Origin of the sequence: Amycolatopsis sp. NPDC021455 (assembly GCF_040640995.1) — a bacterium.
Taxonomy (GTDB): Bacteria; Actinomycetota; Actinomycetes; order Mycobacteriales; family Pseudonocardiaceae; genus Amycolatopsis.
This window is the reverse complement of sequence record NZ_JBFACT010000028.1, coordinates 1-55913: the sequence shown is the minus strand read 5'-3', so window position 1 is coordinate 55913 and position 55913 is coordinate 1. Positions and strand designations below refer to the sequence as shown.

Here is a 55913-nt window from a genome sequence, read left to right as displayed (position 1 = left end):
CGGGCGGGTGCTGGTCGCCCGGCTGGTCGACGAGGCGCGTGAGCTGGGTCTCAAACGGCTGTTCGTGCTGACCTTCGAGACGAGCTTCTTCGCCGGGCACGGGTTCGTGGAGATCGACGGCACCCCGGTGTCGCACGAGGTCTACGAGGAGATGCGGCGCTCGCACGACACCGGCGTCGCGGAGTTCCTCGACCTGCCCTACGTCAAGCCGAACACCCTGGGAAATTCCCGCATGCTGCTCGAACTCTGAGTGAAAACCTCCTTTCGGGCGGTGACGCGCGCCACTTCCGGGCCGGATGCTGGTCGGGCACCCGTCCACCGGACCGGCAGGGGGAACACCGAATGCGCACGACACTGCGGAACCTGGGGGCCGGCGTGACGGTGGCCGTGTCCGTCGGCGCGGGAGCCCTGCTGGGCACCGGCACCGCGGCGGCCGCCGACATCCCGGCGCTGACCGACCAGTACCTCTTCTCGACGTCCCTCTCCGGGTTCGAGACGATCCGGAACTCCGCGCCGTACCCCGGGCAGCTCGACTGGTCGTCGGACGGCTGCTCGTGGTCGCCGGACAAGCCGTTCGGGTTCCAGTTCCTGCCCGGCTGCCACCGGCACGACTTCGGCTACCGCAACTACAAGAAGCAGGGGCGGTTCACCGAGGCCGCCCGCAAGAAGATCGACGACAACCTCTACGCCGACCTGAAGAGCGTCTGCGGGTCGAACCTCGCCTGCAAGGGCACGGCCTGGACGTACTACGAGGCGGTCCGCAAGTTCGGCGGCTGAGCGACCCGCGGGCCAGGATGGGGACCATGGAGATCGATCACCTGCTCAGCACGACCCGTGCGGTCCGCCGGAAGCTCGATCTGGAGCGGCCGGTGGAACCCGAAGTCCTGGACGAGTGCCTGAACCTGGCGCTGCAGGCCCCGACCCCGGGCAACGTCCAGGCCTGGCGCTGGCTCGTGGTGCGCGACCAAGACGTGAAGAACCGGCTCGGCGCGATCTTCCGTGAGGTCGGCGAGGCCTACCTCGCGGAGCGGGCGAGCGCGGCGCCGTCGCGGATGCTGGCGTCCGGGCGGCACCTTCTCGAAGTGATCGACCGGGTCCCGGTGTTCGTGATCCCGGTGCTGGCCGGCCGCCCGGCCGGGGACAACGCGGTCGACGCAGCCTTCTACGGCGGCATCTTCCCGGCGGTGTGGAACCTCCAGCTGGCCCTGCGTTCACGCGGGCTGGGTTCGACGCTCACGACTTACCACCTGGCGCGGGAAGCGGAGGCGGCGGAAATCCTGGGCATCCCGGAGGGCCACACGCAGGCGGGGCTGCTGCCGGTGGCGTACACGACGGTGCCGGACTTCAAGCCGGCGCCGCGCACGCCGCTGTCCGAAGTGGCTTTCCTCGACTACTGGGGCACGCCGCTCACCTGATCCGGACCGTCGCCTCCCCGCCGTCTTCGCTGACGGACACCAGCTCGACGCGGCTGGCGGCGAACGACGTCGCCTGCGGGCCGGTGCGCGGACCGCTGTGCAGCTCGGCCGTGGTGCTCTCGCCGCGGCCGGGCTCCTTCAGCAGGAAGGCCAGCGTGGCCTCGCCCTGCCAGACGCACGTCATGCCGGGCCGGCACCGCGAGTCTTCGACGACCCGCAGGTAGCGCACGGTCAGGTCCTTCCCCTGCACGGCGGCTTCCTGCCCGAGGCGCAGGGTGACGTCGTGCCCGGCGGGAGCACTCACGGTGTCCTCGGCCGGCGCGGGCGGCGCGGCGGGCCCGGGCTGCCCGGAGGCGACCGCGCTCCCGGCGCCCACCGTGACGACGGCGAAGGCGAACAGTCCGGCTACGAATCGCTGTAGGTCCACGCCGTCAAGACGGAACAGCCCCGGCCCGGGGTTGCATGTGGTCAGAGGACCTTCTTGACCAAGGCCCAGACTCCCGTAGCGGGGTTGTGCTCATGTTCCGTGGCGAGAGCGTGGCCCAGCTCCTGCGCCCGCTCGACAGCCCCTTCCACGCCCTGCTCGTAGTCCGCGAATCGCAGCGCCGACTTGTCGTACTCGGGAACGTGCCGCCGAAGGCGCCTCGCCACATCGGCATAGCAGGGCAACGGCGCGGCGCACGCCTCGAAGTGGAGCAGGAGCCAGTACTCGAAGCACGGGTTGGAGATCGCCAGGCTGATCCCTGCCCTGCGGGCGGTGGTGACGGCTTTCGCCACGTCGAAGTCGTCCACGTCGACGACGCACCAGACCTCGTCGTAACTGTCCCCGGCCTGGTTCCGCAACCCGGCCGCGTAACGAACGACCGTGTGAGGATCAGCCCCCTTCGTCTTCACCTTGATCGTCACGGCGGGATTCCGCCTCGTCAGTTTGAGGCCTTGGAGATAAGCCGGCTCGGTTGCTTCCGCGCCGCACACGACGAGAAGGCACGATCTCGGTTCCCGGAAGGCACTACGCCTTCGACCGCTGTTCTCCCGTCGCGTCATCCCCGGCCGACCGCCGCCAGGAAGTCGCCCAGTACGGGCACGGCGCCGTAACTGCCGTTCAGGTAGCGGCGTTCCGTGTTCTGGTCCTTTCGCGGTTTGAAGTCGGTGAGCGGGTAGAGCTGGCTCGCCCCTTCCGCATCCTTCTCCACGAACCAGATCTCGTCTCGCTCCAGGACCTGGTCACCCAGCATCGTGCCGAGCAGGCTCGTGTCATGGGTGGTGAAGATCAGCTGGGCGCCTCCCGGGTTGGTCTGCCGGTCCCGGAAGATCTTCACCAGCTGGGCCGTCAACAGCGGATGCAGACTCGCATCGATCTCGTCGACGATCATCACTTTTCCGCCGTCGACAGCGTCCAGCACCTGCGGAAGCAGCTCCAGCCAGTTCAGCGTGCCCGACGATTCGCACCGGAGGTCGAACGGCTCCCGGCCGGGTCCGTGCAGAAGCTTGAGCTCCCGTTCCGGTGAACGCGGGTCGGAGCGGAGGGCCGGTGACTCCCGGCCACCCTCGACGACCAGGTCGACGACTCCGACGTCAGCGGCTCCGAGCAGGGAGACCACCCGGGGCAGGTTTTCCGGTTTCCGTGACAGATAGCGTCCGACGAAGTCCCCCAAGGCGTGCTGAGGGAGCTGGGTGCCCAGCTTCCGGACCGTCATCCCGCTCGCGAACCACTCGAACACGGGCATCAACGGCCCGATCATGAGGCTGGCGCAGACACTGAGCAAGAGCCGGTCGGGCCGGATGAGCTCCTCGAGCACGTCGAACTTCGCCTTGGAATCCACCACCGTGCCGCCCACTTTGAGCTCTGCGCCGGAGCGTTCGAAGAGGAGACGCTTGCGCTTCGCCGGGTAGGCGTACAGCCATTCTTCGGCCACAGCGTTCTCGGTCAGCCGGAAGCCGTACGTGTACGGAACGCCGTCCACCACGACTTCCACCACGAACACCGAATACCCGAGCCTCGGTCCGGCCCCGAGCTTGTACGGCTCGAAGGCGGCAGCGGACATCGACCTTCCGCAAACGAGCAGCTGCATGAAGGCGAGCCCGTGAAGCAGGTTCGACTTGCCGGACGCGTTGGCGCCGTAGATCGCCGCGACCGGGACCACGGGCCGAGCATCACCGGGCAGGGCGGGCATGAGCAGCAGCTCGTGCTCGTCACGGAACGAGCGATGATTGCCCAGCCGGAAGCTGCGGAGCACGTGACCACCTCCCTGGCGATGCTTCAAGCCGATCCATACCAGTAAACCGCACAGAACAGCTCGAAGCATCAGCCAGGGGTGGCTACTCGTCGTCGCCCGCGTCCACGTCGACCGGGCCGCCGCCGCGGATCATGAACAGGACCGACTCCAGCTCCTCCGGCTTGATCAGCACGTCCCGGGCCTTCGAACCCTCCGACGGGCCCACCACGCCACGGCTCTCCAGCAGGTCCATCAGGCGGCCGGCCTTGGCGAAGCCGACCCGCAGCTTGCGCTGCAGCATCGATGTCGAACCGAACTGGGAGGTCACGATCAGCTCCGCCGCCTGCAGCAGGACGTCGAGGTCGTCGCCGATGTCCGGGTCGATCTCCTTCTTCTCGCCCGCCTTCTGGGCCGTGACGCCGTCCTGGTACTCCGGCTGCGCCTGCTCCTTCGCGTAGTTGACGACCGCCGCGATCTCTTCGTCGCCGACGAACGCGCCCTGGATGCGGACCGGCTTGCCGGCGCCCATCGGCAGGTAGAGCGCGTCGCCCATGCCGATCAGCTTCTCCGCGCCCGGCTGGTCCAGGATGACCCGCGAGTCGGTCAGCGACGACGTCGCGAACGCGAGCCGCGAAGGCACGTTGGTCTTGATCAGACCGGTGACCACGTCGACCGATGGCCGCTGTGTCGCCAGGACCAGGTGGATCCCCGCCGCACGGGCCTTCTGGGTGATGCGGACGATCGCGTCCTCGACGTCGCGGGGGGCGGTCATCATCAGGTCGGCGAGCTCGTCGACGATCGCCATGATGTACGGGTACGGCCGGTACTCGCGCTCGGACCCCGGCGGCGCGGTGATCTCGCCCGAACGCACCTTCTTGTTGTAGTCGTCGATGTGCCGGACCTTGTTGACCTGCATGTCCTGGTAGCGCTGCTCCATCTCCTCCACCAGCCAGGCCAGCGCGGCGGCGGCCTTCTTCGGCTGGGTGATGATGGGCGTGATCAGGTGCGGGATGCCCTCGTACGGCGTCAGCTCGACCATCTTCGGGTCGATCAGGATCATCCGGCACTCGTCCGGCGTCGAGCGCGCGAGCAGCGACACCAGCATCGAGTTGACGAAGCTCGACTTACCGGAACCGGTGGAACCGGCGACCAGCAGGTGCGGCATCTTCGTCAGGTTCGCGGTGACGAAGTGGCCCTCGATGTCCTTGCCGAGGCCGATCACCATCGGGTGGTTGTCCTTGACCGTGGACGGCGCGCGCAGGACGTCACCCAGGCGGACCATCTCGCGGTCGGAGTTCGGCACCTCGATGCCGACCGCGGACTTGCCCGGGATCGGCGCCAGCAGGCGGACGTTGTCGGTGGCCACCGCGTAGGCGATGTTCTTGGTCAGCGCGGTGATCTTCTCGACCTTCACGCCCGGGCCGAGCTCGACCTCGTAGCGCGTGACCGTCGGGCCGCGGGTGAAGCCGGTGACCTGCGCGTCGACGTTGAACTGCTCCAGCACGCCGGTGATCGCCTCGATCATGGCGTCGTTGGCCTTGCTGCGGGACTTCGGCGCGTCGCCGAGCTTCAGCAGGTCCGGCGGCGGGAGCTGGTAGTCGCCCTCGACCGTGCGGGTGACCGCCAGCGGCGGTTCCGGGGCCTTCTTCGGCTTCTTCTCCGGCACCTCGACCGGCTTGGGCGCGGCCTTGGGCGGCTTGATCGGCGTCGGCGCCTCGGCCAGCATCGCGTCGAGGTCCAGCTGCTCGGCGGTGGCTTCGCTGGCCTGGCGGCGCCGCGACGGCTTGCGCAGGCGCGCGGACTTCGGGTCGGCGTCGGTGACCTTCTCTTCGTCGGTGGCGAACCCCGAACGCTGGCTCTCGGCCTCGGCGATCTCCTCCTCGTCGAGGCCCCAGTTCCGCAGCCGGTTCGGGATTTCGCGGACCGGCGTGCCGGTGAACACCAGCACGCCGAAGAAGAGCGCGAGGATCAGCAGCGGCACGGCGACCCAGGTGGTGACGCCCATGGTGAGCAGGCCGCCGGAGAAGGCGCCGACGATGCCGCCGGCGTACATCCGGCCGTCGTTGGTCTCCGGCAGCGCGGTGAAGATGTGCAGCATCCCGAGCACCGACAGGACGACCATGATCGTGCCGACCACCATCCGCGGCCGCGTCTCCGGGTGCGGCTCGGACCGCATCAGCGCGACGGCGACGACGACCAGCACCAGCGGCAGCGTGACGGCCCCGGCGCCGAGGACGGTCCGGGTCGCGATCTCCACCCCGGCGCCGATCGGGCCGGCCGCCCGCCACCAGACGCCGACTGCCGCGACGATGGCCAGGGCGATCAGCCCGAGCGCGAGGCCGTCGCGGCGGTGTTCCGGCTCGAGCTCGCGGGTGCGGCCGACCGTGCGGGCCAGCGTGCCCAGGCCCTTGGCCAGCAGGTTCCAGGTCCCGCGCACGCCCTTGCCGAAGATCCCGGGTGTCTTGCGGCGAGCGCGGGGCGGGGGCTTGCGAGCGGACGACGTACGCGGCTTCGCGGGTGTACGCGGCTTACGCGCCGCCGCCCCCTTCGCGCCGCTTCCCGTGCTTCTCTTCCTCGTCGCCGACCCAGCCATGCCGTTTACGGTAACCGGCCGTGGCGGTTCGTCCCACGCGCCACTCTCGGCCCTCGGTGAACTTCTGCCTCACATCCGGGGTTGAGCGGCCATCCGGGTGAACCGATCCGGCCAGTGCGCAAACGGGTGAAATCGGCGTCTGCCATGCTCTGCCCCATGGTCGCGCTGAACTCCGAAAACACCGCCCGCCGGGCGCCCGCCATCTGGCGGACCATGCTGAACATCGACCGCGGGCTGGTGAACCTGGTGGGACGGCTGACCGTCACCGGCCGGGTCCCCGCGCAGCTGCGGGGGCGGCCGCTGCTGATGGCCGCCAACCACATCGGCGTGTTCGACGCGTTCGTGCTGATGGCGGCGTGCAAGCGGATCGGCATCAACCCGCGGTTCATGCTGGCCGGCGGCATCTTGGACGCGCCGGTCATCGGCCCCGCGCTGCGGGTCAGCGGGCACCTGCGGGTCGACCGCAAGCACGCCGGCACCGCCGTCGGGCAGTTCGCCGAGGCCGTCGAGGCGATGAAGACCACGCGCGAGCCGATCATCGTCTACCCCGAGGGCCGGATCAGCCACGACCCGGGCCTGTGGCCGGAGCGCGGCAAGACCGGCGCGGCGCGGCTGGCGCTGGCGTCCGGGGTGCCGGTGATCCCGATCAGCCAGTGGGGCGCGCACGAGGCCGTCTACTGGGGCACCGAGACCGTCAACGGCCCGGCCGACCTGGTCCCGCTGGCCCGCTCCGGGCTCAGCGCGCCGCTGCGCCGGCCGCGGTTCAAGGTGCACTTCGGCGACCCCGTCGACCTGTCCGAAGTCGAGCCGGAGCGGCCGGGCGCCGGGGTGCGCGCGCACGCGAAGATCATGCAGGCGATCACCGACGGGCTCGTCCCGCTGCGCCGCGACGAACTCGACCGCCCGCGCTTCCACGACCCGACGCGGCCCACCGACACCGTCAGCCCCTGGAAGCCCACGTCCGCATCCTGAGACGCCCGGTCCGGCAGCCCTAGAGTCGGCGGACGTGAGCACACGGATACTCGTCGTCTACTACAGCTCGACCGGGAACACGGCCGCCCTCGCCGAGTCGCTCGCCGCCGGCGCCCGCGAGACCGGCGCCGACGTGCGGGTGCGGACCGTGCCGGAAACCGTGCCCGCCGACGCCATCGCGCAGAACCCGCGGTGGCAGGCCTGGATCGACGCCGGCCCGCACCACGAACTCGCCACGCTCGGCGACCTCGAGTGGGCTGACGGGCTCGCGGCGGGCAGCCCGACCCGGTTCGGCGGCCCGGCCGCCCAGCTCAAGTCCTTTTTGGACAGCACCGGTGGCCTGTGGGCGAAGGGAAAGCTCGCGGACAAGGTCGCGACGTCGTTCACGACGGCGTCCACCCTGCACGGCGGGCTCGAGTCGACACTGCTGGCGATCAACAACGTCTTCTACCACTGGGGCGCGATCGTGGTGCCGCTCGGCTACACCGACCCGCACCTGCTGGAGTCCGGCAACCCGTACGGCGGCTCGTTCGTGTCCCGCAAGTCGGCGGCGCCGGACGACGTCGCACTCGGCGCGTTGCGCGTCCAGGGACGGCGGCTGGCCACCATCACGACGCACGTGGCGACCGGCCTCAAGCAGGCCGAGTAACCAGCCGGAGTAACCGGGCCGAGTAACCGGAAAAAACGGTTCGGCGGTGACGTCGGTGCGCCCTAGAGTCGCCAGGGTGACCACCGAGCTGCCCGTCCTCGCCCCGCCGCGGGCCGCCCACCGCGGCCGCGGGACCGTCTTCGTGCTGCTGGCCGCGTTGTTCTTCAGCACGTCCGGCACGCTCGGCAAGTCCGCGATGGCGGCCGGGATCACCCCCGAGCAGGTGGCCGCGATCCGGATCGCGCTGGCCGGGGTCGTGCTGTTCGCCGGGGTGGCGCTGGTGGCACCGCGGAAGCTGCGCGTCCGCCGGGCCCAGCTGCCACTGCTGGCCGGCTACGGCCTGCTCGGCGTCGCCGGCGTCCAGCTGCTCTACTTCGTCGCCGCGGGACGGATCCCGGTCGGCATCGCCATCCTGCTGGAGTTCGTCTCGCCGGTGCTCATCGCGCTGTGGGTGCGGTTCGTGCGGCGGCACCGGCTGCCGCGCCCGGTGTGGGGCGGCATCGGGCTCGCCATGGTGGGGCTCGCGCTGGTCGCCCAGGTCTGGCAAGGCGTCACCTTGGACGGGCTCGGCCTGCTGGCCGCCCTCGGCGCGGCGCTGTGCTCGGCGGCGTACTTCCTGCTCGGCGAACGCGCGGTGGCCGACGTCGACCCCCTCGGGCTGGTCACCTGGGGCATGCTGATCGGCGCGGTCGCGATCGGCCTCGTCGTGCCGCCGTGGACGTGGCCGGTCGGGCTCCTCGGCACGCGGGTCGCGTTCGGCGCCTGGCAGCCGCCGGTCTGGCTGCTGCTGACCCTGCTGGTGCTGGTCGCGACGGTGCTCGCGTACGCCTGCGGCATCTCGTCGCTGCGGCACCTGCCCGCGTCGGTGGCGAGCGTGCTCGGGCTGGTCGAGCCGGTGATCGTCACCGTCACGGCCTGGGTGCTGCTCGGGGAGGAGCTCACCTGGCTCCAGTTGCTCGGCTCGGCGATCCTGCTGACCGGGGCGTACATCGTGCAGCGGAAGTCGGAGATCCTCGCCGGTTGAAATTGCGCAAATTCTGCACCCGACGTCGCCCAGGTGGAGAATTTCCGCGATCCACGCTCACCCGGGGAGGAAGCACCTTGGCGACGAAGTCCGGGCTGCGGCCCGATCTGCGGCAGCGGCACGTCCGGATGATCGCCCTCGGCGGCATCATCGGCGCGAGCCTCTTCATCGGCAGCGGCGCGGTGATCCACACCGTCGGCCCGGCCGCCGTGCTGTCCTACGCGCTCGGCGGGCTGCTCGTCGTGCTCGTCATGCGGATGCTCGGCGAGATGGCGACCGCCGCGCCGGCACTGGGCTCGTTCATGGAGTACGCACGGGACTCGCTCGGCGGCTGGGCGGGCTTCACCATCGGCTGGCTGTACTGGTACTTCTGGGTCGGCGTGGTCGCGTTCGAGGCCGTGGCCGGCGCGAAGATCCTGCAGGGCTGGATTCCCGGTGTGCCGCAATGGGTCTTCTCGCTCGCGCTGATGCTGCTGCTGACGGCGACGAACCTGGCGTCGGCGCGTTCGTTCGGCGAGACGGAGTTCTGGCTGGCGTCGATCAAGGTCGCCACGATCGTCGTGTTCCTGGTGCTGGGCCTGCTGTTCGTGCTCGGGCTCTGGCCGGGCGCGCACTTCTCGATGGGCAACATCGGTCTCGACGGCTTCGTCGCGAAAGGCCCCTTCTCGGTGGTGCACGGCGTGGTCATCGTGATCTTCTCCTACTTCGGCGCGGAGATCGTGACGATCGCGGCGGCCGAGTCCGACCAGCCGGAGACGGCGGTCCGCAAGGCGACGTCGACGATCGTCTGGCGGGTGATCGTGTTCTACGTCGGCTCGGTGGCGCTGCTGGTGATGATCACGCCGTGGCGGGAGATCCCGAGCGAGACGAGCCCGTTCGCGGCGGCGTTCAGCCGGTTCGGCGTCCCGGCGGCGTCGACCATCGTGTCGGCGGTGGTGCTCACGGCGGCGTTGTCGGTGCTCAATTCGGGGCTGTACACGGCATCCCGGATGCTGTTCGCGTTGCGGCGGCACGGGTGGGCGCCGGGCTGGATCTCGGACACGAACGCACGCGGCGTCCCGTGGAAGGCGATCCTGGCGTCGACGTCGGTCGGGTACGTGGCGGTGGTGATGAGCTACGTGTCGCCGGACAAGATCTTCTACTTCATCATCAACTCGGCGGGCGCGGTGGCGCTGTTCGTCTACGCGATCATCTGCGGCTCGCAGATCCGGATGCGCCGCCGTCTCGAGGCGACGGACCCGGACCGGCTGAAGCTCCGGATGTGGGGATACCCGTGGCTGAGCTGGGTCACGTTGGTCCTGACCCTGGTCGTGGTGGCGTCGATGCTGTTCGTCGACGCCGACGCGCGGTCCCAGCTCTACCTCAGCCTGATCAGCCTGGCGGTGATCCTGGCCGTCTACGCCCTCATCCGCCGCCGATCCGACCGTGAAGCAACGGTCGACACGCGTGATCGAAGGGTCGACACGCGTGATTGAAGGGACGACACGGCGCAGCCGGGCCGCGTCGTCGCTCCAGTCACGCGTGTCGACCCGCTGATCACGCGTGTCGGCTCTCGGATCACGGGCTGCCGGCTATTCGGGACAGGGCCCCGAAAAAGACGTCGGTGATCTTGGCCGGGTCGGGGGCGATGAAGGCCTGGCCGCCGGTGGCCGCGGTCATCTGGTCCAGCTCGGCCTTGTCCGCGTCCGGGCCGATGCCGACGCCGATCAGCGGGATCGGGCGGCGGGCGTCGTTCAGCTTCGCCAGCTCGGCCAGCAGGTCCGCGCGCGTGATGCCGTGCGGGTCGTCGTTGTGGCCGTCGGTCATCACGATCACCAGGTTGAGCCGGCCGGGTTCCCATTCGCGGCGGGCCGTGCGATAGGTGTCCAGAACACTGTCGTAGAGCCCGGTTCCGCCGTCCGGGGTCGCCTTCACCTCGGCCAGCTTGTCCAGCGCGCCGCTCGCCAGGTGCTGGGCGACCGGCGCCATCGGCAGCAGCTCGCGGTAGTCCTTGTCGCCGTCGAGGCGGGTCGAGAACGTCAGCATCCGCAGCTGGGTCGCGGGTTTGAACAGGTGCATCGCCTTCGCCGCGGCCTGCATCGTCACCTGCATCCGGTTCAGCCCCGTCCCGGGCACCTGCGCGTTCATCGACCCGGAGACGTCGACGAGCACCTGCACCCGCGCGCTCAGGTTGACCCCGGCCCACTGGGTGAGCAGTTCGTCCACGACGGGCGCGGCCGGCAGGCTCGCGGTGCGGATGCCCGGCGACGTCACCCTCGGGTCGTCGGCGTGCTCGCGCAGCGCCTGCCCGCCCGCCGCGCGCAGCCCGGTCTTGGCGATCGCGTCGGCACCCGCGTCGCCGAGCACCGCCTCCCGCAGCGCGTCGACGATCGGGCGTTGCTGCGGCGTGATGCCGCCCAGTTCGGCGAACGGGAAGTCCAGCAGGGGCACATCCGTGGAGTAGACGGCGACCAGCGGTGACGTCCGGTCCTCGATGTTGTGGCGCAGCAAGGAGTTCTCCGACGCGGGGAACGCCGTCACCGCCGCCGTGCCGGGGCCCGTGCCCGGCCCGGGCAGCCGCGCCATCAGGTCGGTCTCCGCGCCGAGGGTGTTGGCCGAGAACCGCCGCAGCAACGCGACGTACGCGGCCGAGGGCTCGGGTGCCGCCTTGACACTGTCCCGCAGACCCAGCAGCGCCACCGCGCCGACCGCGTCGCGGGCCGGGTCGGGCATCCCCGGGACGGCGCCCGGCGCGGCCAGGACGTCGGCCCAGGTCAGCGTGCGGTCGGGCCAGCCGAGGCCCTTGGCGACGTCGGCGGCGACGGCGAGCACCACCGGCGAGCTGGCCACCGACGAGCCGGTCTCGGGGACGTCGGAGGCGCCGAGCTGGCGGGCGCGGCGCAGCGCGAGCGTGGAGTCCGGCACCCAGACCTGCGGCCGCGGGCTGCCGTCGGACAGCGCGAGCCGCTCGGCCGCCGACGTCGCTTCCCGCGCCTGGACTTCGACGCTGCCGCACTTCAGGTCCAGACCGCGCGCGACGAGCGACAGCGCGGGCGCGATGTCCGCGGACGCGGTGACGAGGACTGTCGCGGGGTGCTCGCACGCCGGCCGGGACCGCACGGCCGACACCGTCACCCACGCCGCGGCGCCGAGGACGACGACGAGCCCGGTCGCCAGGACGGGTACGAGCAGCCGGCGCCGTCCGTCCGGCGAGTGACGTCCCATCGGCGCGGCCTCTCTTGCCGAGGCGGGTGGGGATCAAGGTTAGCGCTCACCAAACCGGACGGTCGTGGCCCAGACGGCGTAACAGGACCGCGCGACCTCATCCCCGGGAGGGATACGGCCCCACCCGCAGCGGGATGTCCCCGATCGCGAGCGGCGAAACACTGGACGGCATGAAACCGACCCGAGGGGAACAGCGCAGGGCACGCCGGGCCCTGCTCCGCCAGACCGTCACCGTGGCCTTCGCGCTGCTGCTGGCCAAGGTGACGCATTGAAAACGCGGAACGCCTTCGCCGGCCAGGGGGCGGCGAAGGCGTTCCGCGTGAACGAACTCAGACCGGGATGACCGTCGGGACGATCATCGGGCGGCGGCGGTAGGTGTCGGCCACCCAGCGGCCGACCACCCGGCGGACCGCCTGCGCGATCCGGTGGGTGTCCGTGATGCCCTCGGCTTCCGTGCGCGCCAGCTCCATCTCCACCAGCGGCACGACGGCGTCGAGCGCCTTCGGGTCGTCGGAGAAGCCGCGGCCGGACACCGTGGGGCTGCTGACCGCGCGGCCGGTGCTGGAGTCCACCGCGACCGTGATCGCGATGAACCCGCCCTCGCCGAGGACCAGCCGGTCCGACAGCGTCGACTCGCCGACGTCGCCGACCGAAAGGCCGTCGACGTACACGTGGCCGACCTCGACGCGGCCGGTGCGGGACGCCTTGCCGTCCACGAGATCCACGACCACGCCGTCCTCGGCGATGACCACGTTCTCCGGGGCGACGCCGGTGCGGATCGCCAGCTCGCCGTTGGCACGCAGGTGCTTCCACTCGCCGTGCACCGGCATGACGTTGCTCGGGCGCACCGCGTTGTACAGGTAGAGCAGCTCCCCCGCCGACGCGTGGCCGGACACGTGCACCTTGGCGTTGCCCTGGTGGACGACGTTCGCGCCGAGCCGGGTCAGGCCGTTGACCACGCCGAACACCGCTGTCTCGTTGCCCGGGATCATCGAGCTGGCCAGCACGACGGTGTCGCCCGCGCGGATCGAGATCTGCCGGTGCTCGCCGCGCGCCATCCGCGACAGCGCCGAGAGCGGCTCGCCCTGCGAACCCGTCGAGACGAACAGGACCTTGCTCTCCGGGAGGTTGCTCGCCTGGTCGAGGTCGACCAGCAGGCCGTCCGGGACGTTCAGCAGGCCCAGCTCGGCCGCGATCCCCATGTTCCGGACCATCGACCGGCCGACGAACGCGATCCGGCGGCCGTGCCGCTCGGCGGCGTCGAGGACCTGCTGGACGCGGTGGACGTGGCTGGCGAAGCAGGCCACGATCACGCGCTGGTCGACCTTGCGCACGACGTCGTCGAGCACCGGGCCGATGTCGCGCTCGGGCATGACGAACCCGGGCACCTCGGCGTTGGTCGAGTCGACGCAGAACAGGTCGACGCCCTCGTCGCCGAGCCGGGAGAAGCCGGCCAGGTCGGTCAGGCGCCCGTCCAGCGGGAGCTGGTCGAGCTTGATGTCGCCGGTGTGCAGCACCACGCCCGCCGGGGTGCGGATCGCCACCGCGAGCGCGTCCGGGATGGAGTGGTTGACCGCGAAGAACTCGAGGTTGAACACGCCGACGTCGCGGCGCTCGCCCTCGCGGACGGTGATCAGGTTCGGCCGCTGCCGGTGCTCCTTGGCCTTGGCCGCGAGCAGGGCGTTGGTGAACTTCGAGCCGTAGATCGGCAGGTCAGGCCGCAGGCGCAGGAGGAACGGGACGGCACCGATGTGGTCCTCGTGCCCGTGGGTGAGCACCAGGCCGTCGATGTCGTCGAGGCGGTCCTCGATCGCGCGGAAGTCGGGCAGGATCAGGTCGACGCCGGGCTGGTCGTCCTCGGGGAAGAGCACCCCGCAGTCGACGATGAGCAGCCGTCCGCCGAACTCGAAGACGGTCATGTTGCGCCCGACCTCGCCGATGCCGCCCAGCGCGACGACGCGCAGGGCCCCCTCGGGCAGTTCGGGCGGGGCGTTCGTGGGACCTGGACCAGGGGGAAGTGAGCTCACCGAGGCAGGGTCCCAACGCTGGTGTGCGAGGTCGGCGCGACGTAGGCCGCTCGCGAATCTGCTTGTGCCACCCGCTCACCATGCCAGTCCTGGGCCGCCGTGTCGCCCAGCGGCACGCCGCCCTGGGCAAGATCGGCGGCGATCAGGGCCGTCTGCTCGGCGGTCGGCGCGACGATCGGCAGCCGCGGGTCGCCGATGTCGAAGCCGCGCAGCCGCAGCGCCGCCTTGCTGAAGGCGACCCCGCCGACCCGCGACATCGCGCGCAGCACGGGCAGCATGCCGCGGTGGTTGGTGCGCGCGGTGGAGGTGTCGCCGTTCTCGTAGGCGTCGATCATCGCGCGGATCCGGCCCGCGACGACGTGACCGATCACACTCACCACGCCGACCCCGCCGACCGAGATCCACGGCAGGTTCAGGCCGTCGTCGCCGGAGTAGTAGGCGAGGTGGGTGTTGGCGATGACCTCTGAGCCGGCGATCAGGTCGCCCTTGGCGTCCTTGACCGCGACGATCCGGGGGTGCTCGGCCAGCCGCAGCAGCGTGTCGACCTCGATCGGGACGACCGAGCGCGGCGGGATGTCGTAGAGCAGCACCGGCAGGCCGGTGCTGTCGGCGACGGTGGTGAAGTGCGCGTACAGCCCGGCCTGGCTGGGCCGCGAGTAGTACGGGGTGACGACCAGCAGGCCGTGCGCGCCGGCTTCTTCGGCCTGTTTCGCCTGCTCGACGCTGTGGGCGGTGTTGTTGGTGCCCGCGCCGGCCACGACGGTCGCGCGGTCGCCGACGGCCTCGACCACGGCGCGGATCAGGTCCTGCTTCTCCGCGTCGCTCGTGGTCGGGCTCTCGCCGGTGGTGCCGTTGACCACGAGGCCGTCGTTGCCCAGCTCCACGAGGTGCCCGGCCAGCTCCTGCGCCCGCTTCAGGTCCAGCGCGCCGTCGGCGTCGAACGGGGTGGCCATCGCGGTGAGCACGCGCCCGAACGGCCGTCCGGGCGCTGCGGTAGGTGGGTTGGACATGGGGAGACGGTACCCCGCCGGTCCGGCGAAAACCGCGCCGACCTGGTCACCAGGAGGATTTCCCGGCCCCGGCCGCTCGTCGCGGAACTTCTACTTGACCTTGGTCGTGATCGGGGCCGAGATGGGCCCGCCGTCGGCCTTGGTCAGCACGCAGAAGAACGCCCGGGTGGGGTGGTGGCTGTCGGGGTCGTCGGGCACGCTCTGCCACTCCTCCTGGGTCGGGACGAGCGCCCGGTACTTGAGGCCTTCGCGCTTGGCCTCGGGGACGATCGAGGAGTGGAACGAGGTCGCGCACCGGGCCTCGGCGACCGCCGTGACGCCGGCCAGGCCCGGGTAGGCGGCGATCTGTGCGTCGCTGTCGGACCAGCTCGCGAGGTCGATGACGTCGCCGCCGTCGTAGACCTCGAGGGTGTGGCTCTCCTTGCAGTCGCCGTCGTTGGCGCCGCTCATGACGCCGCCGTCCTGGACCGACGCGTTGAAGCAGCGGTATCCCCCGCTGACGTCGACCCGCATCTGCCCGCCGATCCCGAACGTGGCGGCCGGGAGCTTCTGCGGGTCGGCGTCCGGGCCGCCGACCGCCTTGCCCGCGAAGAAGCCGCCGACGAGGGCGCCGGCCACGAGCACCGCGGCGGCCGTGACCCAGAGCGCGCGGTGGTTCTTCGCGGGCGCGGGCGCCGGGCCGCCGGACGGGAGGAGCATCGCGGTGCCGCCCGGCGGGGTGGGCCGCATGCCCTGCGCCGTGGTCAGCAGGTTCTGCGCCTGGGCCGCGGACAGCCGCGCGTCCGGGTTGGCCACGAGCAGGCCGAGGATGACCGCGGCGAGCGGGCCCTGGCCGCGCGTGAGGTACGGGATCTCGGTCATGATCGCGTGCAGCGTCGCGGCGGTGGTCGCGCGCTCGAACGGGATGGTGCCTTCGACGGCGAAGAACAGCGTCGCGCCGAGGGACCACAGGTCGGACGCCGGCAGCGCTTCGCGCCCTTCGACGCGCTCGGGCGCCATGAACGCGGGTGAGCCGACGATCATGCCGCTGGTGGTCAGGCGCGGGTCGTCGACGGCGTGGGCGATGCCGAAGTCGGTGAGCTTCACGCGGCCGTCCGGCGCGACGAGGATGTTCGCCGGCTTGACGTCCCGGTGGACGATCCCGGCGGCGTGCGCGGCCTGCAGCGCGGTGAGCACCCGCTCCCCCAGCTGCGCGGCCTGCGGCGCGGGCATCGGGCCGCGCTGCCGGACGAGGTCGGCCAGCGACGGCGCTTCGACCAGCTCCATGACGATGAAGGTGCTGCCGCCGTCGGTGACGACGTCGTAGACGGTGACGATCGCGGGATCGTTGAGCCGCCCGCCGGTGCGCACCTCCCGCAGCGCGCGTTCGGAGAAGACGGCGGCGGACTCGGCGTCGGGCAGCCGCAGTTCCTTGACGGCGACCGGGCGGCCGATGACCTGGTCCTGCGCCCGCCACACCACACCCATGCCGCCGCGGCCGAGCTCGCCGAGCAGGAGGTAACGGCCGGCGACGACGCGCTGACCAGGCGTGCCGGGCGTCCGCGGTGGGTAGGGCCGGGTCTGTTCGTCGGTCACGGTGCTCCTTTTGGCGGCGGTCGCGCAGATGCTAGTCGGACCGCCGCGGAACGCTCCGGGTTCCGCGAAATTCGTGACCCGGCGGGTTTCCGGGTGGGGAGAAGTAACGTCAGCCGGCGAAAGTGAGGTAGATCAGGACCAGGTTCAGCGCGATGATGATCGCCGCGACCACACCCGCCGCCACCGTCGTCGCGCGGTGGTTCGTGTCCTCGCCCATCAGCGTCCGGTCCGCCGTCAACCTGATCAGCGGCACCAGCGCGAACGGGATCCCGAACGACAGCACCACCTGCGAGACGACCAGCGCCGCGCTCGGGTCGGCGCCCAGCGCCAGCACCACGATCGCCGGCGTCAGGGTGACCAGGCGGCGCAGGACCAGCGGGATCCGCTTGAGCAGCAGGCCTTGCATGATCATCGCGCCCGCGTACGCGCCGACCGACGTCGAGGCCAGGCCGGAGGCGAGCAGGCCGATCGCGAACAGCAGCGCGATGCCCGGGCCGAGCGCCGAAGCGACCGCGCCGTGCGCGCCTTCGATGCTGTCCACGCCGTCCTGGCCCTGGAGGTTCGTCGCGGCCAGCAGCAGCATGCCGAGGTTCACCGCGCCGGCGAGCAGCATCGCCAGGCCGACGTCGGCGCGGGTCGCGCGCAGCAGGCGGCGGCGCCGGGCGCCGTCCGCGCGGCCGTGGCGGTCGCGGACCAGGCCGGAGTGCAGGTAGACCGCGTGCGGCATGACGGTCGCGCCGAGCATCGCCGCCGCGATGAGCACGCTGCCCGCGCCGTCGAACCTCGGCACCAGGCCGCCGAGGGTCTGCGACGCCGACGGCGGTTCGACGAACAGACTCGCCAGGAAGCCGATCGCGATCACCGCCAGCAGCCCGGTGACGACCCGCTCGAATGTCCGCTGGCCGCCGCGGTCCTGGATCGCCAGCAACGTCAGCGAAACCGCGCCGGTGATCAGGCCACCGACGATGAGCGGCAGGTCGAACAGCAGGTTGAGCGCGATCGCGCCGCCGACGACCTCGGCCAGGTCGGTGGCGATGGCGACGATCTCGGCCTGCGCCCAGTAGGCCAGCCGCGCGGGCCGGGACAGGCGGGCGCGCAGCGCCTCCGGCAGCGACATGCCGCTGACCAGGCCCAGCTTCGCCGACAGGTACTGCACGAGCACGGCCATCAGGTTCGCCGCGACGATCACCCAGACCAGCAGGTAGCCGTAGCGGGCGCCGGCGCTGATGTTGGAGGCGACGTTCCCGGGGTCGACGTAGGCGATCGCGGCCACAAAGGCCGGGCCGAGCAGGGCCGACCCGGCGCGCAGGCGCGTCGCGAGTCTCGGCCGGACAGCCTCGGTCACAGCCATGCCGCCTGCCTCTCGCCGGTGTCGGGGACCCTAAACCGAAGTTTAGGCGTGCCGAACTTTGCTTTTCAAGGGTGACGGCTCCCACCCTCGCCCCCGGGTACCCCGAAAAGCCGTGAAGGCCTCCTTCCCGGCCATAAGAGCCGGGAAGGAGGCCTTCACGGACCTCGGCTCAGGGGTGGGCGACCTCGTGGCCGGATTCGCGCAGGGCCTTGACCGCGTGGTCGAGATCGGCGGCGCGGACCAGGATGTGGTCGGTGTCGAACGTCGACATCGAGAACAGCGCGACCCCGGCCGCGGCCAGCTCGGAGGCCAGCGCGGCGATGATGCCGGTGAGCGTGAACTCCAGCGGCCCGCGGACCGACAGCAGCCGCCAGCCGTCCTCGGCGGCCGTGCTGCCGGCGGGTTCGCGGCCCGCCGGGCAGATGACGGACAGCTCCTCGGGCGTCCGGGTCACCGAAACGAAGGCTTCGCCGGGCTCGAAGAGCTCGGCGGGCACCGCGGCGTCCGCGGGCAGCCGCACGACGACGTAGTCGCCGGGCCGGACGTCGATCGCGAGTCGCTTCATCAGCCTTCCAGCACCTTCGGGCTCGTGGCGATCTCGGTGCCGTCGGGCAGCGTCGAGATCGTGAAGTCGGCGAACACGTTCGCCGCGGCCTTCTGCAGCTGCCGCAGGCATTCCACGGCCAGCCCGCGGATCTCGACGTCGGCGTGCTCGGTGGCGCGCATCGCGACGAAGTGCCGCCAGGCCCGGTAGTTCCCGGTGACGACGATGCGCGTCTCGGTCGCGTTCGGAAGTACCGAGCGGGCGGCCTGGCGGGCCTGCTTGCGGCGCAGCGTCGCGGTCGGGACGTCGGCGAACTTCTCCTCCAGCCCGGCCAGCAGCTCGGTGTAGGCGGCCACGCTGGCCCGGTTCGCGGCGAGGAACTTCTCGTGCAGCACCGGGTCGTTCGCGATCACCTCCGGCTCGACGAACTCGGCGTCGCGCTCGGGGACGTAACGCTGCGAGAGCTGCGAGTAGGAGAAGTGGCGGTGCCGGATCAGCTCGTGGGTCAGCGAGCGGGAGATGCCGGTGATGTAGAAGGTCACCGATCCGTGCTCCAGCACCGAAAGGTGGCCGACGTCGATGATGTGCTCGAGGTAGCCGGCGTTGGTCGCGGTGGCGGGGTTCGGCTTCTTCCACGACTGGTAGCAGGCGCGGCCGGCGAACTCGGCGAGCGCCTCGCCACCGTCGGCGTCGGTCGACCACGGCACGTCCTCGGGCGGGAAGAACTCCGTTTTCGCGATCAGCTGCACCCTGGGTGACACGGTTTCGGCCACGTCAGTACTCCTTCTCCGGCTCCCCGCAGCCTAACCGCGTGCGGGCGCGCACTCCCGGGCGACACAGGTGACATCACCGGCTCCTTGACTGACGTCACTGATGACGTCATAGTGGTGTCATGGATCTGACCCCGTACATCGCCAACCTTCGCGAGGACCTCGCGAACACGGCCGCGGCCGGGGACGAGCACACCCGGCGGGCGGCCGCACTGCTGTCCTCCGCGCTCGAGCCCGCCGTCCGCCTGACCCTGATGAACGCCCTCGCCGACCTCGCCGCCGAGGTCACGGCCGCGTTACCCGGCCAGGTGGTCGACGTGCGGCTCGACGGCCGTGACGTCCGCGTCGTCGTCACGGGCACCGCGGAGGAGCCGACGTCACGCGAGACACCACGTGACACCACCCCGCCGCCACCGCCGGTCGACGGCGGGGACATCTCCCGCATCACGCTGCGCCTGGTCGAGCAGATCAAGGGCCAGGCCGAACGCGCGGCCGCGGCCCAGGGCGTCTCGCTGAACACGTTCGTCTCGCAGGCGGTACAGGGCGCTCTGGGGCACGGCGCGCTCGGCGGCGGGAGTCAGAAGCACCACCGGGGCAAGGACGACCGGGGCGGGTCGCACCTGCACGGCTGGGTCGAAGGCTGAGGGACGAGACGATGAGCGAAGAACAGACGACACCGGCCGGAGAGCCGGACGGCGAAAACGACGAACTGGTCCGGATCGACGAGTTCGAGACCGACGTCCCCCTGGAACTCGACGTCAGCGTGACGATCGGCCGCGTCGAGATCGTCCTCGAAGACGACTCCGGCGCGCGCGTCGAGCTGCGCCACGACCGGGGCGAGCAGCAGCCGTGGGTGGCGGGCGTCAACAGCCTGCTGTCCTGGGTCGGCGAGCGCTTCGGCGACCAGCTGGGCGTCGACCCGTCGGCCTCCCCCGCCGAGGCGGTGCGGCAGAGCCGGATCGAGAAGCTCGGCAACCGCCTGGTCGTGAGCGCCCCGAAGGCGTGGCAGCTGCGCAACGTCGCGCTCGCGGTGAAGGTGCACGCGCCGGCGGGGTCGCACGTCGAGGTGCGGGCCGGCGCGGCGGACGTGACGGTGACCGGCTCGGCCGGCCGCGTCGACCTGCTCACCGGCTCCGGCGAGGTGAAGCTCGACCGCGCCGACGGCTCGGCCACGATCCGCACCGGCAGCGGCGGCGTCAAGCTCGGCCCGACACTGGGCGGGCTGCAGCTGCGCAGCGGCAGCGGCCACGTCGAGGCGTCGTCGATCGCCGGGTCCGCGACGCTGGCCACCGGCACGGGCGACGTCTGGCTGGGCGCGGTGTCCGGCGAGGTGATGGCCCGCACCGGCAGCGGCGACCTTTCGGTGGCCGACGCCGCGTCGGGCTCGCTGGACCTGATCACCGGTTCCGGCGAGGTCCGGATCGGCATCCGCGGCGGGACGGCCGCCGAGGTCGACCTGACCTCCAGCGCCGGCCGCGTCTCCAGCGAACTGGACGTCGCCGACACCGCACCGGAAGGCGGCGTGAAGCTGAAGGTCCGAGCCCGCACGGGCACCGGCAACGCCGTGGTGACGCGCGCGGCGGGCTGAGACAACCGGGCCTCCGGCCCGGGCCGGGGGCTCCGCCACCCGGAGCCCCCGAAAGGCATGGCTGGGTAAGGGGGAGAGAGGGGCCGTTCCCGGTGGGGGTGCCGGGAACGGCCCCGTTCGGCGTGCGCGCGAAATACCAGAGGGGCCACCCACGGAATACCGGCGAACGAATGATGAATTCGTCGAAATAAACGTTTACCCGAGTACCTTTCACGCACGCAGCGCAACATCCGAATTTCTCTCAAAACCTTTGAACGGATCGCGGGGCTGTCTCGTTCACATCGGTTGACTGCGTCGGCTTGGCGAAAGGTGACCGAGTGACCGCGACGATCCGGCCCGCCTCGCTGCCGGGCCTGTCCCCCGCCGATCGCGTGCTGTTCCAGCGGTTCGGCACCGGGGAAGCCGCCCGGGTCCCGTTCCGCGGAATTCACGAAGCCGTGCTCGCGCAAGCGCGCATTCGGCCGAACGCGCTCGCCGTCGAGCATTCGGGGGAATGCCTCACCTACGCCGAACTCGATCGCCGGTCGGCCGCACTCGCCGCCGCACTCGCCGGATTCGGCGTACGGCCCGGACAGCACGTCGGACTGTTCCTCACGCGGTCGATCCCGATGGTCGTCGGCCTGCTCGCCGTTCTCCGCGCGGGCGCGGCGTATGTGCCGCAGGACATCCGGATCACGCCCGCAGCCCAGCTGAAGCACATCGTGGAGACCGCGGCCATCGACGTCGTCCTCACCACGCGCGAGCACCGCGCCGCGATCCCCGCGGGGCTCGGCCGGGTCGTCGCGATCGGCGAAGAGCACTCCGGCGGCCACCGCTTCGGCGGGCCGCCCGCCGGCGGCACCGCGATGGTGATCTTCACGTCGGGAACGACCGGGCGGCCCAACGGCGTGCAGGTCACCCACGAAAACCTCGGCAACGTCCTGCTCACCCGGCCCGGCTCGCTCGGCATCCGGCCGGGCGACCGCGTCGCTCAGTTGCTGAACATCGCCTTCGACATGGCGGCCTGGGAAATCCTCGGCACGCTGGCCCACGGCGGCTGCCTGGTGATCCGCGGCAAGGACATCGAAGAGACCGCCCGCGAGGCCGACGTCGTGATCGCCACCCCGGGCGTGCTGTCCACAGTGGACCCGGCCGCCTGCCGCCGGGTGCGCACCGTCGCCGTGGCGGGCGAGCGGTGCCCGGTCGAGCTGGCCCGTGCCTGGGCGCGGCGGGCGAGCTTCCACAACGCCTGCGGCCCCACCGAAGTGACGATCGTGAACACGATCCAGCGCTACGACCCGCGGCGCACCCTGACCATCGGCCGTCCGGTACCCAACACCACGGTCTACGTGCTCGGCGACGACCTGGCGCCGTGCCCGATCGGGCAGGTCGGCGAAATGTGGGCCGGCGGCGCGTGCGTCACCGCGGGGTACGCCGGCAACGAGGCCCTCACCGCCGAACGCTACCGCCCGGACCCGTTCCTCGGGGGCGCGCACCGGATGTTCCGCACCCGGGACCTCGTGCGGTGGACCGCGGACGGGCAGCTGGAGCACCACGGCCGGACCGACGACCAGGTCAAGGTCCGCGGCTTCCGCGTCGAACTGGACGCGGTCACCGCCGCGCTGGAGCGGGCGCCGGGCTGCGAACGCGCGGCCACCGTGCTCTACGACGGCGGGCTCGCCGGCTTCGTGACCCCGGCTTCGGCCGAGCCCGGGCTCGTCCGGCGCGCGGTGGAAGCCGAGCTGCCGTACTACTGCGTGCCGGCGATGATCGTCCCCGTCGACCGCCTGCCGCTGACCGAGCGGGGCAAGGTCGACCGGCGGGCCTTGCTGTCTCGTTTGGACAGTCGCGAGCCGGCGGAGACGGTGGCATGACGTCGACCCTCGCTCCCGCTTCGCGGTCCGTGCGGGCCCGGCTGAAGCGACGGCCGTGGACGCACCACAACCGGCTGGCCGCCGCGGTGGTCGTGGTCAACGCCGTCCTCGCGGTCACCGCCGGCCCGCTCGACGCCGACGTCCTCGCCCGGCTGGTGCTGGGGAACCTCACGCTCGCCGTGCTGATCCGCCAGCAGCTCGTGATCAACCTGCTGTTCCGGCTGGCCACCGCCGCCTCGCCGCGGCGTTCGCTGCGGCTGCGCTGGACGCTGGGCAAGGTCTACCACTTCGGTGGGCTGCACGTCGGCGGCACGCTCTGCGCCACCGGCTGGTTCCTCGTGCTCACCGGGGTGCTCACCGTCCGCGGCGGCCCGGCGGCCCTGCTGGTGACGACGTGGGCGATCGCGGGTGTCCTCGCCGTCATGGTCGTGCTCGCGCTGCCGCGGCTGCGCGCCCGGCGCCACGACCTGTTCGAGCGCTCCCACCGGTTCGGCGGGTGGTCGCTGCTGGTGCTGTTCACCGTCCACTCGGTGCTGCTGGGGGGACCGGATTTCGCCGGCTCCGGGCCGTTCTGGGTGCTGCTGGTCGTCGTGACGAGCGTCGCGCTGCCGTGGCTGCGGCTGCGACGGGTGCCGGTGCGGATCACGCGGCCGTCGCCGCACGTGGCCCTGCTGTCGTTCGACTACGGCGTGACCCCGTTCGCCGGCTCGTCGACGGCGCTGAGCCGGAATCCCTTGCTGGAGTGGCATTCCTTCGCCAACGTGCCCGCGCCCGGGCGCGCCGGGTTCCGGCTGACCGTCTCCCGGGCGGGTGACTGGACCGGCGCGCTGATCGACGACCTGCCGACGCACCTGTGGGTCAAGGGCATCCCGACGGCGGGCGTGGGCAACATCGACAAGCTGTTCCGCCGGGTGGTCTGGGTGGCCACCGGCAGCGGCATCGGCCCGTGCCTGCCGCACCTGCTCTCCGGGGAGACGCCCGCACGGCTGGTGTGGTCGACGCGGCATCCCCGGCGCACCTACGGCGACGAGCTCGTCGACGAGATCCTCGCCGTTCAGCCGGACGCCGTCGTGTGGGACACCGACAGCGCCGGCAAACCCGACCTGGTCGAGCTGGCCCTGAGCGCGCACCGGGACTTCGACGCGGAAGCGGTGATCTGCATTTCGAACAAGAAGACGACGTGGCACGTCGTCGAGGAGCTGGAAGCCCGCGGGATTCCGGCCTTCGGCGCGATCTGGGACTCGTGAGGGAGAGAGCATGGCCGACCCGACCGTCACCGTGGACCTGCAGGCCCCCGTCGCGACCGTGACCGTGGACCGGCCGCGGGCGCGCAACGCGTTGTCGTCCCAAGTGCTCACCGAACTGCTCGCGGTGTGCTGCTCGCTGGGCGAAAACCCAGCGGTGGCGGGGATCGCGCTCACCGGCGCGCCGGGACCGGCGTTCGTCGCGGGGGCCGACATCCGCGAGATGGCGACGCTGGATCCCGAGCAGGGCGCGCGGTTCGGTGCGCTGGGCCAGGAGGTCACCCGGGCTCTGGAGGCGCTGCCGGTGCCGGTGATCGCCTGCGTGGACGGCTACGCGCTGGGCGGCGGCTGCGAACTCGCGCTCGCGTGCGACTTCGTCTACGCGACGCCCAAGGCGGTGTTCGGCCAGCCGGAGGTGCTGCTCGGCCTGATCCCCGGGTTCGGCGGCTGCGTGCGGCTGTCCCGGCAGGTCGGTCCCGGCCGCGCCCGCGAGCTGATCTACACCGGCCGTCACCTCGACGCCGCGGAAGCGCAGCGGATCGGGCTCGTCAACGAAGTGTTCGACAGCCGCGAAGCCATGCTCGACGGCGCCCGCGCCACGATCACGGCGGTGTCCCGCAATTCCCGCGACGCGGTGGCGCTGGCGAAGGGCGCGCTGAACGCCGGCCGCGGCCGGACCGTGGAAGCCGGCCTGGAGCTGGAGCTCGCGGCGTTCCGTTCGGCGTTCAGCGGTCCCGACATGCGCGAAGGCACCGGCGCGTTCCTCGCCAAGCGCGAACCGGTGTTCGGCCGCTGACCGGGGTGGTGCGCCATCAACGAAACGCACACGGCGCTGCTGGAGGCGCTGCACGACGAGCACGGCCCGGCGCTGTGGCGGTACGCCCTACGGCTGACCGGGGACGACCAGCTCGCCCAGGACGTCGTCCAGGAGTCGTTGCTGCGGCTGTGGAACAGCCCGGCGATCCTCGAACAGGGTGAGCCGGCGTCGCGCGCGTGGCTGTTCACGGTGGCGCGGAACGTCGTGATCGACGAGCGGCGGAGTGCGCGTTCGCGCCGGGAGGTGCGCTCGACGGCGCTGCCGGACGAGTCGCGCACGGACCCGATCGACTCGGCGCTGGACGCCTGGGTGATCACCGACGTGCTGAGCCGGCTGACCGAGGACCACCGCACGGTCATCGTCCGCGCGTACTACATGGGACAGTCGGTCGCCGAGCTGGCCGCGGAGCTCGAGGTGCCCGAGGGAACGGTGCGCTCACGGCTGTTCTACGGCCTCCGCGCACTGCGGCTGGCCCTGCAGGAGAGGGGGCTGACCCGGCGTTGAGCGATCCGTACCGGGACTGGGACGCCGCCTACGTCCTCGGCGCCCTGTCCCCGGGCGAGCGCCGGGAGTACGAGCGGCACCTCGAAGGCTGTTTTTCCTGCGCGGCGGCGGTCGCGTCGTTCGCCGGGATGCCGGGGCTCCTGTCGGCGGTGCCTCGCGAGACGACGGCGGAGCTGCTAGAGCCGGTGCGGTCGCCACCGGCCTTGCTGCCGGGCCTGGTCCGCGCGGCCCGCGCCTCGCGGCGGCGCGGACGGGCCCGGCTGGCGGCGGCGCTCGCGGCGACGGCGCTGGCCGGCGCGGTGGCCGGTTCGCGGCTCTTCCCGCAGCCGTGTACGCACGCGCCGCGGATCGCCCCGACCACGCTGGTGCCCGTGACGGGCGTGGGGCCCGGCCCGACCGGCGGTCCGGCCAGTGGCGAGGTCGAGTGAGCGGGCAGCGCCGGTGCGAGTGTCGCGAATGAGTCATTGGGGACCTCCCACGTCCCGAATGAGTCATTCGCGACACCGCCGGCCTCAGCGCACGAGCTTCGCCAGCGGCCGCGCCAGATCGCCCCGGGCGCCGACCGTCACGCCCGACAAACCGAGCCACTCCGCCATGTGCTTCAGCTCCGCCGCCAGCTCCGGCAGCACCCGCGCCACGTCCACGCCGTCCTCCGCGAACGCGCCCTGGACCCGCAGGACGCCGGCCGCGCGGTCGGACTTCAGGTCGACCCGGGCCACCAGCGATCCGTCCAGCAGGAACGGGAACACGTAGTACCCGTACACCCGCTTCGGCTCCGGGACGTAGATCTCGATCCGGTAGTGGAACCCGAAGAGCCGTTCGGTGCGGGCACGTTCCCAGATCAGCGGGTCGAACGGGCACAGCAGTGCCCGGCCCGTCACCGTCCGGGGGGTGCGCGCCGCCGTGTGGCGGTAGGCCGTCGCCTTCCAGCCGTGGACCGCCAGGGGCTCCAGGACTCCCGACTCCACCAGCTCGGCCACCGCCTGGCGCGCCGGGGCCGGGCCGAGGCGGTAGTAGTCGCGCAGGTCCGTCTCCGTCGCCACGCCCAGTGCGCGCGCCGAACGCTCGATCAGCCCGCGCGCGCCCTCCTCCGCCGAGACCGACTGCGAAAGGATCTCCGGCGGGATCACCCGTTCCGTCAAGTCGTAGAGGCGTTCGAACGACTTGCGCGTGCCCGTGGTCAGCTGGCCGATGCCGAACAGGTACTCGCAGACGCGCTTGACCTCCGACCGCTCCCACCACGACCCCGGCCCGCGCCGCTGGGCGTCCGCCTCCACCGCGCGCTCGATGCCGCCCGCGCCGATCGGGCCCAGCTCCTTGACCACCGACAGGATCTCGTCGACCAGCCCCGGCGACTTCTCGATCAGCGGGCCGTAGTGCCGCCACCAGCCGTCGCGCTTCGCGCCCGAGCGGATCAGCGGCCAGTCCTCGATCGGCAGCAGGCTCGCCTCGTGCGCCCACGTCTCCACCAGCAGCCGCGGCTGACGGGCCGAGTGCGCCCACGCCGCCGCGTCGAGCAGCGCCGGGTCGTACGCGCCCAGCCGCGAGAACACCGGCATGTAATGCGCCCGGACCGCGACGTTCACCGAGTCCAGCTGCAGCAGCTGAACCCGGGAGAGCACGCGTTTCAGGTGGCGCCGTGAAGGCACGACGGACGGACGCGGGTCGGCGAAGCCCTGTGCGGCCAGGAACGTCTTCCGGGCCGTCGAGACACTGATCGTTTGCATGGTGAGGCTCATGGTGCCACCCACCACCGACAAAAACCGCGACCGCTATCTTCGGCACTTATGAGCGACGCCGCCGTCCGTCCCGCCGACCTGTCCGACGCCGCGGAGATCGCCCGCATCCAGCGCGACACCTGGCACGCCGCCTACGAGGACCTGCTCGGCAAGCAGGCCCTCGCGGAGCTGGACGCCACCGATCTGGCCGGCACCTGGACCGAGACCATCGACTACCCGGGCAGCCAGGTCTACGTCGCCACCGAAGGCGAGTTCACCGTCGGGTTCTGCGTCGCCGGGCACGCGCCCGAAGGCGAGGTCGCCCAGGCTGACGGGAGCCTGCCCGAGGACGCCGAGACGACCGGCCTGATCGCCACCCTGCTCGTCGAGCCGCGGTGGGGACGGCGAGGCCACGCCGGGCGGCTACTCGCGACGGCCGCCGCGGGCCTGCGGGCCGACGGCGCCTCCCGCGGCATCGCCTGGGTCGCCCAGGGCGACCACGCCTCCCTCGGCTTCTACCGCCGGGCCGGCTGGAACCCCGACGGCACGGTCCGCACCCTCGACACCGGCGAGCGCATGGTCCGCGAGGTCCGGCTCACCGGCACCCTCGACCTCGGCCTGGCCTGAGTCCCGGAAGATCACCCACCGCATCACGGCGTACATGAAGACGCCTTCGCACGCGCCCGCGAGCAGCCGCGAGAGGTGGTATTCGACGCCCAGCGCCGTCAGCCCCGCGCCCACACCCAGCAGAAACGCCGCGTAATTGACAGCAATCGCCACTATGTAAAGTGCCAGTTGGGTTCCCACGGCGGCGCGGGAATGGAAGTTGAACGTCCGGTTCAGCACGAAGCTCAACCCGAACGCGCAGCCGTACGCCAGCGTGATCGCCAGCCAGACCGGCCAGCCCAGCAGCCCGTGAAAAGCGGTCAGCAACGCGAGATCGACGCCGAAGGTGAAGCCGTTGATGAGGCAGAAGCCGAGAAACGTCGGAGCCACGATCCGCGACAACCCCAGCGGCAGGAAGCGCACGACGGTCCGGCACAGGGCGCCGAATCGGTCAGCGGGCGTACGGGGTTGCTCGGCGGCCACCCCGTCAGTGTTCCGGCGGGAGGTGACGGGAAGCCGTCCGGCAGGTGATCTTCTGGTGCCCGCCACCGGCCGAACAGTAGGGCCAGCACCCGTGTGCGGAGATTTCGAACTGATAACTTGGAAGAACGCGAGCGTTTTCCGGGAGGTGACACGATGAGCTGGATCCTGCTGACGCTGGGCGTCGCGTTCGGTTCGGCCATCGTGCCGCTGATCAACGCCGAAGTGTTCCTGCTGGGACTCTGCGCGAGCCAGCCGGGGCTGCACTGGCTGTGGCTCGGGGCGGCGGTGGCGGTCGGGCAGATCGCCGGGAAGACGCTGTACTACCTGGCCGCGCGCGGCACCATCAAGCTGCCGAAGCCGTTGCACGACCGGCTGCACCGCGAACGCCCGATGACGCCGAGGCGAGTGCGCTGGCAGCTGCGGACCAAGCGGGTCCGCGCCTGGCTCGACCGGTTGCGCGAGCGCTGCCACCGGCACCCGCACTGGATGGCCGGGACGTACGGCGTGAGTTCCCTGGTGGGCCTGCCGCCCTTCATGGCGACGAGCGTGCTGGCCGGGCTCGTCCGGATGCGGCTGGCCATGTTCCTGACCACGGGACTGGCCGGACGCTGGATCCGCTTCAGCTTGATCGCGGCTTCCCCCGCGGTGTTCGCGGGCTGGCTGCACCACTGAGCGGCAGCGTCACCAGCCTGCCTCCGCCGCGATGCGCACGAAACCGCGCACGAGCGGGCTGCGAGCCGTCTTCGGCCACGCCACCACCAGCTCGCTCGCCGGGCGGTCGGCCACCGGAACGACGCGCAAGCCCGCCGGCAGCGGCTGGTCCACCGGGGCGAACGCCGCGGTGCCGTTCCACAGCACCGCCTGCAGGCACTCCTGGATCGTCCGCATGACCGGGGCGTCGTCACCCGGCGGGCCGCCCGTCCAGTAGGCCACCCAGCGCGGGTCGGTGCCGTCCGGGAGCCGGATCCAGCGGCGCCCGGCCAGGTCCGCCGTCGTCACCTCGGTCCGGCCGGCCAGGGGGTCGCCGTCCCGGAGCACCACGCCGACCCGCACCGGACGCAGCACGTGGACGCCGATTCCCGCGCGGTCGAACGGTGTCCTGGTCAACGCCACGTCGACCAGGCCGGCGCGCAGCCCCGCCGTCGGGTCGGCCAGGTCCGCTTCGTGCACCCGGACGTCCACGTGCGGGTGCTGCTCGCGGAACAGCGGGACCAGCCGGGCGCCGACCTGCTCGGCGGCGTCCGCCAGCGTTCCGACCGTCAGGGTCGCCGCGCCCGCCGCCGCGGTCACCCGGTCGCGGATGCGGCCGGCCTGTGCCAGCAGCGCGACTGCCTCGTCGTACAGGGCCGTACCCGCGTCGGTCAGCGTGACGCCCTTGGGGGTGCGCTCGAACAGCGTCGCGCCCAGTTCGTCCTCCAGCCCGCGCATCGCGCGGCTCAGCGGCGGCTGCGCCATGTGCAGGCGGTCCGCCGCGCGGCCGACGTGCCGTTCCTCGGCCACCGCGACGAAGTACCGGAGCACCCGCAAGTCCATACCCCCACGGTATCGAGCCGGCCGAAAGAGTCTTGGACGCGCCGGGCCGGGCGGGCCGACGATCGGAACCATGAAGATCGGATGCTTCCCCTATGACACGACCCGTCAGCTGTTCGAAACCACCTCTGTCGAAACCGCCGCCACGCTGCCGGAGATCTTCGAGCGGGCGATCCGCGGCGAGTTCGACGTCGCCGAGCTCGGCCTGACGTTCTCCCTGCGGCTCCTCGAGGAAGGCACGCCGTTGGTGGCGCTGCCGATCTTCCCGAACCGCGTCTTCCGGCACTCGTGCGTCTTCGTCCACGCCCGCTCGGGCATCACCGGGCCGGGCGACCTGACCGGCCGGACCATCGGCGAGTTCGGCACCTACGGGCAGGACTCGGGGGTCTGGGCCAAGGGCATCCTGATGGACGAGCACGGGTTCCGGCCCGAGACGAACCGCTGGGTGATCGGCGGCCTCGAACACCCGGCGGAACCCTTCGCTTTCATCCCGCACCCGCGTCCCGACGGCCTCGACGTCACCACGGCCGGGAAGGAGACGCTGAGCGACCTGCTCGACAGCGGCGAGATCGACGCGCTCTTCTCCGCCAACGTCCCGCAGTGCGTGCTCGACGGCTCCCCGAACGTCGTCCGGCTGTTCCCAGACTTCGCCGCCCGCGAGCGGGACTACCACCGCCGCACCGGGATCTTCCCGATCATGCACACGATCGTCGTCCGGCGGGACCTCCTGCGGGACGACCCCGGCCTGGCCCGTCGCGTGTACACGATGTTCGAAGCCGCGAAAGACGCCGCGGCCGAGCGCTACCGCCGGGGCCGTCGGCTCTACCAGGTCCAGACCATGCTGCCGTGGACGAACGCGCTGGTCGACGACACCCTCGCCGAGTTCGGCGAGGATTGGTGGCCCTACGGGATTTCCGCGAACCGCACCGCCCTCGACACGTACCTGCGGTACCACCACGAGCAGGGCCTGTCGTCGCGACGGTGGCGGATCGAGGAGGTCTTCACGCCGGAACTACTCGGTACCTGAACGGTCGGCGGCTTCCAGCTCGACGGCCTTCTTCATCGTCTCGCGCGCCCGGCGGCGGTCACCAGCGATGTCGTAGGCGTACGCGAGCTTGTACCAGGCCCGCCAGTCGCCCTGGTCGGCCTCGACCTCCGCGCGGCGCTCCTCGAACCACGCGTCGGCCGCCTCGCGGTCGACGCGGCCCGAGGGGCGGCGCGGCAGGTCCGAGACGTCCGGGAGCGCGCCCTCGGCGTCGAGGCGCCGGGACAGGCGCTGGATCTGCAGGCCGTTGCGCCAGGTCATGACGACGACCCAGATGCCCAGCACCGGCAGCAGCAGCACACCGGCGCCCAGCGCGATGCCGACGCCCGTCCCTGTCTTGAACAGCGCGAACGCCCGGTCCGCGAGCAGGAACAGGTAGACGACCAGGGCGGCCGTCAGCAGCAGTGCGACGTTGCGGGCCCTCACAGGTCGAGGACGTTTTCCAGGCCGACCGTCAGGCCGGGGCGCTTCAGCACCTCGCGCACGCCGAGCAGCACGCCCGGCATGAACGACGTCCGGTCGAGGGAGTCGTGGCGGATGGTCAGGGTCTCCCCCTCGCCGCCGAACAGGATCTCCTCGTGCGCAACCAGGCCCGGCAGGCGGACCGAGTGCACGCGGACCTCCTCGACCGTCGCGCCGCGGGCGCCGTCCAGCTCGGCCGTCGTCGCGTCCGGGCCCGGCGTCACGCCGGCCTCGGCGCGCGCGGCGGCGATCATCCGCGCGGTGTGCGCGGCGGTGCCCGAAGGCGCGTCGGCCTTGCGGTTGTGATGCAGCTCGATGATCTCAGCCGAGGCGTAGAACTTCGCCGCCTGGGCCGCGAAGCGCATCGCCAGCACCGCGCCGAGGGCGAAGTTCGGCGCGATCAGCACACCGAGCGACGGTTTCGGCGCCAGCAGCGCGCGCAGATCCGAAAGACGCTCTTCGCTGAAGCCGGTGGTGCCGACGACCGCGTGGATGTCGTGCTCGACCAGGTACTCCAGGTTGCCCATGACGGCGTCGGGGTGGGTGAAGTCGACGACGACCTGGGCGTCGGCGAGCGCCGCGAAGTCGTCGCCGGCGTCCAGCGCCGCGACGAGCTTCATGTCGGAAGCGCCTTCGACGGCGTTCACCACCGTCGCGCCCATCCGGCCGCGCGCGCCGAGCACACCGACGTTGATGGTCATGAAGCGATCACCTCGTGCAGGTCTTCGGGAAGGTCGTCGGCGTGAGCGTACGGCCCCACGACCGCCGCCGCCGAGACGCCACCGGGCCGGGCGAACAAAGTGCGAGCGAGCGCACACACGTCCTCGGTGGTCACCGCGTCGATGCGCGCGATCGTGTCGTCGACGCCCAGGTAACGGCCGTAGTTGAGCTCGTTCTTGCCGATCCGGGACATCCGCGACGACGTGTCCTCCAGGCCCAGCACGAGCCCGCCGCGCAGCTGGCCCTTGGCGCGGGCCACCTCGGCGTCGGTCAGGCCGTCGACGCCGACCTTGTCCAGCACCTCGCGGATGACGCCGGCGACGTCGCCGAGCTTCTCCGGCTGGCAACCCGCGTACACGGCCATGTGCCCGGTGTCGGCGTAGCTCGCGACCGACGAGTACACCTGGTAGGCCAGCCCGCGCTGCTCGCGGATCTCCTGGAACAGTCGCGACGACATGCCGCCGCCGAGCGCCGCGTTGAGCACCGACAGCGCGAAGCGGCGGTCGTCGTGCCGCGACAGCGACCGCAGGCCCAGCATGACGTGCGCCTGCTCGGTGTCGTCGGTGTGCAGGGCCAGCTTCGGCACGGTCTTGATCCGGGCGCGGCCCTCACGCGGCGCGATCGGCGTCGCGGTGCCGGTCAGGCGCTCGCCGAGCGCCTTGCGGACCAGCCGCAGCACCTGGTTGTGGTCGATGTTCCCGGCGACGGACAGAACCATCCGCGGCAGCGTGTAGCGGCGCTTGTAGAAGTTCCGCAGGGCGGCGGGCGACATCTCCACGATCGACTTCTCGGTGCCGAGCACCGGGCGGCCGAGCGGGTGGTCGCCGAGGATCGCCGTCACGAACGTCTCGTGCAGCAGGTCCTCGGGGTCGTCGTCGCGCATCGAAATCTCTTCGAGGACGACGCTGCGTTCCATGTCCATGTCGCGGTCGGTGCACAGCGCGTCGAACACGACGTCGGTGACCAGGTCCATGGCGAGCGGGAGGTCGGCGTCGAGCACCTGCGCGTAGTAGCAGGTGTGCTCCTTCGCCGTGAAGGCGTTGAACTCGCCGCCGACGGCGTCGATCTCCTCGGCGATCTGCGTGGCGTCCCGGTGTTTCGTGCCCTTGAACAGCAGGTGCTCGAGGTAGTGCGCGGCGCCGGCGACCGCGGCCGGCTCGTCGCGGGAGCCGATGGCGACCCACAGCCCGACCGTGGCCGAGCGCGACGCGGGGACGTGCTCGGTGATCACGCGCAGGCCGCCGGGCAGGACACTGCGCTTGACGACCGCACCGTCCGGAGTGGACTCGAGCGTGCGGGTGGTGCCGACGGGCTGCTCGTGCCCGGAAACCTGCCGTGCCATGGAATCCTTACTTCACATGCCGTGAAGGCCTCCTTACCGGTCATAAACGCCGGTAAGGAGGCCTTCACGGACCAAACGAGCTGTGTTACTTGGCCTCGGCCTTGTCGGCGTCCGCCTTGGGGGCGTCACCCTCGGCGGGCTTGGCGGCGTCCTCGTCCTTGACGACGATCAGGCTGATCTTGCCGCGGTTGTCGATGTCGGCGATCTCGACGCGGAGCTTGTCGCCCACGTTGACCACGTCCTCGACCTTGGCGATCCGCTTGCCGTTGCCCAGCTTCGAGATGTGCACCAGGCCGTCCTTGCCCGGCAGCAGCGAGACGAACGCGCCGAACGCGGCCGTCTTCACCACGGTGCCGAGGAAGCGCTCGCCGACCTTGGGCAGCTGCGGGTTGGCGATGGCGTTGATCTTGTCGATCGCCGCCTCCGCCGACGGGCCGTCGGCCGCGCCCACGTAGATCGTGCCGTCGTCCTCGATGGAGATGTCGGCGCCGGTCTCCTCGGTGATCGAGTTGATCATCTTGCCCTTCGGGCCGATGACCTCGCCGATCTTGTCGACCGGGATCTTCACGGAGGTGACGCGCGGCGCGAACGGGCTCATCTCGTCCGGGCTGTCGATCGCCTCGGCGATGACCTCGAGGATGGTGGTGCGGGCGTCCTTCGCCTGCTTCAGCGCGGCCGCGAGCACCTCCGACGGGATGCCGTCGAGCTTCGTGTCGAGCTGCAGCGCGGTGATGATGTCCTTGGTGCCGGCGACCTTGAAGTCCATGTCGCCGAGGGCGTCCTCGGCGCCGAGGATGTCGGTCAGCGCCACGTACCGGGTCTCGCCGTCGACCTCGTCGGAGACCAGGCCCATCGCGATGCCCGCGACCGGCGCCTTCAGCGGCACACCGGCGTTGTACAGGCTCATCGTGGACGCGCAGACCGAGCCCATCGACGTCGAGCCGTTGGAGCCCAGCGCCTCGGAGACCTGGCGGATCGCGTACGGGAACTCGTCGCGCTTCGGCAGCACCGGCACCAGGGCGCGCTCGGCGAGCATGCCGTGGCCGATCTCGCGGCGCTTCGGCGAACCGACGCGGCCGGTCTCACCGGTGGAGAAGGGCGGGAAGTTGTAGTGGTGCAGGTAGCGCTTCGTCGTCTCCGGGGAGAGGGAGTCGATCTGCTGCTCCATGCGCAGCATGTTCAGCGTGGTGACGCCCAGGATCTGGGTTTCGCCGCGCTCGAACAGCGCCGAGCCGTGCGCCCGCGGGATCACGGCGACCTCGGCCGCGAGCGACCGGATGTCGGTGAGGCCGCGGCCGTCCATGCGGATCTTCTCCGTGAGGACGCGCTGGCGCATGATCTTCTTCGTCAGGGCCTTGAACGCCCCGCCGATCTCCTTGTCGCGGCCCTCGAAGGCTTCGCCCTCGCCGAGGCCGACCTTCTCCAGGACGGCGGCCTTGACCTCGTCGGTCGCGGCGTCGCGGTCCTGCTTGCCGGCGATCTGCAGCGCGCGGGCGAGGTCGTCGGTGGCGATCGCCGCGACGGCCTCGTAGACGTCCTGCTCGTAGGCCGGGTACAGCGGGAACTCGCCGGTCGGCTTCGCGGCGGCGTCGGCCAGGCGCTGCTGCGCCTCGCAGAGGACCTTGATGAACGGCTTGGCGGCCTCGAGGCCCTCGGCGACGGCGACCTCGTCCGGCGCCTTGCCGCCGGCGGCGATCAGGTCGAGCGTGTGCTCGGTGCCCTCGGCCTCGACCATCATGATCGCGACGTCGTCACCGACGATGCGGCCCGCGACGACCATGTTGAAGGTCGCCTTCTCCAGCTGCGTCCAGGTCGGGAACGCGACCCACTGGCCCTCGATCAGGGCGACGCGGACGCCGCCGACCGGGCCCGAGAACGGCAGGCCGGCGATCTGGGTGGAGGCCGACGCGGCGTTGATCGCCAGGACGTCGTACGGGTCGTCCGGGTTGAGGCTCTGGACGGTGATGACGACCTGGATCTCGTTGCGGAGACCGTCGGCGAACGACGGGCGCAGCGGCCGGTCGATCAGGCGGCAGGTCAGGATCGCGTCGGTCGACGGGCGGCCCTCGCGGCGGAAGAACGCGCCGGGGATGCGGCCCGCGGCGTACATGCGCTCCTCGACGTCCACGGTCAGCGGGAAGAAGTCGAAGTGCTCCTTCGGGTGCTTCGACGCGGTCGTCGCCGAGAGCAGCATGGTCTCTTCGTCGAGGTACGCGACGACGGCGCCGGCGGCCTGCTTGGCCAGGCGGCCCGTCTCGAAGCGGACGGTGCGGGTGCCGAACCGGCCGTTGTCGATGACGGCTTCGGTCTCGTGCACGGTGACTCCGGTGGAGTCGGTCATAGACAGTTCTCCTCTTTGGTTCCTTCTACTGGCGCGAGTCTCCCACCCTGGGACCCGTTTCGCCTGAGGACGCTCGAGGAGTGAGGCCGGTCTTCGATCGAAGTTTCCGGGCCGTTTGCCCGGGAACCACTACCGAGGACCGGCGGACGGACCCTCGTGCGCGCTCGCGCCGTTCTTCTCTCTTTTGAGCCGAGGGGGAGCGACCGGACGGTCACTCCCCCTCGGTTGAAGCTATCGGCGCAGGCCGAGGCGCTGGATCAGCGCACGGTAACGCTCGATGTCCACCTTCATCACGTAGTTCAGCAGCCGGCGGCGACGGCCGACCAGCAGCAGGAGCCCGCGACGCGAGTGGTGGTCGTGCTTGTGTTCCTTGAGGTGCTCGGTGAGGCCGACGATGCGCTTGGTCAGCAGCGCGACCTGGGCCTCGGGGGATCCGGTGTCCGAGTCGTGCACGCCGTACTCGGCCAGGATCGACTTCTTCTCTTCGGTGGACAGCGCCACTTGTGTTGCTCCTCGAAATATCCAGTGCCGTGCGGCCCCGGACGCGGATTCACGCCGGGAAGACGGTCACGGCCGCCACGGACTGCAGCCGGACCCGATCGTCGAGGTTACCAGCCCGCTGAACTGGGTCTTCAGGCGCGGTCCAGCTCGAACGAGCGGGCGACCCGGTAGCGGTGCCCGCCCGGCTCGCGCTCGCTGGTCATCAGCGCCACCTCGGTGGCCTGCCAGCTCCGGCTCGCGAAGCTCGAGAGACGTTCCGTCCAACGCGCGGCGAGGCCCGGTTCTTCCCGGGGGAACCGCGCGAGCGTCAGGTGGGCCGTGTACGGCCTGGCTTCGGCGTCGGCACCCGCGGCGTGCGCGAGCGGCGTCAGCTCCGTTCCGGCGACAGTCAACCACAGCACCCCGGGGAACGTCGCGGCCTTTTCCAGCCGGACGTCGACCGCCGGGCGTCCGGCCAGCCGCTCGCCCAGCCAGGCGGCGCGGGTTTCGACGTCGTCCGGCCCGTAGTAGCCGAGCGTGACGTGCCAGCGCTCCGGCGGCTCCCAGCGGAGGCCGTCGCCGGGGTCGCCGAGCGCGTCGGCGAGGGCCTCGACGACGTCGTCCGGTGGGAGCAGCGCGCTGAACAGGACCGGCATCAGGAGCCGTTGCCGGCGCGCCGGAGCAGGTCGGCGATGGCCGGGAAGTCCTCGTCGAGCCGCTTGGCGGCCTCGCCCAGGTCCTCGTCCTCGGCCAGGTCGCGCAGGTAGGCGAGCACCTTCTGGTCCTCGTTGACCACCGGGATGTTGTCGCGGCCGACGGTGGGCCGGGAGTCGCGGACGTCCTCCATCGCGGCCAGCATCGCCTCGCGGTTGCCCGCGGCGACCTCGGGCACGAGGATCTTGCGCTCGAGCATGATCATCCTGGCCAGCACGACCGGGTTGCCGATCTTCGCCCGCCGCCCGCTCATCACCTGGCTGAGCATGGGGGCGCTGATCCCGAGGACCTCGGCCAGGAACGCCTGGGAAACGTCGAACGCGACGACGAGCCGGCGCACCCGGTCGCCGAGCGGTTCTCCGTACCACTCGCGCTGCAACGCGATGTTGCGCTGGACGATCTTGTGGTCCTCCACCAGCTCCCCGCTCCCCTTAACCGCTCAGGCACACCGTCCGTGCGCATTTTGCCACCGCTGTCACGAGCGTGACCGCGAATTCCCCTCTTCGCCCCCTTCGGGGAGCGCCTTGCGCGTCGCCACGACGTCCTCGTCGATCTGGGCGACCAGCCCGGCCGAATCGGCGAACCGCACCTGGTCGCGCAGCCGGGTCACGAAGTCGATCGCCACGTGCTGGCCGTAGAAATCCTCGTCGACGTCGAGGACGAACGCCTCGACGGTCCGCTCGCGCCCGGAGAACGTCGGGTTCGTGCCCACCGAGACCGCGGCGCGCAGCCGGCGTCCGGGATCAGCCGAGCGGGTGAACCACGCGCTGTACACGCCGTCGGCCGGGACGGCGGCGAACCGCGGCGTCGACAGGTTCGCCGTCGGGTAGCCCAGGTCGTGGCCGCGGCCGACCCCGCGGACGACGATGCCCTCCAGCCGGTGCGGGCGGCCCAGCGCCTCGGCGGCGGCCACGACGTCACCGGCGTCGATGCACGACCGGACGTACGTGCTGGAGAAGGTGATCGCCGACTGGTCCTCTTCGGACAGTTCCTTGCCCTGCAGTTCGGCGCCGTACGCGGCGAAACCGAAGCGGCGGCCGAGGGTGCGCAGGAGCGCGACGTCGCCGGCGGCCTTGGCCCCGAAGGTGAAGTTGTCGCCGACGATCACCGCGGCCGCGTGCAGCCGGTCGACCAGGACCTCGTGCACGAACTCCTCCGGCAGCAGCCGGGACAGCTCCAGGGTGAACGGCAGCACGCAGAAGACGTCGATGCCGAGGCCTTCGACGATCTCGGCCTTGCGCCGCAACGTGGTCAGCTGCGCCGGGTGGCTGCCCGGGCGCAGCACCTCCGACGGGTGCGGGTCGAAGGTCAGCATGACGCTCGGCAGCCCCCGCTCGGCCGCCGCGGCCACGGTCCGGCTGATCAGCTCCTGGTGCCCCCGGTGCACCCCGTCGAACACGCCGATGGTGACCACGCACCGGCCCCAGCTGCCGGGAAGGTCCCCCAGCCCACGCCACCGCAGCACGTCACACTCCCGTCTCTCTCACCCGCCACCCTAGGCGGGCAGCAACACGACCACTGCCCGGGACACGCCTTGTTCGTCGGCGGCCAGGGCGAGCACCCGGCCGTCGGGACCGAAGAGCCCGTAGGTGCCCTCGACGCCGGCCGCCGGGATGCGCTGGCCGTGGCGGACCGCTTTCGCCGTCGCGGCGTCGAGGTCGCGGCGCGGGAAGGCGGCGGCGACGGCGGCGTCGAGGTCGAGGCTCAGTTCGGGCTGTTCTTCGAGCTGGTCGAGGGTTTTCGCCTTCGCCAGGGTGAACGGCCCGACGGTGGTGCGCCGCAGCGCCTTCAGGTGGCCGCCGACGCCGAGGTCCGCGCCGAGGTCGCGGGCCAGCGCGCGGACGTAGGTGCCGGACGAGCACTCGACGACCGCGTCGACCTCGACGTGGTCGTCCTCGTGGCGGACGGCGAGGACGTCGAAGCGGTAGACGGTGACCGGGCGGGCCGGGATGACGACATCCTCGCCGGCGCGGACGCGGGCGTAGGCGCGCTTGCCGTCGATCTTGACCGCGCTGACCGCGCTCGGCACCTGCTGGATGTCGCCGGTCAGCTTCCGGACGCCGTTCGCGATGTCTTCGTCTTTTACGTGCGCGGTCCCGGCCTGCGTCAGGACTTCGCCTTCGGCGTCGTCGGTCGTGGTGCTGCTGCCGAGGCTCAGGGTGGCCAGGTAGGTCTTGCGGTCCAGCGCCAGGTGGCCGAGCAGCTTGGTGGCGCGCTCGATGCCGAGCACCAGGACGCCGGTCGCCATCGGGTCGAGCGTGCCGGCGTGCCCGACCTTGCGGGTGCCCATGATGCGGCGGGCACGGGCGACGACGTCGTGCGACGTCATCCCGGCGGGCTTGTCGACGATGAGCAGGCCGGGCGGCGGGGCGGGGCGGCGGGGCGGTTTGGGGCTCGACACGCGGGAACCCTATCGACCGGGTCAGGCCGCGACGATCGGTGCCTCCGGGAGGGCGGCGTCCCAGCGGCGGCGGGTGATGCGGACCGGCAGCTCCTCGCCGCGGGCCTCGGCCAGGAACAGGTGGGCGCGCGTCCGGCGCCACCACACGAGCATCCGGGACGTGCCGAACGCCAGCACCGCGACGATCGCCAGCAGCGCGAGCCGGAAGTTCCCGCCGGTCGCCTGCAGGAGGACGCCGACGGCGAGCGCGGCGATCGTCGTCGCCACGAACCCGCCGACGTTGACCACGCCGGTCGCCGTGCCCACGCGGCTGAGCGGGTTGTAGTCACGGGCCAGGGCGAAGCCGATCATCGACACCGGGCCACCGAGGGACAGGAAGGCAAACGCGGGCACCAGCACCGCCACCGGGACTTGTCCCGGCCAGCCCAGCAGCACCGCCCAGACCAGCGCGGCGCCGCCGATGTACCCGCCGACCAGCGGCATCCGCAGCGACGGGCGGCGTCCGATCAGGCCGCCCAGCAGCGGCCCGCCGGCCATCGACCCGAAGACGAACACCGTCAGCAGCGCGCTGGCGGTGGCCTTCGACTGGCCCTGCCCCTGGACCAGCCAGGGCACGCCCCACAGCAGCGTCAGCGCGCCGGGCGCGAACATCGTGCTGAAGTGCACCCAGAAGCCCAGGCGCGTCCCCGGCGTCCGCCACGCTTCGGCGACCTGGTGCGCGAGCTCGCGGGCCGGAACGGCTTCGCGGACGGGTGGTCGCGCTCCCGCCGGGACGTCGCGGACCCAGAGCGTCACGACCAGGGTGTAGAGGACCGTGACGGCGCCGACGGTGAGGAAGGTGGGCGTCCAGCCGGCGTCGTCGAGGACGAGGGCCAGCGGGACGGTCGCGACGAGGTTGCCGATATAGCCGACGGCCGAGGTGAACGACATCAGCAGCGCGTACTGGCCGCCCGGGAAGTGGGCCGCGACCAGCCGCAGCACGCTGACGAACGTGAGCGCGTCGCCGAGGCCGAGGACCCCGCGGGCGAACAGGGCGAGGCCGTAGGAGTGGGCGACGCCGAGCAGGAGCTGGCCGGCGCCGAGCACCAGCACCGCGGCGGTGAGGACGCGGCGGGGGCCGTAGCGGTCGACGAGGACTCCGGTGGGGATCTGCATCGCGGCGTAGACGCCGACCTGCAGCACGGTGAAGGTGCCGAGCGCGGCCGCGCCGACGCCGAAGCGCTCGGCCGCCTGCAGCCCGGCGACGCCGAAGGAGGTGCGGTGGAAGACGGCGAGGAGGTAGACGGTGACGGCGGCGAGCCAGATCAGCCAGGACCGGGCGGTGGCGCGCGGCACAGGTTCCTCCAGGGTTTCGGCGTGCGGTACGTGCGGACGCCGGCACTGCCGTCCCCACTACTTGTATCGCCTAAGCAACGTCGAAACATACCCGTGACCCGGGTGGCTTTCACCACAGGTCACCGGCATCACACGGACCTGGGGGGTCAGGCAGGGCGGATGGCGCCGGTTACCGCCCAGTTGCCCGAGCGCCAGCGGGCCAGGACCGCCGCGAGGCGGAGGAGCATGAAGAGGGAGAGGCCGGTCCAGATGCCCGTGAGGCCCCAGCCGAAGCCCAGGGACGCCCAGATCAGCGGGAGGAAGCCGAGGGCCGCGCTGCCGAGGGTCGCGTTGCGGAGGAAGGCCGCGTCGCCCGCGCCCAGCAGGACGCCGTCCAGGGCGAAGACCACCCCGGCGATCGGCTGGAGCGCCACGAAGAACCACCACGCGTGCGGGATCTCCGCCAGCACGCCCGGGTCGGACGTGAACGCGTGCGGCAGCACCCACGACAACGCCGCGAACAGCACGCACAGGAAGCAGCCCAGCAGCAGCCCGTACCCGGTGATCTGCGCCGCGACCCCGCGCGCCTGCCGGGCCGAGTTCGCCCCCAGCGCGGCCCCGACCAGCGACTGCGCGGCGATCGCCACCGAGTCCAGCACCAGCGCGAGGAACGTCCACAGCTGCAGCACCACCTGGTGCGCCCCCACTGCCTCGGTCGACGTCCGGGCCGCGACGGCCGCCGCCGAGACGAAGCACGCCTGGAACGCCAGGCTGCGCAGCACCAGATCCCGGCCGAGGCCGAGCTGGGCGCGCATCACCTTGAAGTCCGGCCGCAGCCCCACCTTTTCGCGCACCAGCGCGGCGAAGAACAGCGACGCCGAGATCACCTGCGCGACGACGTTCGCGATCGCCGAGCCCTCCAGTCCCAGCCCGGCCCAGTAGACGAGCACCGGGCACAGCACGGCCGAGATCCCGTTGCCCGCCAGCACGTACCGCAACGGCTTCGCGGCGTCCTGCACCCCGCGCATCCAGCCGTTGCCGGCCATGGTGACCAGGATCAGCGGTGCCCCGAACAGCGCGATCCGCAGCCAGGACACGGCGGCGGAAGCGATCTCGTCACTGCCCGAGAGCGCCCGCGCGATCGGCCAGGCCAGCAGCTGCCCGGCGGCCAGCACGACGAGCCCGACCAGCAGCGCCAGCCACGTCGCCTGCACGCCCTCGCGGACGGCGTCGGCCCGGCGGCCGGCGCCGTGCAGCCGGGCGGTGCGGGACGTCGTGCCGTACGACAGGAACGTCAGCTGACTCGACACCTGCGCCAGCACGACCCCGCCGAGCGCGAGCCCGGCCAGCGACAACGCGTCGAGGTGACCGACGACGGCGGTGTCGACCAGCACGTACAGCGGCTCGGCGGCCAGCACCCCCAGCGCGGGCACGGCCAGGCCCAGCACGCGTTTCGCCGGAACCCGCTCGGTCTCCTCCACGTTCACCACGAACCGGACTCTAGCCGCCACCCCCGACAGTTCCGGTGGTCACAGCAGCGGCGCCCGCTCCAGCGCCTCGCGCAACCCGGCGAGGACCTCGTCCGCGGTGCCCGCGATCGTGCAGCCCGCGGCCTGCCGGTGCCCGCCGCCGCCGAACTCGGCCGCCACCGCCGAGACGTCGATTCCCGTGGAGCGCAACGAAATCTGCCACTGTCCCAAGTGCGCCAGGTCCTGTTTGAGCACCGCCGCGACGGCCGCCTCGCGTACCGAGCGGACGACGTCGATGACCGACTCGACCTCTTCGCCGCGGACCGTCCGCGCCGCCTCCGCACCGACCACCGCGTGCACGAAACCCCGGCCCCGGGCCGCATCCGGCTCCAGCCGGGCCTCGCGAAGCACCGACGACAGCATCGGCAGCCAAGCGAACGGCCGCTCGTCGACGATCCGCCGCACCACCGCTTCGGCGTCGACGCCCGCTTCCAGCAGCCGCGCCGCCATCCGGTGCGTCTCGGGACTCGCCCGGCGGAACCCGCTGGTGTCGGTGACGATCCCCGCGTAGAGCCCGCGCGCGATCGGCTCGTCCAGTTCGGCGCCCAGCTCCTCGAGAACCCGGCCCACGAGGATCGCGCTGGCCTCGGCGCTCTCGTCGACCACATGGCAGGTGCCGTAGAACGTGTTGGTCGCGTGGTGGTCGATCACCAGCACCGCGCCGGCGGCCCCGACGCGCCCGGCGAGCCGGCCGAGCCGCTGCGGCACCGGCGTGTCGACGCAGACCAGCAGCGCTTCGGTGTCCGGCAGGTCGTCCGGGTGGGTGAGCAGGCCGTCCTCGTCGAGCCACCGCAGCGTCTCCGGCGCCTCGTCGGGCTCGCCGAAGGAGACACGCACCTTCGCGCCGCGCTGCAGCAGCGCCCGGCCGAGGGCGAGCGCGCTGCCCAGCGCGTCCGCGTCCGGCCGGACGTGCCCGAGCACCGTCACGTCGGTGGCCGACGCGAGCAGCGCGGCCGCGTCCCGGATGTCCTGCGCCAAAGTAGGGGTCACGGTGCGTCACGCTACGCTCTGCGGGATGCCTGAGTACGCGATGCTGGTCTACCCCTCGGCCAACCGGGTCTACGCCGCCTCCTCCCCCGCGCTGCTGCGCGCCGAGCTGGCGGTGTTCGGCGCGGGCCTGGCGGCCGAGCTGTCCGCGATCGAGGAGGTCGAGCTCGGCGGCGTCGGTTACGTGCGCTTCACCAGTTCGGCACCGCTCGGCGAGCGCGACCTCGCGCTGCTGTCGAACGTCTCGTCGCTGTACGCGCTGTTCGAGCTGGGTGACGGCGTCCTGCGCCCCATCCGGGTGACGCCGCTGGCGAAGGCCGACTCGGACCTGCTGACCATCCAGAAGTACGCGGGCAAGACGAACGAGCTGTTCACCAAGCTGCTGGTGAACGTGACGCTGCTGGCGACCGCGGACCCGTTCTCGGACAAGCCGAAGTACCTGCTCGACCCGCTGTGCGGCCGCGGCACCACGCTCAACCAGGCGATGATGTACGGCCTGCACGCGACCGGCCTGGACGTCGACGCGAAGGACTTCGAGGCGTACGAGGCGTTCATCAAGACGTGGCTGCGGAACAAGCGCGTCAAGCACACCGCCGAGTCCGGGCAGCTGCGGCGCAACAAGGTCCGGCTCGGGCGGCGGCTCGACATCGAGTACGCGCTGGACAAGGAAGCGTACAAAGCGGGCGACACGCGCAAGCTCACCTACTTCAACGCCGACACGCTCACGACCGACGAAGTGCTGCGGGCGAACTCCTGCGACGTGATCGTCACCGACGCGCCGTACGGCGTGCAGCACGGCAGCCACCGCGAGGCCGGGCTGCAGCGGAGCCCGCGCGACCTGCTCGCCGCGGCCGTTCCCGTGTGGACGCGGGTGCTGAAGCCCGGCGGCGCGCTCGGTATTTCCTGGAACACGACCGTGCTGCCGCGGGAAGAGCTCGTCGAGGTACTGCGCAAGGCCGGGCTCGACGTCCGCGAAGGCGGGCCGTGGGAAGAGTTCGCCCACCGCGTCGACCAGGCCATCCTGCGCGACCTGGTCGTCGCGGCGAAACCGGCTTCCTGAGCTACTGGGTGAGCTCCGCCGGGGCCTGCCCGTTCGCTTCCGGAGCCACCGCGGGAGCAGTTGCCGGCGGCGTGCTCAGGCCGCGCTTCACCGAGTCCAAGATGGACAGTCCCTGGCCGACGAGCCCGGCGGCCATCTCGCCGAGACCGTCGGCACCGTTGAGGATGTTGACGTTCGCCCCGGACAGCCCGCGCCCGGCTTCCTTGACGATCTGCGGCAGCTGGTCGATGAGCATCCGGTCGAGCGCGACGCGGTTGTGCGACGCGGCGGCCTCCGCCTGGATGCGCATCTTCTCCGCCTCGGCCTGGGCCAGGATGCGGATGCGTTCGGCCTCCGCGTCGGCGGGCTTGATCACCTCGGCCACCAGCTGCTGCTGCCGCAGCTCGGCTTCACGCTGGGCCAGCTCGGTACGCGCGTCGATGACCTCCTGCTGCGCCTTCGCCTGCGCGAGCGGCCCGGCCTGAGCGGCTTCGGCCTGGGCCGCCTCGACCTCGGCGCGGTACTGCGCCTGCACGATCGACGTCTGCCGGGCGTACTCGGCCTGCGTCCGCTGCGACTTCTGCTCGGCCTCGGCCGCCGTCTGGTTCGCCACCGCCTGGGCGATCTGCGCGTCCCGCTGGATGGCGGCGTTGTGCGGCGCGGCCATCGCGGCGATGTAGCCGAGCTTCATGTCGTCGATCGACTGGATCTGCAGCGCGTCGACGGTGAGCCCGATCTTCGCCATCTCGACCGCCGAGCCGTCGAGGACCTCGGTCGCCAGCTTCTGCCGCTCGGTGATGATCTCCTCGACGGTCATCGACCCGATGATGGACCGCAGGTGGCCGGCGAAGATGCGGCCGGTCAGCACGGACATCTGGTCCTGGTCGGAGAGGAACCGCTGGCCGGCGTTGACGATGCTCTCGGTGTCGTTGCCGACCTTGAAGGCGATCACCGCCCGGACGGTGAGGGCGATGGCCTGCTTCGTCACGCACACTTCGGTCACTTCCGCCTCGCACATGGCGAGCGTGAGGAACCGGACTTTCCGGAAGACGGGCATGACGAACGCGCCGTGGCCCGTGACGACCCGGAACGGCGACGCGCCCTTGCTGTTCTTGCCCCCGGAGATCAGCATCGCCTCGTTGGGAGCCGGCACGCGATAACCGAACATCGACTGTCCTTCTGCAAGCTAGGAAGCAGGATCCGAGGCGTCCCACGCCACGACGTCGACCGTGCGCCGTCCCCGGGTTTCCACGACCAGGACGGTCGTGCCCTTCGGCAGCTCCGTGTCGGACCAGGCAAGGAAGGTTTCCAGGCCGCCCCTGATCCTGATCAGCACCTCCCCGGGGCCCCGCTGCCCGCGGGTGCCGACCAGGAGTACTCCGGTGCGGCCGGACGGGGAAAGGTCGGAGTGCACAGGTGCCGACCTCCCCTCGGTGGCCGTCTCGGTGCGGGTTCACCCCCGCTGGGAACCATTGTGCTCCCGGCGGACCCGCTCGGTGAGCACTGTGAGGTTCCGATCAGGGAGGCAACCGGACGGGCCGCCCGGGCGTACGGTCCGCGGCTATACTCCGGGGCGTGACCGTCGAGCAACGTCCCCTGCGCGCGGACGCCCGGCGCAACCGGGAGGCACTGGTCGCGGCGGCGCGGGAAGTGTTCGGCGCCAAGGGCGTCGACGCCCCGCTCGACGAGATCGCGCGGCGCGCCGAGGTCGCGATCGGCACCCTCTACAACCGGTTCCCGACGCGCGCGGACCTGGTCGAGGCGGCGTTCCTGCCGGTGCTCGAAGAAGCGCAAGCGGTCACCGAGCAAGCCCTCGCCTGCGAAGACCCGTGGGAGGGTTTCGTCCTGTTCGTCGAGCGGTCGGTCCGGATGCAGGTGACCGACCGCGGGTTCACCCAGGTGTGCGTGCGGGCGTTCGACCCGGCGTCCGGGCTGGAGAAAGCCAAGCACGCCAACGCTTCCCGGATCGAGCGGATCATCGCGCGCGCCCAGGAGGCCGGGGTGCTGCGGCCGGACTTCCGCGGCGAGGACCTGGCGGTGGTGTTCGCCGGGGCGTCCGCGGCGCGGGATTGGCGACGCGGCCTCGCCCTGGTGCTCGACGGGATACGCTCGCGGGCATGACCTGGCTCGCGGACACCGCCACGTCCTACGACACGGTGGCGGACAGCTACGCGGATTTCGTCTCGGGCGCGCTCGAGAAGGAGCCGTACCTCAAGGCGGCGCTGACGCTGTTCGCCACGCAGGTCGACGGCCCGGTGGTGGACGTCGGCTGCGGCCCGGGCCACTTCACGGCGTACCTGGCTTCGCTGGGGGTCGACGCATCCGGCGTCGACCTGTCGCCGGGGATGATCGACCTCGCCCGCCGGTCGCACCCGGGGCTGCGGTTCGAGGTGGGGTCGATGACGGACCTCGCGCTGCCCGACGCGTCGGTCGCGGGCGTGCTGGCGTCCTGGTCGCTGATCCACATCCCGGACGACTCGGTGCCGGTGACGCTGAAGCACTTCCGCCGGATCCTGCGACCGGGCGGCCTGCTGATGATCGGTTACCACGTCGGCGCGGGGACCCGGCTGAAGACCGAGGGCTACGGCGGGCACCCGATGCGGGTCCACATCCACCTCCGGCAGCCGTGGTGGCTGGCCCGGCGGGTGCGGGAGGCCGGGTTCACCGTGGACGCGGAATGGCTGCTGAACCCGGAAGCCCCGACGCCGCAGGCGGTTCTCTTCGCTTCGAGCTAGCGGACACAAACGATCACGGGTTACGCTCGCCCCATGCCACTGGGGGTTATGCGCCGGTTCGCCGCGTTCGCGGCTGTCGTCCTGTCCGTGCTCGCCTCGGCGCTGCTGCTCGGCGCGTCCGCCGCGCAGGCCGCGCCGACGCCGCTGGGCAAGCAGAACTGGGTGGTCAGCGTCGCCGGCTTCACCGAGGCCCCCGGCAGCAACTACCTGCGGCTCGGCTATCTCGTGTTCGACCCGTCGAGCAACGCCGTCCAGCACAACTTCTGGACCTGGAGCCAGCGCGACTTCCCGGTCCCGGTCAGCAGCGGGGACGTCTACTACTGCGGCCAGTTCCAGCCGGGCACCAACCCGCGCAACAACTGCCCGATCAAGACCGCGCCGGGCTTCACCGGCGACCCGAACGGCCACTTCACCGGCACCTACGCCTACAACGCCACGTCCGGCCGGGTGACGATCACCTGGACCAGCAGCACCATCAACGGCTCGACGACCGCGGTGAACCTCGGCGAGACCTGGGCGGTCTCCGAGCTGCACCCCGGCCTCGGCCGGATGGAGCTGGTGACCGACACGTACTCGATCACCGGTGGTTACGCGTACGGCAGCAACGCCTCACTGGCCCAGACCAGCAAGGCGCCGATGAGCACGATTCGCGCCACCCAGCGGTCGTACGTGTACGAGGCGCACAGCTGGAACAACGACAAGATCACCACCGTGGCCCGGGGCACCGCGGGCAGCTTCACGGTGAGCCCCAGCTGGAACGCCTGCACGGACGGTTCGTGTCTCGGGTACGTGCAGTACAACGCGGGCTGCGACGCGGCGTCCTGCTGCGGGAAACCGGGTACCGCGGGGTACGACGCCTGCGTGCAGAAGCTCGCCGACAGCGGTGACCGGCGGTTCTACTACCTGACCGGCGACCTGGGCGGGCGGCGCAACAGCTACGAGTTCTGGTGCGAATGCCTGTCCTACGACGGCTGCTACCTGGCGAACAGCCACGTGCGCCCGCTGCTCCAGGTGATCGACGACGCGGGGGCGTTCCAGGGCTGGGTGGGCGCCGAGGTCAGTCCCGACCGGAGCGGCACCCGGGTGCTGGACGGCGAGTACTACGGCGCCTTCGCGATGGTGGCCTGACGCCCGCGGGCCGGTCACGACAGGCGTGGCCCGACGAACTTCAGGACGTCCGGCAGGATCCCGCGCCAGTACGCGTCGTCGTGCTTGCCCGGCGAGAACCGGGAGACCTCCGGCGAAACCGCCCGCACCAGCTTGCGGTCCGCGCCCAGGAACGGGTCCGACTCGCCGCACCACACGCCCAAGCCGCCGGGGTGCAGATCGGCCGTGTGCAGCAGGGGTTCCTCGGCCCGCCAGCCGGCTTCGTCCGCGAACACCTTGCGGCTGCGGGCGTCCGGCCAGCTGACGAACAGCGCCGCGCTCGCCGTGGCCACCGCCTTCAGGTCCGGGTGGGCGCGGGCGAACCGGAGCGCGCCGAAGCCGCCCATCGAAATGCCGAACACCGCCGACGGCGGGCGCAGGTCGCGTCCCGCCAGCCAGCCCGGGACTTCGTCGGTGAGCATGCGCTGCGGGTCGTCGCCGGAACCGACGTTCACCCAGTAGTGGTCGCCGTCGAGCGCCGCGATCGCGAACGGCGGTGTTCCGGCGCGGATCGCCGCCGTCAAAAGCTCAGGGACGCCCAGGGACAGGAACGTGCGCGCCTGGGCACCACGGCCGTGCAGGGCCAGGCACACCGGCAGACCTGCGGCCGGGACGCCTTCGGGCGTGATGAGCACCAGGTCGACGTCGGTGCCGCGGGCCGCCGAGTGCATGCGCTGGACCGTCACCGGATCCCGCAACGCCGACGGGCGGGCCGGCTCCGGTACCGCGGGCGGGCCGGGTGGGGGTCCGGACGGTGGAGACGAGCAGCCCGCCAGCAGCGCGAGGGCGCTGCCGGCGAGCAGGCCGCGGCGGGAGAGCACGGGTCAGCCCCGGCTCTCCTCCTCCGCGAACTCGTCTTCTTCGGACGCTTCGCGAGGCGCCTTGTACGGGTCGGCGTCGCCCGCGTGCTGAGCACCCGTGGCGCGCCGCGCGACCTCCGCGTCGGCCTCGCGGGCCTTCGCGAGCAGGTCTTCGATCCGCTTCGACTCCTCGGGGATCGTGTCCGCGACGAACGTCAGCGTCGGCGTGTAGCGGACCCCGGTGCCCTGCCCGACCTTCGTGCGCAGCACCCCGCGCGCCGACTCGAGCGCGGCCGCGGCGCCGGCGAAGTCCGGGACGGAGTCCAGCTTCTCGCCGAGCACCGTGTAGTACACCGTCGCGTCGTGCAGGTCGCCGGTGACCTTCGTGTCCGTGATGGTCACGTAGTTCAGCCGCGGGTCCTTGACCTCGTGCTCGATCGCCGACGCGACGATCTGCGAGATCCGCTTGGCGAGCTTGCGAGCCCGAGCAGGATCGGCCATGTCGTTCTCCTAGGAAGTGCTAATCGTCCGGACCGAGCAGCCGGCGGCGCGCGGAAAGCAGTTCGAACTCCGGTCTGCTCGCCACGTACCGCTCACACGAGTCGAGCACGTCACGGACGTGCTCGCCACCCTCGGCGACCACGGCCACCCCGATGAGGGTCCGGCGGTGCAGGTCGGTGTGCCCGGCTTCGGCCACCGACACGGCGAAGCGCTTGCGCACCTCGGCCAGCACCGGACGGACCACGGATCGCTTCTGCTTCAGCGAATGGACGTCGCCGAGCAGGATGTCGAGCTCGAGAGCTCCGACGAACATAGGCAAGTGAGTTTTGGTGTAGTAGGGACCACCCGGGGGTCCAGGGGGCTTGCCCCCTGGCGGGGGTTTGGGGGTTCGACCCCCAAGGGGCACAGCGTGGTGTAGTAGGGAGACACCGGGTGCGCGCGAGAACGCGCACCCGGTGTCGAACATCCTTACGCGCGAGGCTTTTCGCGCTGCTCGTACGTCTCGATGATGTCGTCGACCTTGATGTCGCCGTACGAACCGAGCGTCAGACCGCACTCGTAGCCCTCGCGGACCTCGACCACGTCGTCCTTGAACCGCCGCAGCGAGCTGATCGGCAGGTTCTCCGCCACGACGGTGCCGTCGCGGAGCAGACGGGCCCGGGCGTTGCGCCGGATCTCGCCGGACATGACCAGGCAACCCGCGATCGTGCCGATCTTGGAGGACTTGAAGACCTCGCGGACCTCGGCGCGGCCCAGCTCGACCTCTTCGTACTCCGGCTTGAGCATGCCCTTGAGGGCCTGCTCGATCTCGTCGATCGCCTGGTAGATGACCGTGTAGTACCGGACGTCGACGCCCTCGCGGGTGGCCCGCTCGGTCGCCTTGCCCTGGGCGCGGACGTTGAACCCGAGGACGATCGCGTCGGACGCGGTCGCCAGGTCGATGTCCGACTCGGTCACGCCACCGACACCGCGGTGGACCACGTTCAGCTCGACCTCGTCGCCGACGTCCAGCTGGAGCAGCGAGGCTTCGAGGGCCTCGACCGTACCCGAGTTGTCACCCTTGATGATCAGGTTGAGGCTGTTCGTCTCCTTCAAGGCGGAGTCGAGGTCCTCGAGGCTGACCCGCTTGCGGCGCGACGCGTTGAGCGCGTTGCGCGTGCGAGCGGAGCGGCGCTCGGCGATCTGCCGGGCGACGCGGTCCTCGTCGACCACCAGGAAGGTGTCGCCCGCGCCGGGCACCGACGTGAAGCCGATGACCTGGACGGGACGCGACGGCAGCGCCTCGGTGACGTCGACGTTGTGCTCGTCGACCATCCGGCGGACGCGGCCGTAGGCGTCGCCCGCCACGACCGAGTCACCGATGCGCAGCGTGCCGCGCTGGACCAGGACGGTGGCCACCGGGCCGCGGCCGCGGTCGAGGTGCGCCTCGATCGCGACACCCTGGGCCTCCATGTCCGGGTTGGCCCGGAGGTCCAGAGCGGCGTCCGCGGTCAGCAGGATCGCCTCGAGCAGGCCGTCGATGTTGATGTTCTGCCGCGCGGAGATCTCGACGAACATCGTGTCGCCGCCGTACTCCTCGGCGACCAGGCCGTACTCGGTCAGCTGCTGCCGGATCTTGTCCGGGTTCGCGCCTTCCTTGTCGATCTTGTTGATCGCGACCACGATCGGGGCCTTGGCGGCCTGCGCGTGGTTGATCGCCTCGACCGTCTGCGGCATCACGCCGTCGTCGGCCGCCACCACGATCACCGCGATGTCGGTCGAGTTCGCACCACGGGCACGCATGGCGGTGAACGCCTCGTGACCCGGGGTGTCGATGAAGGTGATCAGGCGCGGGTTGCCCTCGAGCTCGGTCTCGATCTGGTACGCACCGATGTGCTGCGTGATGCCGCCGGCCTCGCTCTCGCGGACCTTCGTCTTCCGGATCGTGTCGAGCAGGCGGGTCTTACCGTGGTCGACGTGACCCATGATGGTCACGACGGGCGGCCGGACCTGCAGGTCCTCTTCCTCGCCGGAGTCTTCGCCATACGTGATGTCGAAGGTCTCCAGCAGCTCGCGGTCCTCCTCCTCGGGGCTGACGACCTGAACGTTGTAGTTCATTTCGCCGCCGAGCAGCTCGAGGATGTCGTCCGACACCGACTGCGTCGCGGTGACCATCTCGCCGAGGTGGAAGAGCACCTGCACCAGCGAAGCCGGGTTGGCGTCGATCTTCTCGGCGAAGTCGGTCAGCGAGGCACCGCGCGGCAGCCGGATCGTCTCGCCCTGGCCCTTGGGCAGGCGGACGCCGCCGACGCTGGGCGCCTGCATGTTGTCCATGTACTCCTGGCGCTTCTGCCGCTTCGACTTGCGGCCCTTGCGCGAGGGACCACCGGGACGCCCGAAGGCACCCGCGGTACCGCCACGGCCACCGGGGCCGCCACGACCGCCGCCGCCACCGCGGAAGCCGCCGCCACCGGCCGGGGCGCCGCCCCCACCGGGACCGCCGCCACCCGGGCGGAAGCCGCCGCCACCGCCGCCGCCACCGGGGCCGCCGCGGAAGCCACCGCCGCCGCCACCGCCACCGGGACCGCCGCGGAAACCGCCGCCGCCACCGGGACGACCGCCGCCACCGGGGCCGCCACGGGCACCGCCACCGGGACCACCGCGGGCGCCGCCACCGGGACCGGCGGGACGCTGCGTGCGGCCCGGCATCATGCCGGGGTTCGGCCGCGGGGGCATGTTGCCCGGGCTCGGCCGGTTGCCACCGGCGCCGCCACCCGGCCGCGGGGCCGGACGGTCACCGGCGCCCTGGTTGCCGCCGCCGGGACGCGGCGGGCGGTTGTCGCCGCCCTGGCCGCCGCCGGGACGCGGAGCCTGCGGCCGCGGGGCCGGGGCGCCGGAACCGACGCCGAACGGGTTGTTGCCGACGCGCGGGGTGCGCGGGCCGGGCTTGGGACCGCCGGGCTTGGGGCCCTGCGGCTTCGGCGGGACGACCGAACCGGTGCCGCCCGTGGGCGGCGCGGCCGGGGTGTCCTGCTTCGGAGCGGCCGGGGCCTCGGACTTCGCGGCCGGGACCTGCTCCTGGGGCGCGGGCGCGGCCGGGCGCGGGCCGGGCCGCGGACCGGGACGGACGCCCGGGGCGGCCGGCTTCGAGGCCGGTGCCTGCTGCTGGGACTGCTGGGGCGGGGCCGCCGGGGCGGCCTTCGCCGCGGGGGCCTGCTGCTGCGGGGCCGGCGCGGCGGGCTTGGGCGCCGGGGCGCCCGGCTTCGCGGCCGGGGGTCCGGGGCGCGCCGACGGGCCGGGGGTGGGCTTCTTGGCGCCCTTGGGGGCATACGCGTCACGAAGACGGCGGGCGACGGGCGCCTCGACCGTGGACGACGCGGATTTGACGAATTCGCCCTGTTCCTTCAACTTGGCGAGCACGTCCTTGCTGGTGATGCCGAGCTCCTTCGCGAGCTCGTGTACGCGGGCCTTGCCTGGCACAACTCTCCTCATCTAGGGGAGGCCAGGCGGAAAAACCCGCTGACCTCGTCCTTATTGTCTGACGCTCATGGCTTCAGCTTCACGGCTGACTCATGACGGGTCGACCTGCTTCCTTGCTTCCTCGCGAACCCGGGGACGTCCCGGGTTCGTGGTGCGTAGTGGTGCGCTCGACGTGCTCGCGGACCTCGCGGGCGTCGAGCGCCCCGGGAGCCCGCAAGGCCCTCGGGAAGGCTCGCCGCCGTTCGGCCTTGGCCAGGCAGTCCGGGTCGGGGTGCAGCCAAGCCCCCCGGCCCGGCAGCCGCCGACGTTCGTCGACGACCACCCGCCCGGCCACCGCGACCACGCGCAGCAGCTCACCGATCAATGCCCGCCGCTTGCAGCCGACACAAGTCCGCACCGGCGAATTCCGGTGGGGCTGGTGCTCGGCTACCCGCCGCGGGCGTTGAACCACTCCTGAGTCTAGCGCTTCGACCTTCACTCAGCCGAACCGGTTGTCGCGGCGGGCCGCGGCGGACGGGCGTGGTCTTGATCACCCTCGTCGTCCGCAGGCGCGGCGTCGCTGCGGATGTCGATCCGCCAGCCGGTCAGGCGGGCGGCGAGGCGGGCGTTCTGCCCCTCCTTGCCGATCGCCAGCGACAGCTGGAAGTCCGGCACCACGACGCGGGCGGTCTTCGCCCGCTCGTCCACGACTCGTACCGAAACAACCTTCGCCGGCGACAGCGCATTCCCGACGAAGCGGGCCGGGTCCTCGGAGTAGTCGATGATGTCGATCTTCTCGCCGGCCAGCTCGCTCATCACGTTGCGCACGCGCGCGCCGACCGGGCCGATGCACGCGCCCTTGGCGTTGACGCCCGGCACGGTCGACTTGACCGCGATCTTCGTGCGGTGCCCGGGCTCGCGCGCGACGGCGGCGATCTCGACCGTCCCGTCGGCGATCTCCGGGACCTCCAGCGCGAACAGCTTGCGCACGAGGTTCGGGTGCGAGCGCGAAAGCGTGATCTGCGGGCCGCGGTTGCCGCGCGAGACCGTGACGACGTACGCCTTGATCCGGCTGCCGTGCTCGTAGGACTCCCCCGCCACCTGTTCGGCGGACGGCAGCACGCCCTCGGTGTCACCCACCTGGACCACGACCATGCCGCGCGCGTTGGCGCGGGCGTCGCGCTGGATGACGCCGGCGACGATCTCGCCCTCCTTGGTGGAGAACTCGCCGAAGGTCTTCTCGTGCTCGGCGTCGCGCAGGCGCTGCAGGATGACCTGGCGCGCGGTGGTGGCGGCGATCCGGCCGAACCCCTCCGGGGTGTCGTCCCACTCCTCGTCCACCTGGCCGTCGTGGGTCAGCGTGTGCGCCAGCACGCGCACCAGCCCCGTCTTGCGGTCGATGTCGATGCGGGCGTGCGGCTGGTGGCCCTCGGTGTGCTTGTAGGCGGTGAGCAAGGCCGTCTCGATGGCCTCGATCACCGTTTCGAAGGGGATGTCCTTGTCCCGTTCGATCGCCCGCAGCGCGGCGATGTCGACGTTCACTTCGACCCCTTCTCCGTCTCGGCCTGACCGGCGCCGATCATGCCGGACGCGTCGTCTTCCAGCAGTTTCAGATCCTCGGCGGCGGGCTGCTTGAACTCGATCTCCACGACCGCCTTCGCCACGTCGGCGTAGCGGACGTCGCGGATCTTGCCGCCTTCGAGGACGCGGGCGGCGTCCTCGCCCGCGTGGCCGACCCGGCCGATGAAGGGCGCGCCGTCGGCCGGGGTGACCTTCACCAGGCGGAACCGCGCGCGCCGCCAGTGGCGCGGCTGGGTGAGCGGGCGGTCGAGCCCCGGCGAGGTGACCTCCAGCGTGTAGGCGCTCGCGAGCACGTGCTCGTTCTCGTCGAGCACCGCCGAGACCTTGCGGCTGATCTCGGCGACCTCGTCCAGCCCGACCCCGTCGTCGGAGTCGACGACGACCTTGACCAGCTGCCGCCGGCCGGCCTGCTGCACCTCGAACGAATCGAGGTCGAAACCCGCGGCGGTGACGGCTTCGGCCACTATCGGCTGAAGCCGGCTGGCGAGTTCTCCTGGCACGTGGGGCTCTCCTGTCTCGGTCGGGTCGGTGGTGGACCAGCTTATCCGGTCGCCCGGTCACCCCGCGCGAGCGGCGGGGGCGCCCCGGGGCCTGGCAGGATGGGGCGGCGTGACCGGAAGACCGACCGAGCTGACCCGTCGTGCCGCCCTCCGCGCGGGGGCGCTGGCCTCCCTGACCACGCTGGCCGTCCCGCTCGCCGCGTGCGGGCCCGGCTACGACGAAAGCCCCGACCCGCTTCGGCCCCTGCTGGCCGCCGCCGAAGCCGACGCCACCGCCGCACGGGCGCTGGCCGCGGGCAAGGACGCCGACGCCGCGGGCCAAGTCGCCGACGCGCGCGCGGCGCACGCGGCCGCGCTGAAGTCCGAAGTGGACCGCCTGAACCGCCCCGCGCCGTCGCCGTCCCCGGCACCGCCGGCGCCCGCGGCGCTCAGCGACCTGAAGGAGCGGCTGGCGGCCGCCCGCAAGCAGGCCGAAGACCTCGTCGCCGGGCTGCCGCGCTACCGCGCCGGCCTCGTCGCGGCGGTCGCCGCGGGCTGCGCGTCGCTCCAGCGCGTCGCCCCGGCGCTCGGGCCCGGCGAAGACGCCCCGAAGGTGGGAGCCGCACCGTCCGGCGCCGTGCCTCAGGAGGCGGTGGACCCGCTGCAGGTGGCGCTGGCCGCCGAGCACGCCGCGGTCTGGGTGTACGGGCTGGTCGGCGCGTTCCTGCCGGGCGACTTCGGCGACGCCGAGAAGAGCGGCGCCGCGGAGCACGCGCTGCGCCGTGACTTCCTGCAGACGCTGCTGTCGGCGTCCGGGGCGACCCCGGTGGCGCCGGAACCGGCGTACGTGCCGAAGAAGCCGGTGACGGACGCGGCGTCGGCGGCCCAGGTCGTCGCGACGGCCGAGGCCGACTGCGCGTCGGCGTGGCTGGCGGTGATCAACCACACCGACGACGCGGGCCTGCGCACGACGGCCCTGCACGCGCTGGTCGCGGCGTCGCGGCGCGGCACGCCGTGGCGGTCCGAAGCGGGCGAGAAGCCGGCGGCGATCGCCATGCCCGGTCAGGCGAGCTGACCCAGCGCTCATGCGCCCCAATGTGGCGTTGGTTGCGTCCAACGCACCCAATGTGGCGTTGGGGGGGGGGGCCCCCCCCCACCCCCCACGA

Annotated in this window: 56 protein-coding genes and 1 pseudogene (1 of these 57 running past the window's edge); 22 read left to right on the top strand and 35 right to left on the bottom strand. The window is 71.7% G+C overall.

Features of this window, described 5'->3' with window-relative positions; genetic code table 11:
- The 3 genes from AB0G28_RS27520 to AB0G28_RS27510 form a co-directional block, all read left to right on the top strand.
- Positions 1 to 250 carry the 3' portion of an amino-acid N-acetyltransferase gene (locus AB0G28_RS27520; RefSeq protein WP_361095021.1) on the top strand. It extends 260 nt beyond the left edge of the window, so 250 of the gene's 510 nt are visible here — the last part of the coding sequence; the start codon falls outside the window, past its left edge; the stop codon is at positions 248 to 250.
- Positions 251 to 342: 92 nt separating this feature from the next.
- Positions 343 to 777 (top strand): phospholipase, encoded by a 435-nt coding sequence (locus AB0G28_RS27515; RefSeq protein WP_361094883.1) that lies wholly within the window; start codon positions 343 to 345, stop codon positions 775 to 777.
- Between the two features lie 26 nt (positions 778 to 803).
- Positions 804 to 1415 carry a nitroreductase family protein gene (locus AB0G28_RS27510; protein ID WP_361094880.1) on the top strand — a complete coding sequence of 204 codons (612 nt, stop codon included), beginning with the start codon at positions 804 to 806 and terminating at the stop codon, positions 1413 to 1415.
- On the opposite strand, the gene AB0G28_RS27505 is transcribed toward AB0G28_RS27510, so the two are convergent.
- The 4 genes from AB0G28_RS27505 to AB0G28_RS27490 form a co-directional block, all read right to left on the bottom strand.
- Positions 1408 to 1842, bottom strand: a complete 435-nt coding sequence (locus AB0G28_RS27505) for a hypothetical protein (RefSeq protein ID WP_361094877.1) — start codon at positions 1840 to 1842, stop codon at positions 1408 to 1410. The two genes, AB0G28_RS27510 and AB0G28_RS27505, sit on opposite strands and share 8 nt — an antisense overlap.
- Before the next feature lie 41 nt (positions 1843 to 1883).
- Positions 1884 to 2390 (bottom strand): RloB family protein, encoded by a 507-nt coding sequence (locus AB0G28_RS27500; protein WP_361094874.1) that lies wholly within the window; start codon positions 2388 to 2390, stop codon positions 1884 to 1886.
- A gap of 65 nt (positions 2391 to 2455) precedes the next feature.
- Positions 2456 to 3652 carry an ATP-binding protein gene (locus tag AB0G28_RS27495; protein WP_361094871.1) on the bottom strand — a complete coding sequence of 399 codons (1197 nt, stop codon included), beginning with the start codon at positions 3650 to 3652 and terminating at the stop codon, positions 2456 to 2458.
- 82 nt (positions 3653 to 3734) lie between these two features.
- Positions 3735 to 6224: a DNA translocase FtsK gene (locus AB0G28_RS27490; protein WP_361094868.1), complete on the bottom strand. Its 2490-nt coding sequence runs from the start codon at positions 6222 to 6224 to the stop codon at positions 3735 to 3737.
- A 156-nt stretch (positions 6225 to 6380) separates the two neighbouring features.
- On the opposite strand from AB0G28_RS27490, the gene AB0G28_RS27485 reads away from it, so the two are divergent.
- The 4 genes from AB0G28_RS27485 to AB0G28_RS27470 all read left to right on the top strand — a co-directional run bounded on the left by AB0G28_RS27485 (position 6381) and on the right by AB0G28_RS27470 (position 10344).
- Positions 6381 to 7196, top strand: coding sequence for a lysophospholipid acyltransferase family protein (locus AB0G28_RS27485; RefSeq protein WP_361094865.1), 816 nt, complete (start codon positions 6381 to 6383; stop codon positions 7194 to 7196).
- A gap of 34 nt (positions 7197 to 7230) precedes the next feature.
- The gene (gene wrbA, locus AB0G28_RS27480) at positions 7231 to 7845 is read left to right on the top strand and encodes an NAD(P)H:quinone oxidoreductase (RefSeq protein ID WP_361094862.1); all 615 of its coding nucleotides are present in this window, start codon (positions 7231 to 7233) and stop codon (positions 7843 to 7845) included.
- Positions 7846 to 7921: 76 nt separating this feature from the next.
- Complete coding sequence (locus AB0G28_RS27475) at positions 7922 to 8869, top strand: EamA family transporter (RefSeq protein WP_361094859.1); 948 nt, start codon at positions 7922 to 7924, stop codon at positions 8867 to 8869.
- Between the two features lie 77 nt (positions 8870 to 8946).
- Positions 8947 to 10344: an amino acid permease gene (locus tag AB0G28_RS27470; protein ID WP_361094856.1), complete on the top strand. Its 1398-nt coding sequence runs from the start codon at positions 8947 to 8949 to the stop codon at positions 10342 to 10344.
- 82 nt (positions 10345 to 10426) lie between these two features.
- Here the strand turns inward: AB0G28_RS27470 and AB0G28_RS27465 are convergent, their stop codons facing one another.
- The 7 genes from AB0G28_RS27465 to thyX form a co-directional block, all read right to left on the bottom strand.
- Positions 10427 to 12073 (bottom strand): VWA domain-containing protein, encoded by a 1647-nt coding sequence (locus AB0G28_RS27465; protein WP_361094853.1) that lies wholly within the window; start codon positions 12071 to 12073, stop codon positions 10427 to 10429.
- 329 nt (positions 12074 to 12402) lie between these two features.
- Positions 12403 to 14100 (bottom strand): ribonuclease J, encoded by a 1698-nt coding sequence (locus tag AB0G28_RS27460; protein WP_361094850.1) that lies wholly within the window; start codon positions 14098 to 14100, stop codon positions 12403 to 12405.
- Positions 14097 to 15110, bottom strand: coding sequence for a 4-hydroxy-tetrahydrodipicolinate synthase (gene dapA, locus AB0G28_RS27455; protein ID WP_361094847.1), 1014 nt, complete (start codon positions 15108 to 15110; stop codon positions 14097 to 14099). The genes AB0G28_RS27460 and dapA overlap by 4 nt, the downstream gene beginning before the upstream one ends.
- 90 nt (positions 15111 to 15200) lie before the next feature.
- Positions 15201 to 16685, bottom strand: a complete 1485-nt coding sequence (locus AB0G28_RS27450) for a serine/threonine-protein kinase (protein ID WP_361094844.1) — start codon at positions 16683 to 16685, stop codon at positions 15201 to 15203.
- 109 nt (positions 16686 to 16794) lie between these two features.
- Entirely contained in the window at positions 16795 to 18036 is a 1242-nt protein-coding gene (locus tag AB0G28_RS27445; RefSeq protein ID WP_361094841.1) for an Nramp family divalent metal transporter, read from the bottom strand.
- A gap of 169 nt (positions 18037 to 18205) precedes the next feature.
- Positions 18206 to 18601 (bottom strand): ACT domain-containing protein, encoded by a 396-nt coding sequence (locus tag AB0G28_RS27440; RefSeq protein ID WP_361094838.1) that lies wholly within the window; start codon positions 18599 to 18601, stop codon positions 18206 to 18208.
- Positions 18601 to 19353 (bottom strand): FAD-dependent thymidylate synthase, encoded by a 753-nt coding sequence (gene thyX, locus AB0G28_RS27435; protein ID WP_361094835.1) that lies wholly within the window; start codon positions 19351 to 19353, stop codon positions 18601 to 18603. Before thyX ends, AB0G28_RS27440 begins: the two co-directional genes overlap by 1 nt.
- 119 nt (positions 19354 to 19472) lie before the next feature.
- On the opposite strand from thyX, the gene AB0G28_RS27430 reads away from it, so the two are divergent.
- The 7 genes from AB0G28_RS27430 to AB0G28_RS27400 all read left to right on the top strand — a co-directional run bounded on the left by AB0G28_RS27430 (position 19473) and on the right by AB0G28_RS27400 (position 25784).
- Positions 19473 to 19994, top strand: coding sequence for a toxin-antitoxin system HicB family antitoxin (locus AB0G28_RS27430; RefSeq protein ID WP_361094832.1), 522 nt, complete (start codon positions 19473 to 19475; stop codon positions 19992 to 19994).
- 11 nt (positions 19995 to 20005) lie between these two features.
- A complete protein-coding gene (locus tag AB0G28_RS27425; protein ID WP_361094829.1) occupies positions 20006 to 20938 on the top strand; it encodes a DUF4097 family beta strand repeat-containing protein in 933 nt (310 codons plus the stop codon).
- 317 nt (positions 20939 to 21255) lie between these two features.
- Positions 21256 to 22791, top strand: a complete 1536-nt coding sequence (locus AB0G28_RS27420; RefSeq protein WP_361094826.1) for an amino acid adenylation domain-containing protein — start codon at positions 21256 to 21258, stop codon at positions 22789 to 22791.
- Positions 22788 to 24038, top strand: coding sequence for a hypothetical protein (locus AB0G28_RS27415; RefSeq protein ID WP_361094823.1), 1251 nt, complete (start codon positions 22788 to 22790; stop codon positions 24036 to 24038). The genes AB0G28_RS27420 and AB0G28_RS27415 overlap by 4 nt, the downstream gene beginning before the upstream one ends.
- A 10-nt stretch (positions 24039 to 24048) precedes the next feature.
- Positions 24049 to 24831: an enoyl-CoA hydratase-related protein gene (locus AB0G28_RS27410; RefSeq protein WP_361094820.1), complete on the top strand. Its 783-nt coding sequence runs from the start codon at positions 24049 to 24051 to the stop codon at positions 24829 to 24831.
- A gap of 15 nt (positions 24832 to 24846) precedes the next feature.
- Entirely contained in the window at positions 24847 to 25356 is a 510-nt protein-coding gene (locus AB0G28_RS27405) for a sigma-70 family RNA polymerase sigma factor (RefSeq protein WP_361095018.1), read from the top strand.
- The gene (locus AB0G28_RS27400; protein WP_361094817.1) at positions 25353 to 25784 is read left to right on the top strand and encodes a zf-HC2 domain-containing protein; all 432 of its coding nucleotides are present in this window, start codon (positions 25353 to 25355) and stop codon (positions 25782 to 25784) included. Before AB0G28_RS27405 ends, AB0G28_RS27400 begins: the two co-directional genes overlap by 4 nt.
- 84 nt (positions 25785 to 25868) lie before the next feature.
- Here the strand turns inward: AB0G28_RS27400 and AB0G28_RS27395 are convergent, their stop codons facing one another.
- Positions 25869 to 27083, bottom strand: coding sequence for a crosslink repair DNA glycosylase YcaQ family protein (locus AB0G28_RS27395; RefSeq protein ID WP_361095015.1), 1215 nt, complete (start codon positions 27081 to 27083; stop codon positions 25869 to 25871).
- A 60-nt stretch (positions 27084 to 27143) separates the two neighbouring features.
- On the opposite strand from AB0G28_RS27395, the gene AB0G28_RS27390 reads away from it, so the two are divergent.
- On the top strand, positions 27144 to 27701 hold the full coding sequence (locus AB0G28_RS27390) for a GNAT family N-acetyltransferase (protein WP_361094814.1): 558 nt from the start codon (positions 27144 to 27146) through the stop codon (positions 27699 to 27701).
- 66 nt (positions 27702 to 27767) lie between these two features.
- On the opposite strand, the pseudogene AB0G28_RS27385 reads toward AB0G28_RS27390, so the two are convergent.
- Positions 27768 to 28070, bottom strand: a pseudogene (locus AB0G28_RS27385) (GtrA family protein); the annotation flags it as partial.
- A gap of 246 nt (positions 28071 to 28316) precedes the next feature.
- On the opposite strand from AB0G28_RS27385, the gene AB0G28_RS27380 reads away from it, so the two are divergent.
- Positions 28317 to 28835, top strand: a complete 519-nt coding sequence (locus AB0G28_RS27380; protein ID WP_361094811.1) for a hypothetical protein — start codon at positions 28317 to 28319, stop codon at positions 28833 to 28835.
- Between the two features lie 9 nt (positions 28836 to 28844).
- On the opposite strand, the gene AB0G28_RS27375 is transcribed toward AB0G28_RS27380, so the two are convergent.
- Positions 28845 to 29696, bottom strand: coding sequence for a LysR family transcriptional regulator (locus tag AB0G28_RS27375; RefSeq protein ID WP_361094808.1), 852 nt, complete (start codon positions 29694 to 29696; stop codon positions 28845 to 28847).
- Between the two features lie 70 nt (positions 29697 to 29766).
- Between AB0G28_RS27375 and AB0G28_RS27370 the strand changes: the two genes are divergently transcribed.
- The gene (locus AB0G28_RS27370; protein WP_361094805.1) at positions 29767 to 30720 is read left to right on the top strand and encodes a 4,5-dihydroxyphthalate decarboxylase; all 954 of its coding nucleotides are present in this window, start codon (positions 29767 to 29769) and stop codon (positions 30718 to 30720) included.
- Here the strand turns inward: AB0G28_RS27370 and AB0G28_RS27365 are convergent.
- The 12 genes from AB0G28_RS27365 to AB0G28_RS27310 form a co-directional block, all read right to left on the bottom strand.
- Complete coding sequence (locus AB0G28_RS27365) at positions 30706 to 31164, bottom strand: tetratricopeptide repeat protein (protein WP_361094802.1); 459 nt, start codon at positions 31162 to 31164, stop codon at positions 30706 to 30708. The genes AB0G28_RS27370 and AB0G28_RS27365 overlap by 15 nt on opposite strands.
- Positions 31161 to 31901 (bottom strand): 4-hydroxy-tetrahydrodipicolinate reductase, encoded by a 741-nt coding sequence (gene dapB, locus AB0G28_RS27360; protein WP_361094799.1) that lies wholly within the window; start codon positions 31899 to 31901, stop codon positions 31161 to 31163. The genes AB0G28_RS27365 and dapB overlap by 4 nt, the downstream gene beginning before the upstream one ends.
- Positions 31898 to 33262: a pitrilysin family protein gene (locus tag AB0G28_RS27355; RefSeq protein ID WP_361094796.1), complete on the bottom strand. Its 1365-nt coding sequence runs from the start codon at positions 33260 to 33262 to the stop codon at positions 31898 to 31900. The genes dapB and AB0G28_RS27355 overlap by 4 nt, the downstream gene beginning before the upstream one ends.
- Before the next feature lie 85 nt (positions 33263 to 33347).
- The gene (locus tag AB0G28_RS27350; RefSeq protein WP_361094793.1) at positions 33348 to 35603 is read right to left on the bottom strand and encodes a polyribonucleotide nucleotidyltransferase; all 2256 of its coding nucleotides are present in this window, start codon (positions 35601 to 35603) and stop codon (positions 33348 to 33350) included.
- A 231-nt stretch (positions 35604 to 35834) separates the two neighbouring features.
- The gene (gene rpsO, locus AB0G28_RS27345; RefSeq protein ID WP_020646025.1) at positions 35835 to 36104 is read right to left on the bottom strand and encodes a 30S ribosomal protein S15; all 270 of its coding nucleotides are present in this window, start codon (positions 36102 to 36104) and stop codon (positions 35835 to 35837) included.
- 131 nt (positions 36105 to 36235) lie between these two features.
- Positions 36236 to 36739: an RNA 2',3'-cyclic phosphodiesterase gene (gene thpR / locus AB0G28_RS27340; protein WP_361094790.1), complete on the bottom strand. Its 504-nt coding sequence runs from the start codon at positions 36737 to 36739 to the stop codon at positions 36236 to 36238.
- Positions 36739 to 37212, bottom strand: a complete 474-nt coding sequence (locus tag AB0G28_RS27335; RefSeq protein WP_361094787.1) for a helix-turn-helix transcriptional regulator — start codon at positions 37210 to 37212, stop codon at positions 36739 to 36741. Before AB0G28_RS27335 ends, thpR begins: the two co-directional genes overlap by 1 nt.
- Before the next feature lie 60 nt (positions 37213 to 37272).
- Positions 37273 to 38262 (bottom strand): bifunctional riboflavin kinase/FAD synthetase, encoded by a 990-nt coding sequence (locus AB0G28_RS27330; RefSeq protein ID WP_361094784.1) that lies wholly within the window; start codon positions 38260 to 38262, stop codon positions 37273 to 37275.
- A gap of 30 nt (positions 38263 to 38292) precedes the next feature.
- A complete protein-coding gene (gene truB / locus AB0G28_RS27325; protein WP_361094781.1) occupies positions 38293 to 39198 on the bottom strand; it encodes a tRNA pseudouridine(55) synthase TruB in 906 nt (301 codons plus the stop codon).
- A gap of 21 nt (positions 39199 to 39219) precedes the next feature.
- Entirely contained in the window at positions 39220 to 40533 is a 1314-nt protein-coding gene (locus tag AB0G28_RS27320; protein WP_361094778.1) for an MFS transporter, read from the bottom strand.
- 146 nt (positions 40534 to 40679) lie between these two features.
- Complete coding sequence (locus tag AB0G28_RS27315) at positions 40680 to 41999, bottom strand: MATE family efflux transporter (protein WP_361095012.1); 1320 nt, start codon at positions 41997 to 41999, stop codon at positions 40680 to 40682.
- Positions 42000 to 42041: 42 nt separating this feature from the next.
- Entirely contained in the window at positions 42042 to 43031 is a 990-nt protein-coding gene (locus AB0G28_RS27310; RefSeq protein ID WP_361094775.1) for a bifunctional oligoribonuclease/PAP phosphatase NrnA, read from the bottom strand.
- 25 nt (positions 43032 to 43056) lie between these two features.
- On the opposite strand from AB0G28_RS27310, the gene AB0G28_RS27305 reads away from it, so the two are divergent.
- On the top strand, positions 43057 to 44088 hold the full coding sequence (locus AB0G28_RS27305) for an SAM-dependent methyltransferase (protein ID WP_361094772.1): 1032 nt from the start codon (positions 43057 to 43059) through the stop codon (positions 44086 to 44088).
- 1 nt (position 44089) lies between these two features.
- Here the strand turns inward: AB0G28_RS27305 and AB0G28_RS27300 are convergent, their stop codons facing one another.
- A complete protein-coding gene (locus tag AB0G28_RS27300; protein WP_361094769.1) occupies positions 44090 to 45235 on the bottom strand; it encodes an SPFH domain-containing protein in 1146 nt (381 codons plus the stop codon).
- A gap of 18 nt (positions 45236 to 45253) precedes the next feature.
- A complete protein-coding gene (locus AB0G28_RS27295; protein ID WP_003084005.1) occupies positions 45254 to 45481 on the bottom strand; it encodes a hypothetical protein in 228 nt (75 codons plus the stop codon).
- Between the two features lie 161 nt (positions 45482 to 45642).
- Between AB0G28_RS27295 and AB0G28_RS27290 the strand changes: the two genes are divergently transcribed.
- From AB0G28_RS27290 to AB0G28_RS27280, 3 genes are read left to right on the top strand one after another with little or no spacing between them, the layout of a single operon-like run.
- Positions 45643 to 46188 carry a helix-turn-helix domain-containing protein gene (locus AB0G28_RS27290; RefSeq protein ID WP_361094766.1) on the top strand — a complete coding sequence of 182 codons (546 nt, stop codon included), beginning with the start codon at positions 45643 to 45645 and terminating at the stop codon, positions 46186 to 46188.
- Entirely contained in the window at positions 46185 to 46802 is a 618-nt protein-coding gene (locus AB0G28_RS27285; RefSeq protein WP_361094763.1) for a class I SAM-dependent methyltransferase, read from the top strand. Before AB0G28_RS27290 ends, AB0G28_RS27285 begins: the two co-directional genes overlap by 4 nt.
- A 33-nt stretch (positions 46803 to 46835) precedes the next feature.
- A complete protein-coding gene (locus AB0G28_RS27280; RefSeq protein WP_361094760.1) occupies positions 46836 to 47930 on the top strand; it encodes a hypothetical protein in 1095 nt (364 codons plus the stop codon).
- A 14-nt stretch (positions 47931 to 47944) separates the two neighbouring features.
- Here the strand turns inward: AB0G28_RS27280 and AB0G28_RS27275 are convergent, their stop codons facing one another.
- The 7 genes from AB0G28_RS27275 to rimP form a co-directional block, all read right to left on the bottom strand.
- The gene (locus tag AB0G28_RS27275; protein WP_361094757.1) at positions 47945 to 48769 is read right to left on the bottom strand and encodes an alpha/beta hydrolase-fold protein; all 825 of its coding nucleotides are present in this window, start codon (positions 48767 to 48769) and stop codon (positions 47945 to 47947) included.
- A 3-nt stretch (positions 48770 to 48772) separates the two neighbouring features.
- Positions 48773 to 49249, bottom strand: coding sequence for a 30S ribosome-binding factor RbfA (rbfA, locus tag AB0G28_RS27270; RefSeq protein ID WP_361094754.1), 477 nt, complete (start codon positions 49247 to 49249; stop codon positions 48773 to 48775).
- A gap of 19 nt (positions 49250 to 49268) precedes the next feature.
- Positions 49269 to 49562, bottom strand: coding sequence for a DUF503 domain-containing protein (locus tag AB0G28_RS27265; protein WP_003083991.1), 294 nt, complete (start codon positions 49560 to 49562; stop codon positions 49269 to 49271).
- Between the two features lie 155 nt (positions 49563 to 49717).
- Complete coding sequence (infB, locus tag AB0G28_RS27260; protein WP_361095009.1) at positions 49718 to 52708, bottom strand: translation initiation factor IF-2; 2991 nt, start codon at positions 52706 to 52708, stop codon at positions 49718 to 49720.
- A 79-nt stretch (positions 52709 to 52787) separates the two neighbouring features.
- On the bottom strand, positions 52788 to 53105 hold the full coding sequence (locus tag AB0G28_RS27255; protein WP_361094750.1) for a YlxR family protein: 318 nt from the start codon (positions 53103 to 53105) through the stop codon (positions 52788 to 52790).
- A gap of 77 nt (positions 53106 to 53182) precedes the next feature.
- Complete coding sequence (nusA, locus tag AB0G28_RS27250; protein ID WP_361094747.1) at positions 53183 to 54229, bottom strand: transcription termination factor NusA; 1047 nt, start codon at positions 54227 to 54229, stop codon at positions 53183 to 53185.
- Positions 54226 to 54768, bottom strand: a complete 543-nt coding sequence (gene rimP, locus AB0G28_RS27245; protein ID WP_361094744.1) for a ribosome maturation factor RimP — start codon at positions 54766 to 54768, stop codon at positions 54226 to 54228. The genes nusA and rimP overlap by 4 nt, the downstream gene beginning before the upstream one ends.
- Before the next feature lie 109 nt (positions 54769 to 54877).
- Here rimP and AB0G28_RS27240 point away from each other — a divergent pair, with 109 nt between their 5' ends.
- Positions 54878 to 55822: a ferritin-like domain-containing protein gene (locus AB0G28_RS27240; RefSeq protein WP_361094741.1), complete on the top strand. Its 945-nt coding sequence runs from the start codon at positions 54878 to 54880 to the stop codon at positions 55820 to 55822.
- Positions 55823 to 55913 lie beyond the last annotated feature (91 nt).

What these genes read in the sequence shown, in the direction of transcription:
- AB0G28_RS27395 (WP_361095015.1), bottom strand. Translation starts at nt 27,083, where the DNA reads ATGCAAACGATCAGTGTCTCGACGGCCCGGAAGACGTTCCTGGCCGCA.
- rbfA (WP_361094754.1), bottom strand. Translation starts at nt 49,249, where the DNA reads ATGGCCGATCCTGCTCGGGCTCGCAAGCTCGCCAAGCGGATCTCGCAG.
- dapB (WP_361094799.1), bottom strand. Translation starts at nt 31,901, where the DNA reads ATGACCATCAACGTCGGTGTGCTCGGCGCGCGCGGCCGGATGGGCGCG.
- AB0G28_RS27355 (WP_361094796.1), bottom strand. Translation starts at nt 33,262, where the DNA reads ATGGCACGGCAGGTTTCCGGGCACGAGCAGCCCGTCGGCACCACCCGC.
- AB0G28_RS27415 (WP_361094823.1), top strand. Translation starts at nt 22,788, where the DNA reads ATGACGTCGACCCTCGCTCCCGCTTCGCGGTCCGTGCGGGCCCGGCTG.
- dapA (WP_361094847.1), bottom strand. Translation starts at nt 15,110, where the DNA reads ATGTCCAACCCACCTACCGCAGCGCCCGGACGGCCGTTCGGGCGCGTG.
- AB0G28_RS27510 (WP_361094880.1), top strand. Translation starts at nt 804, where the DNA reads ATGGAGATCGATCACCTGCTCAGCACGACCCGTGCGGTCCGCCGGAAG.
- AB0G28_RS27430 (WP_361094832.1), top strand. Translation starts at nt 19,473, where the DNA reads ATGGATCTGACCCCGTACATCGCCAACCTTCGCGAGGACCTCGCGAAC.
- AB0G28_RS27425 (WP_361094829.1), top strand. Translation starts at nt 20,006, where the DNA reads ATGAGCGAAGAACAGACGACACCGGCCGGAGAGCCGGACGGCGAAAAC.
- AB0G28_RS27490 (WP_361094868.1), bottom strand. Translation starts at nt 6,224, where the DNA reads ATGGCTGGGTCGGCGACGAGGAAGAGAAGCACGGGAAGCGGCGCGAAG.
- AB0G28_RS27440 (WP_361094838.1), bottom strand. Translation starts at nt 18,601, where the DNA reads ATGAAGCGACTCGCGATCGACGTCCGGCCCGGCGACTACGTCGTCGTG.
- AB0G28_RS27300 (WP_361094769.1), bottom strand. Translation starts at nt 45,235, where the DNA reads ATGTTCGGTTATCGCGTGCCGGCTCCCAACGAGGCGATGCTGATCTCC.
- AB0G28_RS27375 (WP_361094808.1), bottom strand. Translation starts at nt 29,696, where the DNA reads ATGGACTTGCGGGTGCTCCGGTACTTCGTCGCGGTGGCCGAGGAACGG.
- AB0G28_RS27410 (WP_361094820.1), top strand. Translation starts at nt 24,049, where the DNA reads ATGGCCGACCCGACCGTCACCGTGGACCTGCAGGCCCCCGTCGCGACC.
- AB0G28_RS27305 (WP_361094772.1), top strand. Translation starts at nt 43,057, where the DNA reads ATGCCTGAGTACGCGATGCTGGTCTACCCCTCGGCCAACCGGGTCTAC.
- AB0G28_RS27350 (WP_361094793.1), bottom strand. Translation starts at nt 35,603, where the DNA reads ATGACCGACTCCACCGGAGTCACCGTGCACGAGACCGAAGCCGTCATC.
- AB0G28_RS27445 (WP_361094841.1), bottom strand. Translation starts at nt 18,036, where the DNA reads ATGGCTGTGACCGAGGCTGTCCGGCCGAGACTCGCGACGCGCCTGCGC.
- AB0G28_RS27265 (WP_003083991.1), bottom strand. Translation starts at nt 49,562, where the DNA reads ATGTTCGTCGGAGCTCTCGAGCTCGACATCCTGCTCGGCGACGTCCAT.
- thpR (WP_361094790.1), bottom strand. Translation starts at nt 36,739, where the DNA reads ATGCCGGTCCTGTTCAGCGCGCTGCTCCCACCGGACGACGTCGTCGAG.
- AB0G28_RS27370 (WP_361094805.1), top strand. Translation starts at nt 29,767, where the DNA reads ATGAAGATCGGATGCTTCCCCTATGACACGACCCGTCAGCTGTTCGAA.
- AB0G28_RS27285 (WP_361094763.1), top strand. Translation starts at nt 46,185, where the DNA reads ATGACCTGGCTCGCGGACACCGCCACGTCCTACGACACGGTGGCGGAC.
- AB0G28_RS27515 (WP_361094883.1), top strand. Translation starts at nt 343, where the DNA reads ATGCGCACGACACTGCGGAACCTGGGGGCCGGCGTGACGGTGGCCGTG.
- AB0G28_RS27485 (WP_361094865.1), top strand. Translation starts at nt 6,381, where the DNA reads ATGGTCGCGCTGAACTCCGAAAACACCGCCCGCCGGGCGCCCGCCATC.
- AB0G28_RS27390 (WP_361094814.1), top strand. Translation starts at nt 27,144, where the DNA reads ATGAGCGACGCCGCCGTCCGTCCCGCCGACCTGTCCGACGCCGCGGAG.
- AB0G28_RS27465 (WP_361094853.1), bottom strand. Translation starts at nt 12,073, where the DNA reads ATGGGACGTCACTCGCCGGACGGACGGCGCCGGCTGCTCGTACCCGTC.
- AB0G28_RS27380 (WP_361094811.1), top strand. Translation starts at nt 28,317, where the DNA reads ATGAGCTGGATCCTGCTGACGCTGGGCGTCGCGTTCGGTTCGGCCATC.
- AB0G28_RS27280 (WP_361094760.1), top strand. Translation starts at nt 46,836, where the DNA reads ATGCCACTGGGGGTTATGCGCCGGTTCGCCGCGTTCGCGGCTGTCGTC.